Below are 56,214 nucleotides of genomic sequence, written 5' to 3' on the forward strand. Positions count from 1 at the left end.
GAGTGGGGGCGGGGCGCGAGCGAGGGGCCCCGGGGGCGCGTGGCGCCGGCGGCGATGGCACTAACATCGGCCGCTGTTCCCGCTTTCACCGCGACCCCGCCATGTCCGTCACCACCCTCCTGCTGCAACTCGTCGTCATCCTCACCACCGCGCGCCTGTGCGGCTGGGTGCTGCGCCATGTGGGGCAGCCGAGCGTGGTGGGGGAGATGGCGGCGGGCCTGATGCTCGGGCCGGCGGTCATGGGGCTGCTGTTCCCGTCGCTGCATGCGCAGCTGTTCGCCAAGGAGTCGCTGCAGGGGCTGTCGTCGCTGGCGACGGTGGGGCTGGTGCTGTTCATGTTCGTGGTGGGCCTGGAGCTGCGGGCCACGCGCAACATGCGCGCGCAGCTGCAGGCGGCCGGCGCGGTGGGTGTGCTCAGCGTGCTGGTGCCGCTGGTGCTGGGCCTGGCGATCTCGCCGGCGCTGCACCCCACGCTCGCGCCGGCCGGCGTGGGCTTCTGGCCCTTCGCGCTGTTCATGGCGGCGGCGCTGTCGATCACGGCCTTCCCGGTGATGGCGCGCATCCTGAAAGACCGCGGCATGACGCGCACGCCCTTCGGCCAGCTCTCGCTGAGCGCGGCGGCGGTGGTCGACGTGTTCGCGTGGATCCTGCTGGCCTTCGTGGTCGCGCTGGTGGGCACCAGCGACGGCTACGCGGGCCTGATCAAGATCACGGTCGGCGTGGTGGTGATGCTCACGGTGCTGTTCCTCGGGCTGAAGCCGGCCTTTGCGTGGTTGCTGCGCGTGAAGGCGCCCGACGGCGAGCCGTCGACCACGCTGATGGCCGCGCTCATGATCGGCCTGCTGGTCACGGCGCTGCTGACCGAGTGGCTGCACCTGCACGCGGTGTTCGGCGCCTTCCTGTTCGGCGCCTGCCTGCCGCGCGACGACCGCCTGCTGCGCTCGCTGAGCGAGCGCATCGAGCCGATCTCCATCGTGGTGCTGATGCCGCTGTTCTTCGCGCTCGCGGGGCTGGGCACCACGGCCAACGCGTTCTCGGGCGCCAGCCTGGGCGCGATGCTGCTGATCGTGGGCGTGGCCACCGTGGGCAAGATCGCGGGCGGCGCGGCGGGCGCGCGCATCGCCGGCTACAGCTGGCGCGACAGCCTGGCCACCGGCTCGCTCATGAACGCGCGCGGGCTGATGGAGCTCATCGTCATCAAGATCGGACTGGACGTCGGCCTGATCGGCCCCGAGCTCTTCACGATGCTGCTGGTGATGGCGCTGGCCACCACCGCGATGACCGGGCCGCTGATGACGCTGTGCGTCGGCCGCAAGCCGAAGCCCGCCGAGACGGCGGCGCACGCCGAGCCCTGAACCCCTTCAGCCGCCGCGGCGCACGCTGAACCCGATGCGCGTCTGGCCGCCCTGGCTCGACGCGAACACCTGCCCGCCGTGCATGCGCGCGATCGCCTCGACGATCGACAGGCCCAGCCCATGGTGGCGCGTGGAGCCGTCGCGTGCCTGGGCCGCGCGATAGAAGCGCTCGAACAGGCGCGGCAGCGCCTCGGGGTCGATCGGCGCGCCGCGGTTGATCACGGCGATGGTGTCGTGTTCTCCGCCAGGGGCGGCCGCAATTTCGATGCGCAACGTCGAGGCCGGTTCGGCAAAGCGGATCGCATTGCCCAGCAGGTTGAAGAGGGCGCGTCGGATCAACCCCGCGTCCACCTCGGCCACGGCCTCGCCGTGCACTTCGGCGCGCAGACCGGCCTCGTCGAGCATGGCGTCGTAGAAGTCGATCACGTCACGCGCCTGCTCCGCCAGGCTCACCGGGGCCATCGAGCGCGCCGAGGTGCCGCGGTCGGCCTTCGAAAGAAACAGCATGTCGGTCACGATGCCCGACAGCCGCCCCATCTCCTCGAGGTTGGAGGCCAGCACGGCCTGCAGCTCCTCGTTGCTGCGCGGGCGGGTGAGCGCCACCTCGGTGGAGCCGAGCAGGTTGGCCAGCGGCGTGCGCAGCTCGTGCGCCACGTCGGCGTTGAACGACTCCAGTTGCACGTAGGCGCGCTGCACCCGCGCCAGCAGCGCGTTGAACTGCGTGATCCAGGGCCGAAGCTCCTGCGCGAAGGCGCCGGGGTCGATCGACTGGTGGACGTGGTCGGGCGTGATGGCCGCGGTGCGCTCGGCCAGCGCCTTCAGCGGCCGCAGCCCGCGCCGCACCAGCCACATGCCGGTGAGCGACACCAGCGCCGTGCCCAGCACCACCGCGCCCAGCAGCGTCCAGGCCAGGCGTTCGAGCAGCCGGGAGTCCTGCGCGATGTTCACGCCGACCTGCACCGACAGGTCGGTGTGGAAGTCGCCGTTCTGCCAGGGCACGACGATGGCGCGCCGCAGCCAGCGACCCTGCGGCGGCGGCGTGGACTGGAACAGCGGCTTGCCGGCGTTGGCGATCGACAAGGTCACGTCGTCCTGCATCGAGAAGAAGTCGTCGAGCTTGTGGCGCAGAAAGACGAGGTCGCCGCCTTTCTCGGCCTCCTTGAGCAGGTGCTCGACCAGCACCGTCTTCTGGTCGAGCGCGTCGCGCTGCTTGGCGCCGAAGCTCCAGGCGGTCACGAGGTAGATGGCCAGGCAGATGATGCTCAGGCCGGACAGCGTCTGCGCGGCGAACCAGAACGAGAGCCGGCTCTGGATCGAATGCGGCTTCGGGCTCATGCCCAGGAGCGGTCTTCCAGGACGTAGCCCATGCCGCGCACCGTGTGCAGCAGCTTCACGTCGAAGGGGTCGTCGATCTTGCTGCGCAGGCGGCGGATCGCCACCTCGACCACGTTGGTGTCGCTGTCGAAGTTCATGTCCCACACCTGCTCGGCGAGCGTGGAGCGCGACAAAATCTGCCCGCGCCGGCGCAGCAGCACCACCAGCAGCGTGAACTCCTTGGCCGTGAGGTCCAGCCGCGTGCGGTTGCGCATGCACTTGCGGCTCACCAGGTCCAGCTCCAGGTCGGCCAGGCGCAGCACCGTGGGCTCCTGCGTCTTGCCGCGCCGCAGCAGCGCCTGCACGCGCGCCAGCAGCTCCGAGAAGGAGAAGGGCTTCACCAGGTAGTCGTCGGCGCCTTGCTGCAGGCCCTGCACGCGGTCTTCGACCTTGTCGCGCGCGGTGAGCACCAGCACGGGCACGTTCTTCGTGCGGCGAATGGCCTGCAGCACGGCAAAGCCGTCGATGCCCGGCAGCATCACGTCCAGCAGCACGAGCGCGTAGTCGCCCTCGGTGGCGAGGTAGCGGCCTTCGATGCCATCGCGGGCGATGTCGACCACGTAGCCGTTCTCTTCCAGCCCCTTTTTCAGGTAATCGCCCAGTTTGGGTTCGTCTTCGATGACAAGAATTCGCATGGTACGGATCGTACCCAAGGCCTTTCGAGACGCTGGTTACGATTTAGTAATCCTATTGAAGGACAAAGCGCCGACACGCTGTCGTACAGTGGGCCGGGCCCTCGGTTCGCAGGGCTTTTCTTGGTCGGCGCGCCACGCCCCGTCGATATACTTTTGTCAACAATGCGCCGCTGGCTCCTGATTTTCCTGCTGTTTCTCTTGCCTTTCCAGTACAGCTGGGCGGTGTCGGCAGCCTATTGCCTGCACGAAGGCGACAAGGGCAGCGGCCACTGGGGCCACCACGAGGACGAGCCGCGCGGCACCGACCGCACCCACGCGGGTGACGGCGCCAAGAAAGACAGCACCCGCCAGCCCAACGCGGCGGTCGGCCATTGCATCGTTGCCCACTTCGGGCAGGCCCAGCACGCGGACACCGCCGCCGCGCTGCCGGCCCAGGCGCCCGTGGCTTCGCAGCCGCTGCGCGCCGCTTCCACCGAACGCTTCGCCTCGCACATCGCCGAAGTGCCGGTGCGCCCCGACTGGTTGCTCTCCGCCTGATTCGGCGAGAGCACAGCCCCTTTTTCTTTTTCTGATCTCACTCATCAGCTGAGCGCTCCTCGCCGAATTCGTCCGTCCGTTGTTTCGCAACCCAGGAGAATTCGATGCGCACGCTTTTCGTGCCGCTGGCCGTGTTGGCCTTGGCGGTACCCCCGGCCTTTTCACAGCAGACCCCGCAGGCGGCCGGTCCCTCGTCGTCCCTGTCGGCACCCGCCCGCACGCTGGAGCCCGAAGGCCCGCTGACCCTGCGCGCCGCCGTGGCGCTGGCGCTGCAGGCCAACCCGGGCCTGTCGGCCGCGCGCCATGAGCAGGCCGCCGCCGACGGCGCCGTGGTGCAGGCCGGCGCCTGGCCCAACCCCACGCTCGACACGCAGCTGGAAGACCTGCGCCGCAACAACCGCACGACCACGCTGCAGCTGAGCCAGCCCCTGGAGCTGGGCGGCAAGCGCGCCGCGCGCGTCACGGCGGCCGAGCGTGCGCGCGACCAGGCGGTGTCGGCGCTGTCGGCGCGGCGCGCCGAACTGCGCGCCGCGGCTGTCACTGCTTTCTTCGATGTGCTGACCGCGCAGGAGCGCCTGCGGCTCGCGCAAGACTCGGTGGGGCTCGCGCAGATCGCCACCCGCGCCGCGGCCAACCGCGTGGCGGCCGGCAAGGTGTCGCCGCTCGAAGAAACCAAGGCGCGCGTGGCCGAGGCCGGCATCCGCGTCGAACTGCTGCAGGCCGAAGGCACGCTGCGCGCGTCGCGCCAACTGCTGGCCGCGCTGTGGGGCAACCCGTCGCCGCGCTTCACGCAGGTGGACGGCGCGGTCGACCAGCTGCCCGCGCAGGCCGCCGCGCCCGAGGTGGCGCGCCGCCTGCCCGATGCACCCGTGCTGCGGCAGGCCCGGCTCGAGGTCGAGCGCCGCCGCGCGCTCAGCGACCTGGAACAGGCCAAGCGCATTCCCGACGTGACCGTGTCGCTCGGCGTCAAGCGCGTGCCTGCGTCGGAAGGCGAGGGCGGCGAGGCCGTCAGCAGCAGCCGGCGCAACCAGGTGGTGGTGGGCCTGTCGGTGCCGCTGCCGATCTTCGACACCAACCGCGGCAACATCGCCGAGGCACTGAGCCGCGAAGACAAGGCGCGCGACGAGCTCGCCGCCGCCGAGCTGCAACTGGGCGCCGACGTGGCCCAGGCCAGCGAGCGCCTGCGCTCGGCGCGCGCCACCGCCGAGACGCTGCAGCGCGACGCACTGCCTGGCGCCGAGACCGCCTACCGCGCCGCCACCAAGGGCTTCGAGCTGGGCAAGTTCAGCTTTCTCGAGGCGCTCGATGCGCAGCGCACGCTGTTCCAGGTGCGCAACCAGTACCTGGTCGCGCTGGCCGAGGCGCACCGCGCGGCCGGCGAGCTCGACCGCCTGCTGGGCACGGAGGGCGACGACATCGCCTCGAACGCGACACCGAACGTGCGCTGAAGAAGAACACCGAACCGATTCCGACCATGACCACACCACACAACCGCACCACGTCCTCCGGCCGCAAGCAGTGGATCGCCATTGCCGCCGTTTTGCTCGCGGGCCTCGTTGCCGGCGCGCTCATCCTGCGCACCGCGCCGTCCAAGCCCGAGGCGGGCGGGCACTCGGAGTCCGCCGGCCATGCCGACGGCGAGCACCACGAGGAAGACAAGGGCCACGCCAAGGGCAAGGAAGACGACCACGGCCATTCGCATGACGAAGGCCATGGCGACAAGGAACACCACGCGGAAGAAGGCAAGGAAGCCGGCAAGGACGCAGGCAAGGAAACGCCCGCATCGGCAGAGCCGCAGAAGGCCGCCGCCAACGCCCACAAGGAAGACGAAGAAAAGATCCCCTTCACCGACGAGCAGGTCAAGGCCGCCGGCATCGCGATCGACAGCGTCGGCCCGGCGCGCATCAAGACGTCGCTGCAGCTGCCCGGCGAGATCAAGTTCAACGAAGACCGCACGGCCCACGTGGTGCCGCGCGTGGCGGGCGTGGTCGACAGCGTGTCGGCCAACCTGGGCCAGGAAGTCAAGCGCGGCCAGGTGCTGGCCGTGATCTCCAGCCCCGCGCTCTCGGAGCAGCGCAGCGAGCTGCAGACCGCGCAGCGCCGGCTGGCGCTGGCACGCACCACCCACGACCGCGAGAAGAAGCTGTGGGAAGAAAAGATCTCGCCGCAGCAAGACTTCCTGCAGGCCGAGCAGGCCATGCAGGAGGCGCAGATCGCCGTGGCCAACGCCAACCAGAAGCTGCTGGCGCTGGGCGCCACGCCCGGCTCGTCGGCACTGGGCCGCTACGAACTGCGCGCGCCCTTCGACGGCATGGTGGTCGAGAAGCACATCTCGCTGGGCGAATCGGTGGGCGAGGCGGTCAACGTGTTCACCATTTCCGATCTGTCGACCGTGTGGGCCGAGATCAGCGTGCCCGCCAGCAGCCTGAACCTCGTGCGCATCGGCGAGGCCGTGACCATCCGCGCCGGCGCCTTCGACCAGGCCGCGCGCGGCACGGTGTCGTACGTGGGCTCGCTCATCGGCGCGCAGACGCGCACGGCCACCGCGCGTGTCACGCTCACCAACCCGCAGCGCACCTGGCGCCCGGGCCTGTTCGTGAACGTGGAGCTGGTGGCGTCGGAAACCGACGCGCCCGTCACCGTGTCGGCCGAAGCCGTGCAGACGGTGGACGACCAGCCCACCGTGTTCCTGCGCGTGCCCGGCGGCTTTGTGCCGCAGCACGTGAAGACCGGCCGCAGCGACGGCCAGCGCATCGAGATCGTGGGCGGCCTGAAGCCTGGCGCGGCCTATGCGGCCAGCGGCAGCTTCGTCGTGAAGTCGCAGCAGGGCAAGAGCTCGGCCACGCACACCCACTGAGGACGACCGCATGTTCGAACGCATCATCCGCTTCTCCATCGAGCAGCGCTGGCTGATCCTGCTGGCCGTGCTCGGCATGGCGGCGCTCGGCGTCTTCAGCTACCAGAAGCTGCCCATCGACGCCGTGCCCGACATCACCAACGTGCAGGTGCAGATCAACACGTCCGCGCCCGGCTACTCGCCGCTCGAAGCCGAGCAGCGCGTGACCTACCCCATCGAGACCGTCATGGCCGGCCTGCCGGGCCTGCAGCAGACGCGCTCGCTGTCGCGCTACGGCCTGTCGCAGGTCACGGTGATCTTCAAGGACGGCACCGACATCTACTTTGCGCGCCAGCTCGTGAACGAGCGCATCCAGTCGGCGCGCGAGAGCATGCCGCCCGGCGTGTCGCCGGTGATCGGGCCCATCTCGACCGGCCTGGGCGAGATCTACCTGTGGACCGTCGAGACCGAAGAGGGCGCGAAGAAGGCCGACGGCAAGCCCTACACGCCGACCGACCTGCGCGAGATTCAAGACTGGATCATCAAGCCGCAGCTGCGCAACGTACCGGGCGTGACCGAGATCAACTCCATCGGCGGCTACGCCAAGGAGTTCCAGATCGCACCCGACCCCGCCAAGCTCCTGGCGCACGGCCTCACGATGACTGACCTGGTCACCGCGCTGGAGCGCAACAACGCCAACGTGGGCGCGGGCTACATCGAGAAGCGCGGCGAGCAGTACCTCATTCGCGCGCCGGGGCAGGTGAAGTCGGTGGAAGACATCGGCAACGTGATCCTGGGCAACGCCGGCGGCATTCCGCTGCGCGTGTCCGACGTGGCCGAGGTCGGCATCGGCCAGGAGCTGCGCACCGGCGCCGCCACCGACAACGGCCGCGAGGTGGTGCTGGGCACCGTGTTCATGCTCATCGGCGAGAACAGCCGCACCGTCTCGCAGGCGGTCGACAAGAAGATGCAGGAGATCAACCGCACGCTGCCCGCGGGCGTGAAGGCCGTGACGGTGTACGACCGCACGGTGCTGGTCGACAAGGCCATCGCCACCGTGAAGAAGAACCTCTTCGAAGGTGCGGTGCTGGTGGTGGCGATCCTGTTCCTGTTTCTGGGCAACATCCGCGCGGCCATCATCACCGCCACGGTGATCCCGCTGTCGATGCTCTTCACCTTCACCGGCATGGTGAACCAGAAGGTCAGCGCCAACCTCATGAGCCTGGGCGCGCTCGACTTCGGCATCATCATCGACGGCGCGGTGGTGATCGTGGAGAACTGCGTGCGGCGCCTGGCGCATGCGCAGGAGAAACATGGCAGGGCGCTCACGCGCAGCGAGCGTTTCCATGAAGTGTTCGCGGCCTCGCAGGAGGCGCGCCGGCCGCTGCTGTTCGGCCAGCTGATCATCATGATCGTGTACCTGCCGATCTTTGCGCTCACCGGCGTCGAGGGCAAGCTGTTCCACCCGATGGCGTTCACCGTGGTGATCGCGCTGCTGGGCGCAATGATCTTGTCGATCACTTTCATCCCGGCCGCCGTGGCGCTGTTCATCGGCAACAAGGTCGCCGAGAAGGAAAACCGCCTCATGCTGTGGGCCAAGCGCGGCTACGCGCCGCTGCTGTCGCGCGCGATGAACGCCAAGCCGCTGGTCATCACCACGGCCGTGGTGGCGGTGGTGCTGTCGGGCCTGCTGGCCACGCGCCTGGGCACCGAGTTCGTGCCCAGCCTGAGCGAGGGCGACTTCGCCATCCAGGCGCTGCGCATTCCGGGCACCAGCCTCACGCAGTCGGTCGAGATGCAAAAGCAGCTCGAGCGCACGCTGAAAGACAAGTTCCCCGAGATCGAGCGCGTGTTCGCGCGCACCGGCACGGCCGAGATCGCGTCCGACCCGATGCCGCCGAACATCTCCGACGGCTACATCATGCTCAAGCCCGAGAGCGAATGGCCCAAGCCCAGGCGCACGCGGCCCGAGCTGCTGGCCGCCGTGCAGGAGGAGGTCGAGAAGCTGCCGGGCAACAACTACGAGTTCTCGCAGCCGATCCAGCTGCGCTTCAACGAGCTGATCTCGGGCGTGCGCAGCGACGTGGCCGTGAAGATCTTCGGCGACGACATGGACGTGCTCAACCAGACCGCCGCACAGGTGTCGAACGCACTGGGCAAGGTGCCCGGCGCCGCCGAGGTGAAGGTGGAGCAGACCACCGGCCTGCCGATGCTCACCGTGAACATCGACCGCCAGAAGACCGCACGCTACGGCCTGAACGTGGGCGACGTGCAGGACGCCATTTCGACCGCCGTGGGCGGGCGCGAGGCCGGCACGCTGTTCGACGGCGACCGCCGCTTCGACATCCTCGTGCGCCTGCCCGAGACCCTGCGCACCGACCTGGAGGCCATCCGCCGGCTGCCGATCGCGTTGCCCAAGGGCGCGGGCGGCGAAGGCCTGCGCACCAGCTTCATCCCGCTGGGCGAAGTGGCCACGCTCGACCTCGCGCCCGGCCCCAACCAGGTCAGCCGCGAAGACGGCAAGCGCCGCATCGTGGTGAGCGCCAACGTGCGCGGGCGCGACCTCGGCTCCTTCGTGGCCGAGGCCGAAGAGGCCATGCGCGCCGTGCGCATTCCGCCGGGCTACTGGACCGTGTGGGGCGGCCAGTACGAGAACCTGGCCTCGGCCACGCAGCGGCTGCAGGTCGTGGTGCCCGTGTCGCTGCTGCTGGTGTTCACGCTGTTGTTCGCCATGTTCGGCAACCTGAAGGACGGGCTGCTGGTGTTCACCGGCATTCCGTTCGCGCTCACGGGCGGCATCGTCGCGCTGTGGCTGCGCGGCATCCCGCTGTCGATCTCGGCGGCCGTGGGCTTCATTGCGCTGTCGGGCGTGGCCGTGCTCAACGGGCTGGTGATGATCTCGTTCATCCGCAACCTGCGCGAAGGCGGCCTGCCGCTGGACGAAGCCATTCGCGAAGGCGCGCTCACGCGGCTGCGCCCCGTGCTCATGACCGCGCTGGTCGCCTCGCTGGGCTTCGTGCCCATGGCCATCGCGACCGGCACCGGCGCCGAAGTGCAGCGACCGCTGGCCACCGTGGTCATCGGCGGTATCCTGTCGTCGACCGCGCTGACGCTGCTGGTGTTGCCGCTGCTGTACCGCATCGCGCACCGGCGCGATGAAGACGAAGTGCAGGAAGCCAACGCAGAGAAGCAACACGGCGCACCCCTCGATCCCGCACTGCAAGGTTCCCATGGCCCATGAGCATTCACATGCAGTAGGTGGCAATGAAAAGGCGCTGCGCTGGGCGCTGGCGCTGACCTCCACCTACCTCGTCGCCGAGGTGATCGGCGGGCTGGTGTCGGGCAGCCTGGCGCTGCTGTCCGACGCGGCCCACATGGCCACCGACACCGTGGCGCTGGCCATCTCGCTGGCCGCCATCTGGCTGGGCAAGCGGCCGGCGGACAAGCGCCGCACCTTCGGCTACTACCGCTTCGAGATCCTGGCGGCCGTGGTCAACGCGGTGCTGCTGTTCTTCGTGGCGATCTACGTGCTCTACGAGGCGTACCGGCGCATCTCGCAGCCGGCCGAGATCCAGTCGACCATGATGCTGCTCGTGGCCATCGGCGGCCTGGTGGTCAACCTCATCGGCATGCGCCTGCTGGCCAGCGGCAAGGACGAGAGCCTCAACGTGAAGGGCGCCTACCTGGAAGTGTGGGCCGACATGCTGGGCTCCGTCGGCGTGATCGCGGGCGCGCTCGTCATCCGTTTCACCGGCTGGGCCTGGGTCGACTCGGTCATCGCCGTCGCCATCGGCCTGTGGGTGCTGCCGCGCACCTGGCGCCTCCTGCGCGAGAGCCTCAACGTGCTGCTCGAAGGCGTGCCCGACGAGATCGACCTGCCCGAGGTCGAGCGCGCGCTGCAGGCGCAGCCGGGCGTGGCCGGCCTGCACGACCTGCACGTGTGGGCACTGTCCAGCGGCAAGGTGAGCCTGAGCGTGCACGTGGTGTGCACGCCCGACGTGGTCGACCTGGCGCCGCTGATGCTGCAGCTGCGTGCGCTGCTGGCCGAGACGTTCGACATCCACCACTCGACCGTGCAGGTGGAGCGCGTGCCGTGCGAGCAGGCGGGGGAGACCCATGGGTTCGGGCCTGCGGTGACGGCGGGCTGAGGCGAGGGCGGGGCACGACAAAAAACGCGACAGTCGCACGGGGCAACTGTCGCGTCGGGGGCGGCGCCGATGGGGCGCCGCGTGGCCTGTCTGCAGGCTTAGAGGATGGTCACGTGGACCTTGTCTTCGACCAGCAGCTCAGCGGTGCCTGCGAGGTTGGTGTAGACGCTGTAGGTCACGCCGCCGACGGTGGCTGCATTGCCCAGGGTCCAGCCGTCGTCGCCGCCGAGCAGGTTCACATCACCGTTGGCGCCGTTGACCAGCATCTGCACCTTGCCGTCGGCCGTGACCATGTCGCGTGCACCACCGGCCAGCAGGTCTTGCGCGCTCAGCGCCAGCGTGTTGCCGCCCGCACCCAGGTCGAACTTCTCGAAGCCCTGCACCTTCGCGCCGAGGGCCGACAGGTCGATGTGCATGGCGGTGCCGTCCATCACCAGGGTGTCGATGCCAAGACCGCCTTCAACGCGTTCGAAGTCGCCGCTGTTGATGCGGATCGTGTCGTCGCCTGCGCCGCCATGCACCGTGTCGCGGGTACCGACGTTGGTGAAGGTGTCGTTGCCGGCGCCGCCGCTCAGGCGATCGGCGAAACCGAGCTTGGCGATGATCGTGTCGTCGCCTTGGGTGTAGCCCTGGGTCGAGTTGATCAGCACCTCGTCATCGGCAAGCTCGCCTGCCACGGCATCCGACGCCGCCTCGAAAGTAGCAGGCAAGCCGACCAGCTTCGAGTTGGTGACCGTGACGGTCACGCCTTGCTGCACCAGCAGCTCGGCGCCGAGCGACGAGTGCTGGTAGCCGTCGTAAACAATGCCGCCCAGCGTCACGACGCCGACCTTCTTCACCCAGTCGCCCTGGTCGATGCCGCCGGACAGCAGGTCGCTCAGCTTCACGATGTCGTCGGCATCGCCCTTGACCATCATCTGCACTCGGCTCTTGTCGCCCTGGTAGAACAGGTCGAGGCCGCCGTTGTTCAGTACTTCCGACAGTGACAGGGTGAGCGTGTTGTTGCCTGTGCCCGTGAGGTCGACGATTTCCATGGAGCTGAGTTTGCTGCCGGCCTTGGTCAGGTTGAGCACGTGCGCGGCCCCCTCCAGCTTTAGTGTGTCGATCCCGTTGCCGCCATGAACGGCCGCATTGGTCCGATTGAAGTAAGTCCCGGCGCTGATCGACAGCGACACCACGTCATCTTCCGCACTCCCGTAGAAGGTCTCGGGTGCGTAGTCGATCAGGTTCGGGTCGCGTGTTTCCGTCACGTGGTTCACCACGTTCTGGCTGAACGCGTCCAGCGTCACGCTCGTGCTCAGCGAGATGACCTTGAACGAGCCGATGTCCACCAGTTCGGCCGAGGTGTAGGTGAACACCTTGGTGTGGCGCGCGTCGGTGCCGGTGGCGTCTTTCACCATCACGGTGACGGTGTGGCCGGGCGTGCCATTGCTGATGCCGCTGAGCAGCGGGCGCGTTTCATCGGTGGTGCCGCCCGAGATCACGTTGCCGGTGACCCCGCCCACGTTGTCCGTGAAGCCGCTGACGTTCAGCCGGCTGGCGTCGGGCGGGGTGACGTCGATCTCGAAGTTGAAGGCGGGCGAAGGCGTGCCCTCGTTGCCGCTGTCGTCGCGCGTGACGATGGTGATGGCGTGCTGGCCTTCGAGCAGGTCGGTCGAGGGCGTGAAGGTCCAGCTGCCGTTGGCGTCGACCTCGGTGGTGCCGATCTCGGTGTGGTGCGAAGACCTGTGCGCGTGCTGTCTGATCGATGCTCGGGTTGTCGACGAAGACGTTTGCCTTTTTGGATGCCATGCAGTTCCTATGCTCTGAAAAGGGAAAGAAAGATCGGATCGGGCTGCGAATTCACGCTGCTCGATCCGGCGGCCCGGGCGTCAGGAACTCTAGGAAGAACAGGGGAGCGGAACCATCGGACGGGTCCGATAAAAGCCGGGGCGCGCGATGCGGGCGCGAGCGCGCCCCTCGCGCATCGGCGAAGCAAGATGTGTCTTCGGTGGTGAATGCCGCCGCGCGAGAACCGGCGGCAGGCAGGCCCGTGGGGCCTGCGCCTCAGCGTGCGGCGCGAACGGCCGACTTGGGCCGGAAGGCCTTGCAGACCGTGTCGTCGGTCTCGAGGTACGGTCCGCCGATCAGGTCGATGCAGTAGGGCACGGCGGCGAAGATGCCGGGCACGAGCTGTGTGCCGTCGGCGTCCTTCAGCCCTTCGAGCGTCTCGGCGATCGACTTGGGCTGGCCCGGCAGGTTGATGATGAGGCTCTGGTCGCGGATGACGGCCACCTGCCTCGAGAGGATGGCGGTCGGCACGAAGCGCAGGCTGATCTGGCGCATCTGTTCGCCGAAGCCGGGCATTTCCTTGTGGGCCACGGCCAGCGTGGCCTCGGGCGTGACGTCGCGCAGCGCGGGGCCGGTGCCGCCGGTGGTGAGCACGAGCGAGCAGCCGGCATCGACCAGCTCGATGAGCGTGGCGCTGATGCGGTCGGCCTCGTCCGGGATCAGGCGGGCTTCGAACTCGAGGGGGTTCTTCAGCGCGCGGCCCAGCCAGTCCTTGAGCGCGGGCAGGCCCTTGTCTTCGTAGGTGCCGCTGGAGGCGCGGTCGCTGATGGAGACGATGCCGATGCGCACCGAATCGAAGCCTTCGCTCATGCGTCTTCTTCCCGGTCTTGCGCCGCAGCCGCTTCGGCGTGGTCGTCGCCGCCATGCACCGCCAGTTGCGCGCGCACGAGCTGGAAGATCTCGCGGTAGGCCTTGCCCTGGCGCGGTGCTTCGCCGGCGGGGCCGGACTTCAGGTCCTTGCGGGCCTGGCGCACGAGGGCGCGCAGCTGCTGGGAGTCGGTGGCGGGGTGGGTTTCGATCCAGCCGCCGAGGGCGTCGTCGTCGGCGATCAGGCGTTCGCGCCAGCGTTCGGCCTCGTGCAGCGCGGCGGCTTCGGCAGCCGGCACGGTGTTCTGCTCGGTCAGCGCCTGCTTCACGGCCTCGAGCACCTCGGGGTCGAGGGCGCGCATGAGCTTGCCGATGAACTGCATCTGGCGGCGCTTGCCCTCGAAATTGGTGATGCGCTTGGCCTCGGCGATGGCGTCGACCAGTTTCTCGCTCAGCGGGAGGGCGTCGAACAGGCCGGCACGCAGGGTGAGCAACTCTTCGCCCAGTTTCTGCAGTTCGGCGCTCTCGCGCTTGAGTTCGGTGCGACTGGCTTCGTCGGTGCCGCCCTTGAGCTCGCGCTTGAGCTCCAGGTCGAGTTCGCTGCCTTCGGCAACGAAGTGGCCACGGACGAAATAGCCTTTTTTGGGTTTGCGGGACATGGGGTGGATTCTGGGCCGCGCCGTGCGGCGCTGCAACGCGCACAGGGGGCGCGGAAGGGAAAACGTGAAACAGGGGGCGCAAGTATCATAGCCACCACATGACGACATCCTCCTCGCGCGCCGATTCCGGCTTCGCCTACAGCCGCTCCTTCTTCGAAAACCTGGTCGATTCGGCCCTGGCCCACGCCAAAAAGCTTGGGGCCACCGACGCCGGCGCCGAGGCCTCCGAGGGCTGCGGCCTGAGCGTCTCGGTGCGCAAGGGCGAGCTCGAGAACGTCGAGCGCAACCGCGACAAGTCGCTGGGCATCACGGTCTACGTGGGCCACCGCCGCGGCAACGCCAGCACCTCCGACTTTTCCGAGGCGGCCATCGCCCGCACGGTGCAGGCGGCCTACGACATCGCCCGCTTCACGGCGGAAGACCCGGTGAGCGGCCTGCCCGACGAGGAAGACATCGCCAAGGTGCAGCCCGAGCTCGACCTGTTCCACCCCTGGGACGTGACGAGCGAGCAGGCCGCCAAGCTGGCGCTGGAGTGCGAGGCGGCGGCGCTGTCGACCGACAAGCGCATCACGAACAGCGAAGGCGCCGGCGTCTCGGCGCAGCAGAGCCACTTCTTCAGCGCCCACACGCACGGCTTTCGCGGTGGCTACGCCAGCTCGCGGCACTCGATTTCGGTGGCGCCCATCGCCGGCAAGGGCGACGACATGCAGCGCGACGCCTGGTACAGCTCGATGCGCTCGGCCGACGAACTGGCCAGCCCGCAGGCCGTGGGCCGCTACGCCGCCGAGCGTGCGCTCAGCCGTCTGAAGTCGCGCAAGATCAAGACCACCGAATGCCCGGTGCTGTTCGAGTCGCCGCTGGCCGTGGGCCTCTTGGGCGGGCTGGTGCAGGCCGTGAGCGGCGGGGCGCTGTACCGCAAGAGCACCTTCCTGCTCGACTCGCTGGGCAAGCCCGTGCTGCCCAAGCACGTCGACGTGGCCGAAGACCCGCACGTGCTGCGCGGCAAGGGCAGCTCGCCCTTCGACGACGAAGGCGTGATCACCCGCGCCCGCAAGGTGGTCGATGCCGGCCGCCTCGAAGGCTACTTTCTCTCGACCTACTCGGCGCGCAAGCTGGGCATGAAGACCACCGGCAACGCCGGCGGCTCGCACAACCTGACGCTGAGCTCGCGCCTCACGAAGCACGGCGACGACCTCGACGCCATGCTCGCCAAGCTCGGCACCGGCCTGTTCGTGATCGAGCTGATGGGGCAGGGCGTCAACTACGTGACAGGCGACTATTCGCGCGGCGCCAGCGGTTTCTGGGTGGAAAACGGCCGCATCGCCTATCCGGTGCAGGAAATCACGATTGCCGGCAATTTGCGTCAGATGTTGATGGGAATTGAGGCGATTGGCGCAGATGCGTACACTTTCGGCGCAAAAACCACGGGGTCGATCCTGGTCAACCGCATGAAGGTGGCGGGCGCCTGACAGGCCCTGCCGCTCGCAACGGCGCTGGTTCGACGACCCCTCCATTCAAGGACAGGGGGACAGGACATGAGCAAACACAGCGCCGTACGCAAGCCGGCCCTCGAACACGAACTGCTGCGTGACCCGCGCCTGGGCTTCGAGCCGGCGGGTAGCAGTTCGGTGCGCTGCCTGCAGCACGGCGTGCCCTGGCCCTTCGACTGCTGGCACTACCACGACGAGTACGAGCTGCAGTGCATCAACCGCACCAGCGGCGACGCCTTCGTCGGCAACCACATCGGCCGCTTCGAGCCCGGCTATGTCGCCCTGGTGGGCGCGCGGCTGCCCCACACCTGGATCTCGCACGACGTGCCGCCCGAGGGCGTGGCCGACCGCAGCATGGTGATCCATTTCCGCGACGCGCCCCTGCGGCAGGGCGTCGACCTGTTCCCCGAGCTGGAGACGGTGCTGCCGATGCTCGACCGCGCCAAGCTGGGCATCGAGTTCTTCGGCATCGGCGACCTCGTGCGCGAGCGCTTCGGGCGCGTGCAGAAGCAAAAGGGCATGGCCCGGCTGTCGGAGTTCATCGGCCTGCTGCACGAGCTCGCCAGCTGGAGCGACTGGCGCCAGATCTCGAGCAACGCCGACCCGAGCGACGAGGACCCCACGGCCAACACCCGCATGCGCCGCGTGCTCGACTACCTGCACGCGCACCTGGCCGAAGAGCTCTCGCTGCCCACCGTGTGCGGCGTCGCCAACATGGCCGAGAGCAGCTTCTCGCGCTACTTCCACAAGCACATGGGCAGCACCTTCACCGATTTCGTCACGCGGCTGCGCATCACCAAGGCCTGCGAGATGCTGCAGGTGTCCGACCGGCTGGTGAGCGACATCTGCTACGAGGTCGGCTTCTCGAACCTCGCGAACTTCAACCGCCGCTTCCTGCAGCTCAAGGGCATGACGCCCTCGGCCTACCGGCAGCAGGCGCAGGAGCGTTTCGGCCTGCGCAGCGCGCAGCACACGCCACTCGCCGCCTGATGGCCGACTGATACGTACTTGCCTCTTGGGCTAAACCCCGAGACGGCTTGGCAGCAAAGTATCAGGTGCCCGGTGGGCATGTAGGAGGCCCTTCGGATCGGCCGCCTAACCTTTGTTTCGTTGCATTTGCCGGCATTTCGCCGGCAATTTGCACGAACAACGAAGGAGACAAGCATGCCGATTCCGCATTCCCACCGTCTGGCCGGCCTCGCGCTCGCGCTGGCCACGCTGGCGCCCGCCGCACTGGCGCAGGTCTGCAAGGAGGACGTGCGCGTCCTGTCGCAGCCGCGCGAAGGCCTGACGCTGCTCGAAAAATCCAAGGACGAGTTCAAGCGCCTCAGCGGTGCCTCGTTCAGCATCGACAACCTCAACGAGAACGACCGCCGCGCCAAGTCGCGCGCCGATGCCTCCACGGTCGGCAAGTACCACGTGTACTACGTCGACGAGGCCAACGTCGCCCAGTTCGTCCAGTCGAAGTGGATCGTGCCGCTCACGCCGTACTACCCGGCCAGCTACGACTACGCCGACTTCGACGCCGGCCGCCAGAAGGTCGCGACCTTCGCCGGTCAGGCCTGGTTCGCGCCCCTCACCGGCGGCGGCGACCTCATGGTCTACCGCAAGGACCTGCTCGAGAAGGCGGGCATCAAGCCGCCGGCCACGCTCGACGAGTTCGTGGCGGCCGTGAAGAAGCTCAACGACCCGGCCAACGGCGTCTACGGCGTGGCGCTGCGCGGGCAGCGCGGCTCGGGCGCCAACGTGTGGCGCTGGATGCCGTTCTTCCGCGGCTACGGCGGCCAGTGGTTCGACGGCGACAAGCCGGTCTTCAACTCGCCCGCCGCCGTGAAGGCGACCCAGACCTACCTCGATCTCTTCAAGTACTCCGCGCCCGGCACCAAGACGGGCGGATGGGACGAATCCACCGGCGCCTTCCTGGCCGGCAAGGTCGCGATCCTGGTCGAATCGACGCCGCTGGCCGGCAACGCGCTCGACCCGAAGATGTCGACCGTGGTCGGCAAGATCGCCTACGCCGTGCCGCCCACGCCGCTCACCGGTGGCGGCTACGGCCACGGCCTGGCCATCGGCGCGCGCGCCAACAAGACCGAAGAGGCCAAGAAGTGCGCGGGCCTGTTCATCGCCTGGGCCACGTCCAAGGAGAACGAGCAGCGCCGCCTCGCGCAAGGCCAGTTCGGCGAACTCAACCGCACCAGCGTGCTCGGCAGCCCCGAGTTCGCCAAGCGCTACGGCGCCGACCTGGGCAAGGCGCTGGCCGACACCGGCAAGGTCACGGCCGTGAACTTCTGGCAAGACCCGGCCTGGCCCGACCTGGGCGACCGCTGGGGGATCATTCTGGAAGAGCTGATCACCGGCTCGCGCACCGACATCCAGGGCGGGCTCGACGAACTCGACGCCTACGCCAAGCAGCTGATCGCGCGTCGCAAGAAGTGAGCATGCGTTCCCACACCCCACGGCTGCCGGCCGTGTTCATCGGGCCGGGGCTGCTCGTGCTGGCGGTCCTGGCGCTGGTGCCGACGGTGTTCGCCATCGCCATCTCGCTGCAGGACCGCGAGCTGGGCCAGGCCGACACCGGCTGGGTCTGGTTCAGCAACTACGTGCAGCTGTTCTCCGATCGGCGCTTCCTGAACTCGGTGCGCGTGTCGCTGGTGTGGGAGGTGCTGACCGTCAGCGCCACCATGGCCCTGGCCGTGCTCATGGGCACGCTGATGCACCGCTGCGCCACGCCGCGCTGGCGCCAGGTGCTGTCGATGCTGTTCATCGTGCCGGTGCTGCTGCCGCGCGTGTCGGCCGCCTTCGTCTGGAAGTTCGCCTTCCATCCGCTGTTCGGCCTCATCACGTGGCCCTACAAGGCGATCACCGGCGAGCCGCTCGACCTGTTCGCCGACCCGGTGCTGGCGCTGCTCACGGTGGCCTTCGTCGACGTGTGGCAGTGGGGGCTGTTCTTCGGCGTCATCGTGCTGAAGCTGCTCGAAACCCTGCCGCCGCAGCCCTTCGAGGCCGCGCGGCTAGACCACGCGAAGACCTGGGAGGTGTATGCCTACGTGGCGCTGCCGATGCTGAAGGCGCCGCTCATCAGCCTGGCCTTCGTGAAGATGGTGGAGTCGCTGCGCGCCTTCGACCTCATCTACGTGATGACGCGCGGCGGCCCCGGCATCTCGACCGAGACGCTCGACATGTACGCCTTCTCGCAGGGGTTCATCGAGTCGGGCCGCATCTCGTACGCGTCGAGCATGGCGGTGCTGATGATGGTCGCCTCCACGGTCGCATTCACCTACATCTGGAAATGGACCAAACCGTCATGAAGAAGCTTGCCATCGGAACGCTGCTGGCGCGGCTGGCGCTCATCGCGGCCGGGCTCTCGGCCCTCGTGCCCGTGCTGTGGACCTTTCTCAACTCGTTCAAGAACCGGGTCGACATCGTCTCGGCCGTGCCGAAGTTCTTCTTCACGCCCACGCTCGACAACTACCTGTACGTGCTGAACCGCGAGGCCGTGGCCGCGGGGCTGGTCAACTCGATCGTGGTGGCGGGCGCGGCGGTGATCATCGGCGCGGTGCTGGGCCTGCCGGCCGCCTATGCGCTGGCGCGCTACCCGCTGCGCTGGGGCAACGACATCCAGTTCTTCGTGCTGTCGATGCGCTTCCTGCCGCCGGTGGCGGTGGCCATTCCGCTCATGGTGATCTGGCTGCAACTGGAGCTGTACGACTCGCGCATCGCGCTCATCGCCACCTACACGCTGCTCACGCTATCGACCGTGATCTGGCTCGCCATTCCGGCCTTCAAGGCGGTGCCGAAGGAGGTGGAAGAGGCCGGCCGCGTCGACGGCTACGGGCCCTACGCGATCTTCTTTCGCATCGCGCTGCCGATTGCCGCGCGCTCGCTGGTAGGGGCCATCGCCTTCGGCTTTGTGCTGGTGTGGAACGAGTTCCTCATCGCGCTGATGCTCACCACCTCCGAGGCCAAGACGCTGCCCATCGTGGCGTCGGAACTCAGCCAGCTCGGGCGCGATGTGCCGTGGGGCATCTTGAATGCCTCGGTCATCCTGCTGTCGCTGCCGCCGCTGCTCATGGTGGGCGTGCTCAGCGGTTTTCTCAATGCCGCGTTCAAGCGCAAGCGGGAGGCTGAATGAACCCTGTCACTTCCATTTCTCCAGAACAACAAATGTCTGCCATCCACTGTCACCACCTCATCAAGCGCTACGGGGAAACGCAGGTCGTCCACGCCTTCGATCTCGACGTGGCCGACAACGAGTTCGTCGTGTTCCTCGGCCCCTCGGGCTGCGGCAAGTCGACCATCCTGCGCATGCTCGCGGGCCTGGAAGACATCAGCGGGGGCGACCTGCACATCGGCGGCCAGCGCGTGAACGACCTGCCGCCGCAGGAGCGCGGCATCGCGATGGTGTTCCAGAACTACGCGCTGTACCCGCACATGACGGTGCGCGACAACATCGCGTTCGGGCTCAAGCGCCTGAAGGTGCCCAAGGCCGAGATCGACAGCCGCATCAAGGAGGTGTCGGACACGCTGGGCCTGGAGCGCTACCTGCAGCGCAAGCCCACCGAGCTGTCGGGCGGCCAGCAGCAGCGCGTGGCGATTGCGCGCGCCATGATCAAGACGCCGAAGGTGTTCCTGTTCGACGAGCCGCTGTCGAACCTGGACGCCAAGCTGCGCAACCACATGCGCATCGAGATCGCGAAGCTGCACCAGACGTTGAAGACCACCACCGTGTACGTCACGCACGACCAGCACGAGGCCATGACGCTGGCCGACCGCATCGTGCTGCTGCGCGACGGGCGTATCGAGCAGGTCGGCACGCCGCAGGAAATCTTCGAGCGCCCGCGCTCGGCCTTCGTGGCCGGCTTCATCGGCACGCCGCCGATGAACCTGATGGAGATGGCGGTGCACGGCCTGGACAACGGGCAGTGCGAGCTGCGCGGAGGCGGCGGCTCGGTGCGCGTCGATGCGCGCCGCTTCGCGCTCGAAGGCCGCGCGCGCGTGACGCTGGGCGTGCGCCCGGCGCACCTGTACCTCGACACCGCCAAGTCGAACGGCGAAGGCTTTGCCGGCGAGGTCCAGCTCATCGAATACCTCGGCAACGAAGTTCTGGTGAGCGTGGGGCAGGGCGGCGAAGAGATCGCCGTGCTCCTGCCGTCCGCGGCGGGCCCCCGGCTTGGCGAGCCGCTGCGCTTCGTGGCCGATGCGCAGCAGGTGCACCTGTTCGATGTCGCGACGGGCGCTTCGCTGCTGCGTCCGGACGCCGTGCTGCACTGAGTGGCAGCCCTCGTTTCAACCCTCTGAGAAAGATGCAATGAAAGCACTGGTTCTGGAAAAGGCGCACGAGATCACGCTGCGCGATGTCGAGCTGCCGCTGCACGTCGGCCCGCGCGACGTGAAGATCCGCATGCACACCGTGGGCGTGTGCGGCAGCGATGTTCATTACTACCAGCACGGCGGCATCGGCCCCTACGTCGTCGATGCGCCCATGATCCTCGGCCACGAGGCCTCGGGCGTGGTGGCCGAGGTGGGCGCCGAAGTCACTCACCTGAAGCCCGGCGACCGCGTCTGCATGGAGCCCGGCATTCCCGACATGGACTCGCGCGCCGTGCGCGAAGGCTTCTACAACCTCGACCCTGCCGTGCGCTTCTGGGCCACGCCGCCGATCCACGGCTGCCTCACGCCCTACGTGGTGCACCCGGCGGCCTTCACCTTCCGCCTGCCCGACAACGTGAGCTTCGGCGAAGGCGCCATCGTCGAGCCGCTGGCCATCGGCCTGCAGGCCGCGAAGAAGGCGGCGCTGAAGCCGGGCGACGTGGCGGTGGTCATCGGCGCCGGCACCATCGGCGCGATGACGGCGCTGGCCGCGCTCGCGGGCGGCGCGGCGCGCGTGATCCTGGCCGACCTCGTGCCCGAGAAGCTGGCGCTGTTCGCTCACAACCCGGCGGTGACGACGGTCGACGTGCGCAGCACCAGCCTCGCCGACACCGTGCAGGCCCTCACCGACGGCTGGGGCGCGAACGTGGTCTTCGAGGCCAGCGGCAGCACGCGCGCCTTCGACAACGTGTTCGACCTGCTGTGCCCCGGCGGCTGCCTCGTGCTGGTGGGCATACCCGCCGCCAAGGTGGCTTTCGACATCGTCGCGATCCAGGCGAAAGAAGCGCGCATCGAGTCGGTGTTCCGCTACGCCAACATCTTTCCGCGCGCGCTGGCGCTCATCGCGTCGGGGCAGGTCGATGTGAAGCCCTTCATCTCGCGCACCTTCGCATTCGAGGACGGCATCGCCGCGTTCGAGGAGGCCGCGGCCGGGCGCGTCACGGATGTGAAGATCCAGATCGAATTTCCCGCCGCCGAAGCCGCCTGAACGCCCCGCAAGGGCGCGGGACAAGGGGAAACGCTGGGGAGTGCGCTGGCAGGGCGCGGCTACAGTGGCTGCGTTTTGCCACTCGCAGCCTTGCGCGCCTCCCTGCCCATGCTCTTGCCGTTTCGCAATGTCGTTCTCACCGGTGCCTGCGGCGGCCTGGGGCAGGCGCTGGCGCGTGCGCTGATCGACGGCGGCGCGCGCGTGGCGCTGGTGGGACTCGACACCGAACGCCTCGCCGCGCTCGCTGCCCAAGGCGAAGGGCGCTGCAAGGCCTACACGCCCGACGTGTCCGACAGCCCCGCCATGCAGGCGATGGCGGCCGACTGGATGCAGCGCTTCGGCCCGCCCGATCTCGTGATCGCCAACGCGGGCGTGGCCGGTGGCTACGACACCGCCGAGGCCGACGACCTGGCCGTGTTCCGCCGCATGCTCGAGATCAACCTGCTCGGCGCGGCCACCACCTTCCAGCCCTTCGTGCAGCCGATGCGTGCGCAGGGCCACGGCGCGCTCGTGGGCGTGGCCAGCATCGCGGGCTGGCGCGGCATGCCGGGCAACGGTGCCTACTGCGCGAGCAAGGGCGGGCTGATCCGCTATCTCGAAAGCCTGCGCGCCGAGCTGCGTGGCACGGGGCTCACGGTGCACACGGTGAGCCCGGGCTACATCCGCACCGCGCTCACGGCCGGCAACCGCTTCGCGATGCCGGGGCTGCTCGAGGCCGACGCGGCGGCGCGCCAGCTGCTGGCGGGGCTGGCGGCCCGGCGCGAAAAGATCGTGCTGCCGCGGCGCATCGGGTGGCTGTCGAAAGCACTGGGCCTGTTGCCCGCGCCGCTGCACGACCGGCTCCTGCGCGGCCAGCCGCGCAAGCCGCGTGTGGGCGAGGCGGGCGCCACCGCCATTCCCGGCCTGAATTCCCAGAAAGAGAAAGAACCTTCCCGCCGATGACGCCTTCTGCCACCGCCGTTCCGACACACGAACAGATCGCCCTCATCGGCGCCGGGCCCTCGGGCCTGGCGGGCGCGCGCAATCTGCAGAAGCTCGGCGTTCCGTTCCAGGGCTTCGAGGCGCACAGCGACGTGGGCGGCCTCTGGGACATCGACAACCCGCGTTCCACGGTCTACCACTCGGCGCACCTGATCTCGAGCAAGCGCACCACCGAGTTCGCCGAGTTCCCAATGGCCGACACCGTGGCCGACTACCCGAGCCACCGCGAGCTGCGCCGCTACTTCAGCGACTTTGCCGACCGCTTCGGCCTGCGCGCGCACTTCCGCTTCGGCACGCGCGTGCTGCGCGTGGAGCCGGTGAGCGACGCGCCCGACACGCGCTGGCGCGTCAGCGTCGAGGCGCCTGACGGCACCGTGGAGACCGACGAGTACAAGGGCGTGGTGATCGCCAACGGCACGCTGTCGGAGCCCAAGCATCCGCAGTTCGAAGGCCACTTCGACGGCGAGCTGCTGCACACCAGCAGCTACAAGCACCCGGAGCTCTTCAAGGACAAGCGCGTGCTGATCGTCGGCGCCGGCAACTCGGGTTGCGACATCGCGGTCGATGCGGTGCACTACGCGCAGAGCGTGGACATCTCGGTGCGGCGCGGCTACTACTTCGTACCCAAGTACGTGTTCGGCAAGCCGGCCGACACGCTGGGCGGCAAGCGCCCGCTGCCGCCGTGGCTCAAGCAGAAGGTCGACGCCACCGTGCTGCAGTGGTTCACCGGCGACCCGGTGCGCTTCGGCTTCCCCAAGCCCGACTACAAGATGTACGAGTCGCACCCGGTGGTGAACTCGCTGGTGCTGCACCATGTGGGCCATGGCGACATCGGCGTGCGCGCCGACATCGCGCGGCTCGCCGGGCGCACCGTGCATTTCAAGGACGGCAGCGCGCGCGACTACGACCTGATCCTCACGGCCACGGGCTACGCGCTGCACTACCCGTTCATCGACCGCGAGCTGCTCAACTGGCAGGGCATGGCGCCGCGCCTGTACCTGAACATCTTCTCGCCGCGCTTCGAGACGCTGGGCGTGCTCGGCATGATCGAGGCCAGCGGCATCGGCTGGCAGGGGCGCTACGAGCAGGCCGAGCTGCTGGCGCGCTACTTCCGCGCGCAGGCCGCGGGCTCGCCCAAGGCAACGGCGCTGCGCACGGCGGTGCAGGGGCCGCCGCCCGATCTGTCGGGCGGCTTCAAGTACCTGCAGCTGGAGCGCATGGCCTACTACGTGCACAAGGACACCTACCGCGCGGCCGTGCGCCAGGCCGCTGCCGCACTGGCTGACTGATCGTCTTTCTACAAGGGGTTCCGCGCATGCTGCCTGTCGACGAGATCCGCCTGCACTTCAACCCGGCCTCGCTGGTGCTGCTCAACGTGGTGCTGGGCTTCCTGATGTTCGGCATTGCGCTGGACACGCGCATCGACGACTTCAGGCGCGTGGCACGCATGCCCGGCGCGATGGCGGTGGGTATCGGTGCGCAGTTCGTGGTGCTGCCGGCCGTGACCTTCGTGCTCACGCTGATCCTGCAGCCGGGCCCGAGCATCGCGCTGGGCATGATCCTCGTGGCCTGCTGCCCGCCGGGCAACATCTCGCAGATCCTCACGCACCGCGCGGGCGGCAACGTGGCGCTGTCGGTGTCGATGACGGCCATCTCGAATGCGCTCTCCATCGTGGTGATGCCGCTGAACTTCGCGTTCTGGGGCGGCCTGCATCCCACGGCCTCGGTGCTGCTCAAGACCATCGCGCTCGACCCCTTCGACATGCTGGGCCACATCGTGATGATCATCGGCATTCCCTTCGTGCTGGGCGTGGCCTGCGCGCACAAGCTGCCGGGGCTCACGGCGCGCATCAAGAAGCCGGCGCGCATCCTGAGCTTCCTGGCGCTGATCGCCTTCATCGTCGGCGCCATCGCGGGCAACTGGCGCTACTTTCTCGACTACGTGGGACTGGTGCTGATGGCCGTGGTGATCCACGACGCGCTGGCCTTCGGCACCGGCTACCTGTGCGCGCGGCTCTCGGGGCTGGGCGACTACGACCGGCGCGCGGTGGCCATCGAGGTGGGCATCCGCAACGCGGGGCTCGGGCTGGTGCTGATCTTCAGCTTCTTCGGCGGGCTCGGCGGCATGGCCGTGGTGGCCGGCGTGTGGGGCTTCTGGGACATCATCGCGGGCCTCGCGCTGGCGAGCTGGTGGGGGCGCAAGCCTGCGACGCCATGAGCGAGGTCTGGAAGGCGTCCGCGCGGCGCGTGCTGGTGACGGGCGGTGACGGTTTTCTCGGGCGCAGCGTGCTCGCGGCATTGGCCGCGCAAGGCACCTTCGAAACCCTGGTGGCACTCGACGTGCGCGAGGTGCCCACGGAGCGCCGGCTGCCCGGCGTGGCCTACCTGCAGCAGGACGTGCGCGACGACGGCATCGCCGACGTGCTCGCCGAACACGCGATCGACACGGTGGTGCACCTCGCGTCCATCGTCACGCCCGGCAAGGGTTCGAACCGCGCCTTCGAGCATTCGGTCGACGTGGGCGGCACGCGCAACGTGCTCGACGCCTGCGTGGCGCGCGGCGTGGGGCACATCGTGGTGTCGTCCAGTGGTGCGGCCTACGGCTACCACGCGGACAACCCGGCCTGGATCACCGAGTCGCAGCCACTGCGCGGCAACCCGGTGTTCGCCTATGCCGACCACAAGCGACAGGTGGAAGAGATGCTGGCCGACTGCCGCGTGCAGCATCCCGCGCTGGCGCAGACGGTGCTGCGCATCGGCACCATCCTCGGCGAGCGCGTCGACAACCAGATCACGGCGCTGTTCGAGAAGAAGCGGCTGATCGCCATCCGCGGCAGCGACAGCCCCTTCGTGTTCGTGTGGGACGAGGACGTGACCGGCGCCATCGCCCACGCGCTCGGCGGCGCGCCGCCCGGCTGCTACAACCTCGCGGGCGACGGCGCGCTCACGATCCACGAGATCGCCGCGCGGCTCGGCAAGCGCGCCATCGCCTGGCCGGCCGGCGTGCTGCAGGCGGCGCTGGCCGCCGGATCGGCATTGGGCGTGAGCCGCTACGGGCCCGAGCAGCTCGACTTCCTGCGCTACCGGCCGGTGCTGCTGAACACCGCGCTGAAGACCCAGTTCGGCTACGTGCCGCGCAAGACCAGCCGCGAAGCCTTCGAGGCCTTCATTGCGGCGCGTGCGCGGCAGGGGCGGCCGGTCACTTGCGCGTAGCCTCCGCCGGCGGCGGTGGCGCGGTCAGGTAGTCGAGCATGCGCCGCGCATTGAGCGGCAGGTCTTGCGACGAGCGCACGCAGGCCATGAGCGTGCGCTCGGCCCAGGGGTCGGCGAGCGAGGCGCGCGCGATCTTCATCGAGCGGGCGCAGCGCTCGGCCGCGGTCTGCGGCACGATGCCCACGCCGATGCCGTACTCGACCATGCGGCACACGGCCTCGAAGTTGCGCACGCGCACGCGGTAGGCCAGGTGCCTGGCGAGCGCGCGCACGTGCCCGGTGATCAGCTGCTGCAGCGCGCTGTCGGCGGGCAGGCCGACGAACTCGCTGTCGACCACCTCGGCCAGGTGCACGCGGCGCCGGCTGGCCAGCGCGTGGCCGCGCGGCATCACCAGCACGAGGTCGTCGCGGCGGAAGGGGTGGCATTCGAGGCCGTCGCTGTCGATGGCGTCGGAGACGATGCCGATGTCGCACAGGCCGCTGCGCAGGGCCTCCACGGTGTCGGGGCTGGCGCGCTCCTCGAGGTCGACCGAGATGCGCGGATGCTCGGCCAGGAAGCGGCTCAGCACCTCGGGCAGGTGCTCGGTGAGCGCCGAGGTGCCGCACATGAAGCGCACGTGGCCCTTGAGGCCCTGGCCGTACTCGCCGAGCTCGCCGCGCAGCCGCTCCATCTGCTGCAGCACGACGCGCGCATGGTGCAGCAGCGTGCGTCCGGCCTCGGTGGGGCGCACGCCCTGCGCGTGGCGCGTGAGCAGGGGCGTGCCGAGCGCGTCTTCCATGCCGCGCACACGCTGGCTGGCCGAGGCCAGCGTCATGTGCGAGCGGCCAGCGCCGGCCGTGAGGCTGCCGGCTTCGACGACGTGGAGAAAGAGCCGCAGGTCGGTCAGGTCGAATCGCATGATGGGCCGCAAGGTAGCACGCCAGCCTCAGCCTGTGCCTGAGGCTGGCTGCGCGAAAGCCGCATTTCCAGTGAGGGCGCCGGTCGGCAGACTCCGCGGCGATGACGATCTCCAACGAAGCGATGGGCCTGTGGGCGGCGGCCGCCGCGGTCTTCCTGCTGGCCGGCCTGATCAAGGGTGTGATCGGCCTGGGGCTGCCGACCGTGGCGATGGCGCTGCTCGCGCTGTGGATGTCGCCCGCGCAGGCGGCGGCGCTGCTGATCGTGCCGTCGCTGGTCACCAACCTCTGGCAGACCGGGGCGCGCGCGAGCTTCGGCGCCGTGTTCCGCCGCATCGGTCGCATGCAGGCCGGTGTCGTGGTGGGCACGCTCGCCGGGGCGTGGTGGCTGGGCGTACCGGCCGGGGCCTGGGCTTCGCTGGCGCTGGGCGTGGCGCTGGTGATCTATGCGCTGTGGGGGCTGACGGGGCGGCAGCTGCACGTGAGCGACGCACAGGCGCGCTGGCTGGGGCCCGTGGTGGGCGCTGCGACGGGACTGGTGACGTCCGTGACCGGCGTGTTCGCGGTGCCGGCCGTGCCGTACCTGCAGGCGCTGGGTTTCCAGCGCGACGCGTTGATCCAGGCCATGGGCATCTCGTTCACCACGTCGACCGTGGTGCTGGCCCTGGGGCTGGCGGCCAACGGAAGCTACCCGGCGGCGGTGCTGGGCGGGTCGTTGGCGATGCTGGTGCCGGCGGTCGGCGGCATGGTGCTGGGCACCTGGTTGCGGCAGCGGTTGCCGGTGGCCGTGTTCCGGCGCTGCTTCCTGATCGGGCTGGCGCTGCTGGGGGCGTACATGGCGCTGCGCGCCGTCATGTCCGCCTGATCCCGTGACCGGTCAGCTGGCGGCCAGCAGGGCCGCGCGCACGCGCTCGATGGTCTGGCGGTAGGGCAGGGCGAAGTCCTCGATGGGGGCGTCGGCCTCGAGCCAGTAGAACGAGAACACCAGGCCTTCTTCTTCCGGGCTGCCCGTGGCCATGTGCTCGAAGGTCTCGGGCAGGGCGCGGTGGTCGCGCATCAGGAAGATGTGCCAGCGCTGCGGATGGCGGTGCGTGTTGCCTTCGACGCCGGCTTCGCATTCGCGCTCCAGCGTGCCCAGCGATTCGAGCCGGCCGGCGAACACCAGGCCCGACTCTTCGAGCAGCTCGCGCCGCACGGCCGCCTCGGGCGACTCGCCGGGCTCGATGGTGCCCTTGGGCAGCTGCATGTTGCCGTCTTCGGGATGACGGAACACCAGCAGCCGGCCCTGCGCATCGACCAGGCAGGCGCAGGCCTTCGGGATCGTCGCGACGGGGGCGGCGCCGAGCGGGCTGCTGCTGCCGTTCTTCATGGCGGTGGCCGCCTCAGGCGCCCGTGAGGGCGGCCTTGACCGCGGTGCTGACCTGGCCCATGTCGGCCTTGCCGGCCAGGCGCGTCTTGACCACGCCCATCACCTTGCCCATGTCGCCGGGGCCCGAGGCGCCCAGTTCGGCCACGATGGCCTTCACCGCGGCGGCCGTTTCGTCGGCGCTCATGCGCTGGGGCAGGTAGACCTCGAGCACCTTGATCTCGGCGGCTTCCTTGTCGGCCAGGTCGGCGCGCCCACCCGTGGTGAACGCGGCGATCGAGTCCTTGCGCTGCTTGACCATCTTGTCGACGATGGCCACGACCATGGCGTCGTCGAGTTCCACGCGCTCGTCGACTTCCTTCTGCTTCATGGCGGCGAGCAGCAGGCGGATGGTGGCCAGGCGCTCCGAGTCCTTGGCGCGCATCGCCGTCTTCATGTCTTCGGTGATTTGTTCTTTGAGAGTCATTCTTCGCAACCTTTCGGAAAAAACAAAAGCCGCGGCAGGTTTCCCTGGCGCGGCTGGTGCAACGGGGCGCTGGCGGGGACTTTCGTCGGGGCCAGCCACCCTGGGCGTTGCTTAGTACAGCTTCTTGGGGAGCTGCATGCTGCGCACGCGCTTGTAGTGGCGCTTGACCGCAGCTGCCTTCTTGCGCTTGCGCTCAGCCGTCGGCTTCTCGTAGAACTCGCGGGCGCGCAGGTCGGTCAGCAGGCCGAGCTTTTCGATGGTGCGCTTGAAGCGACGCAGGGCGACGTCGAAGGGCTCGTTTTCTTTAACGCGGATGGTGGTCATTGATGAATCGTTGAACTGAAGTTGGCTCGGGGAGATCGAGGCCCAAAGCCGGGGTTCCTCAACTGAAATCTTTGGTGGCCGTTGAGGGAAGGCCGGAAGTTAGCCCGAGATTATAGCGCGGTTGCGCACGCATGGGCACTGGCCCAGGCCCACTGGAAGTTGTATCCGCCCAACCAACCCGTCACGTCGACCACTTCCCCGATGAAATACAGGCCCGGTTGCTTCGATTCCATGGTCTGGGACGACAGATCGCGGGTGTCGACGCCGCCCGCCGTCACTTCGGCCTTCTTGTAGCCCTCGGTGCCGCTGGGGGTGATCTGCCAGCGGGCGATGCGCTCGGACAGCGCCGCCAGCGCCTTGTCGGTGGCTTCGTTGACCGGGCGCTGCAGGGCCGGGTCTTCGCCGACCCAGGCGTCGGCCAGCCGCGAGGGCACCAGCGCGGCCAGCTCGTTGGCGATGCGCTTCTTCGAGCGCCGCTTGGCGTCGGTCAGCGACTCGGCCACGTCCGTGCCGGGCGCAAAGTCCAGCGTCAGCGGGGCGCCGGGCTTCCAGTAGCTCGAAATCTGCAGCACCGCCGGGCCCGACAGGCCGCGGTGGGTGAACAGCAGGTCTTCCAGGAAGGCCATCTTGTCCTTCTTGCCGCCAGTCTCGATGCGCACCGGCAGCGCCAGCCCGGCCAGGCCGGCGTAGGGCGCCCAGGCGTCGCCGCCGAAGGTCAGTGGCACCAGCGCCGGACGCGGCGTGACCAGCCGCAGGCCGAACTGCTCGGCGAGCCGGTAGCCGAAATCGCTGGCACCAATTTGGGGAATCGACAGGCCGCCGGTGGCCACCACGAGCTTGGGCGCGTCGATCGGGCCGCGCGTGCTACTGATTTGGTAGCGCCCGTCGACAAAGGCGATGTCGCCGAGCTTGCACGGCTGCCAGCGTTCGACGTTGCCGGCGGCGCACTCGGCCAGCAGCATGTCGACGATCTGCTGCGAGGAGCCGTCGCAGAACAGCTGGCCCTTGTGCTTCTCGTGGTACGCGATGCCGTGGCGCTGCACCATGTCGATGAACTGCTGCGGCGCGTAGCGCGAGAGCGCCGAGCGGCAGAAATTCGGGTTGTCGCCGACGAAATGGCACTGCGGGGCGCGCACGTCGAGGTCGCGGTTGGTGAAGTTGGCGCGGCCGCCGCCCGAGATGCGGATCTTTTCGCCGACCTTCTCGCTGTGGTCGACCAGCAGCACGCGCAGGCCGCGCTGGCCCGCCAGGGCGGCGCAAAAAAGACCGGCGGCGCCGGCACCGACGACAACGACGTCAAAGGAAGAAGAGGGAGGAGAAGAGCTCAAGCGGGTCCGTCCGCCGCCAGCACCGGCGGCGGGTTGTATTTGAGGTGGCCCACGTAGCGCAGCGGCTGCGTGGCGGCGATCGAGGGCACGTCGCCTTCGCGCATGTGGAGCAGGTCGGCGGGGCTCACCCAGCGCGGGTCGGCGTCGGTGATCGGCACGCCGGCCTGGCGGTAGGCCTCCAGCACGAACTGGGAGCAGAAGAACTGGTCGTTGCGGCTGGCGCCCAGCTGCACCGTGGCCAGGCCGCTGATGCAGTACGCGCTGACGGCCGAGGGAATCAGCGGCAGCTCGCACAGCCGGCGGTTCAGCACGAAGGGCGCGTTCAGCAGCACGCCGGCGGTGTTGTAGCGGGTGCCGACCTGTGAATGCGCCCACTCACGCATCTTCTCGACATCGGCCGTGACGAGGCCCGGCACGCGAAAGGCCACGACCATCTGCTCTTCGTCGACCACCTCGGCCAGCGGTCGCGCGCGCACGCCGGTGCCCACGGCCTCGGCGATCTGGCCGTCGCCCAGGTACAGCACGGCATGGCTCACGGGCGAGAAGGTGCCCAGGCGGATGCCGAACGAGTTCACCGTGGCGATCGAGGTCAGCAGGATGTCGCCGGGCGCCAGCACCTCGGCGCCGATCAGCTCGCCGCCGTTGCCGGGGGCGATCACCGAGCTCTGCACGCGCAGGCGCAGGCCGGAGGTTTCGGAAGGCATCTCGATGCGCGTGGCGCAGGCCGAGAGCAAGAGCGGCAGCGCCGCGGCGAGCGCCACCGCGCGAAGAAGGGAGCCCATGGTCATCCCTTCCAGACGAACGGGAACTTCAGCTGCTTGAAGAAGCCGTTGGGCACGTAGTCGCCCAGCACGCCGTACTTCTCGGGCCAGAGCTTGGTGCTCTTCACGGCGGTGCCGAAGATGTAGTCGAGGAAGGCGTAGTGCGCCGCGTAGTTCTTGTCGAGCGCCTCGATGTCCTGGCTGTGGTGCCAGTGGTGGAAGTTGGGCGTCACGATCAGGTAGCGCAGCGGGCCCAGCCGCACGCTCACGTTGCAGTGGTTGAACACCGCCTGGAAGCCGACCACCACGATGTAGGCGTCGATCACGTCCTTGCTGAAGCCCAGCACGTAGATGGGCGCGAGCACCAGCGTGCGCGTGATCAGCAATTCGAGGATGTGCTGGCGCGAGCCCGCCATCCAGTCCATGCTCTTCACGCTGTGGTGCACGGCGTGCAGGCGCCACAGCACCGGCACCTCGTGGTAGGCGCGGTGCGTCCAGTACTGCACGAGGTCGGCCACGAGAATGATCAGCAGGATGCCGGCCCAGAACGGCAGGTTGCTCACCCAGCCGCGGATGCCGTCGTTGGCGGCCCAGCCGAAGAGCTTGTGCACCATGAGGTTGGTGGCCAGCAGCACGAAGCCCACGATCATGTGGTTCACCACGAAGTGATGAAAGTCGGTCTGCCACTCTTCGCGGAACACCGGCTGGTCCTTGCGCAGCGCAAAGAGCTTCTCGATGAAGATGAAGATCAGCGACGAGCCCAAGAGGTCGAGGATGAACCAATCGAGCCCGATGTACGGCGTGTGGTCCGCGAAGTCGTGCACCGGCACCTTGTGCCCGCCCAGCAGCGCAGACACCACCACCAGCAGGAACGCGGCCGACGAGAGCCAGCGCGAGCGGTTGAAGATGATGTTGACCAGCGAGAGCCCGCCCGCGATGACCAGCGCGGTGAGCAGGATGACGCGCATCACATCGACGTTGTAGCTCTTGCGCAGCTCGGGCGTCGTCAAGTACTGCGGGAAGTGGAAGGCCAGCACGCCCAGGAAGCACAGGGCAGCGAGGCTGAAGGCGATGGTGCCCGTGACCAGCCCGCGCCCGCGGCGCAGCTCGCCGTGGCTTTCGGTGAATTCGTTGAGTTTGTCGAGCATCCCTGCCTCTTCCTTCTTGTTCGTTGGGCCGGGCGGGATTTTAGGCGGCGCCCGGACGGCGGCGCTACACTGCGCCTCCTCATGGCCCGCCGCTCCCTTCGTCGCTGCACGACCGCGATTTTCGTGGTCCTGTCGCTGCTGTTCTCGCAGCTGGCGCTGGCAGGCTATGTCTGCCCCGGCGCGTCGGACAGCCCGGGCTCGATGGCCGACATGATGGCGTCGGGCGAGCCCTGCGAAGGCATGGACATGGCCCAGCCGGTGCTGTGCTTCCAGCACGCCGCCGACCTGTCGCTGTCCTTCGAGCCGGTGAAGCTGACCACGCCTTCGCTGCCGGCCATCGTGCAGCTCGTGGTGATGCCGCTGGTGCTGGTGTCGGAGGGCCATGTCCTTCCGCCGCAGGCCGTGCCGGAGCGGCAGCATCCACCGCCCGATCCCGTTTTTCTCGCCACGCGCCGACTGCGCGTCTGACCTCTCCGTCGACTGACCGGTGCTGGTGCGGCGCGTGCGCCTGCCAGCGAATCGCTCGTTCGTTTGCGGAGTTCTCATGTTCATTTCCTTTTCGCGCGCGGCCGCCTGGGCTGCCGCGCTGCTGCCGTCTCTGGCGACGGCGGCCCCCCTGTCCCTGGAGGACGCGCTTCAGCGGGCGACGCAGCGCTCCGAAACCACCCGCGCCGCCCGTGCCGGTGTCGCCAGCGCCACGGCGGCGGCCTCCGCGGCCCCGCAGCTTCCCGACCCCACGCTGCGCATCGGCGTCGACAACCTGCCCGCGACGGGCGCGGACCGTTTCCACACCACGCGCGACTCGATGACGATGAAGCGCATCGGCCTCAGCCAGGAATGGCTGTCCGCCGACAAGCGCGCCGCGCGGCAGGCCGCCGCCGAGGCGTCGGTCGGCCTGGAGGCGGTGCGGGTGCAGGCCGCCGTAGCCGACACCCGCCGGCAGGCCGCGCTCGCCTACGTGGACGCCTTCTACGCCGGCGAGAGCGTCAAGCTCGCACGGCGCATGGAGCACCATGCGCACGAAGAACTGGAAGCCTCGCGCGCACGCCTGTCGTCGGCCGCGGGGAGCAGCCAGGACGTGCTGGCGCTGGCCGGCGCCAGAGGCATCGCGGAAGACGAGACGGCCGACCTCCTGCAGCAGCAGGAAGCCGCCAGCGTCGCCTTCCAGCGCTGGGTCGGCGTGCCGCCCGACGAACTGCGTTCTCCGGGCGCCATCGCCGTGCCCTCCGAAGCCGCCTATGTGGCCGCGCACCCCACGGTCGCAGCCATGCAGCGCGATGTCGACGTGGCCAGGCAGACGGCGGCCGTCACCGCGTCCAACCGCAAGCCGAACTGGACCTGGGAGCTCGCCTACGGCCAGCGCACCGGCTACGCCGACATGGTGTCGGTGGGTCTGAGCATTCCTCTGCCGATCGCACCCGGCGAGCGGCAGGACCGGGACACCGCCGCCAAGCTGGCCTTGGTCGAGAAAGCCGAGGCCGACCTGGCCGAAGCCACCCGGGCCGCGACCGCCGAGTACCAGGCGCTGCGCAGCGATGCGCAACGCCTGCAGCAACGCATCGACCGCTACCGCTCGGGCGTGGTCGTTCCGGCCGGCCAGAGAACGGCGGCTGCGACTGCGGCCTACCGTTCCAACCAGGGCAGCCTCGTCACGCTGTTCGAGGCGCGGCATGCCGAAGTCGAAGCGCAGCGCAAGCTGCTGACGCTGCAGCGCGATCTGGCCAGAACCCACGTCCAACTGGCCTTCCGGCCGCTCACCACCGAGGGGGCCCCATGAACCGCACACGCACGATCGGCGCAGCGCTGCTGGCCGCCCTGTTGCTCGCAGCAGGCGCCTTCTACCTGGGGCGCACGACCGCCCCCTCCACGGAGGCGCCGGCGACCGCGCCGTCCACCCCGGACGGCCGTAAGGTTCTCTACTGGCACGACCCCATGGTGCCCGGCCCGCGCTTCGACAAGCCCGGCAAGTCGCCCTTCATGGACATGCAGCTGGTGCCCATGTACGCCGACAGCGCCACCGGCACGGGCAACGAAGGCGGCGTGCAGGTGAGCCCCACGGTCCAGCAGAACCTCGGCATCCGGTATGCCGGCGTGCGGCGGGTGGAGACCGCCGCGTCCTTCGATGCGGTCGGTGCCGTGCAGTTCGACGAGCGGCTCAACGTCGTCGTGCAGACGCGCGTGGCGGGCTACGTCGAGCGCCTGTCGGTCCGCGCGCCGATGGAGCGCGTGCGCAAGGGGCAGGCGTTGGCGACGGTCTTCGCGCCTGAATGGCTGGGCCCGCAGAACGAGTGGCTGGCCCTCCAGCGATCGGGTGTTTCCGCCGACCTCGTCGCGGCCGCTCGTGATCGCATGCGGGCGCTGTCCATCCCCGCCGAGCTCATCCGCCGCAGCGAGGAGACCGGCACGGCGCAGGCGCGCTACGTGCTCACTGCGCCGTCCGACGGTGTGGTGGCCGAGCTGGGCGTGCGCGAAGGCGTCGCGGTCACGCCCGGCATGACGCTGTTCCGCATCGCGGGCCTGGAGAAGGTCTGGGCGGTGGCCGAGATTCCGGAAGCGCAGGCCGTGCGGCTCGCGCGCGGCCAGAAGGTCAAGGCGGTCCTCCAGGCCGACGCCGCCCAGTCGTTCGACGGCACGCTCGACGAGATCCTGCCCGAGGTCAGCGCAACCACCCGCACACTGAAAGCCCGCTTCGAAGTCGACAACAAGAACGGGAAGCTCACGCCCGGCATGCTGCTGCGCCTGCAGGTGACGGGGCCCACCAGCACCCGGCTGGTCGTGTCGTCCGAAGCCGTGATCCGCACCGGCAAGCGCGCGGTCGTCATCGTGCGCAAGGCCGACGGCGCGTTCGAGCCGCGCGACGTGTCGACTGGCGCGGACCTGGGTGACGACACCGAAGTCATCTCCGGCCTGAATGAAGGCGAGCAGGTCGTGGCCAGCGGCCAGTTCCTCATCGACTCGGAAGCCCGGCTGCGGTCGGTGCTGGGCAGCATGGCATCGCCTGCGGCCACGGCCGCAGCGCCGGCTGCCGTGCTGCACCAGGCCGAAGGCAAGGTCGAGAGCGTGGCGCCCGACGGCCTCACGATCTCGCACAGCCCCGTCGCCACGCTCAAGTGGCCGCCGATGACGATGGGCTTTGCGAAGGCATCGCCCGACGCGTTCCCGGACATCCAGCCCGGCGACCTGGTCCGCTTCGAGTTCAAGGAAGGCGGCCCCACCGGCTACGAGCTGGTCTCCGTGCAGCGCATGCAAGCGGGCGCCAAGCGATGATCGCCGCCGTCATCCGCTGGTCGATCGGCAACCGCTTCCTGGTGCTGATCTCGACCCTGTTCCTGGTGGCCGCGGGGTGGTGGTCGGTGGTGCGCACGCCGCTCGATGCGCTGCCCGACCTGTCGGACACGCAGGTCATCATCCGCACGCCTTTCCCCGGCAAGGCGCCCCAGGTGGTCGAAGACCTCGTCACCTACCCGCTGACCACCACCATGCTCAGCGTGCCCGGTGCGAAGACGGTGCGTGGCTACTCGTTCTTCGGTGATTCGTTCGTCTACGTGCTGTTCGACGACAAGACCGATCCGTACTGGGCGCGCTCGCGCGTGGTCGAGTACCTCAACCAGGTGCAGAGCAGACTGCCCGCCGGCGCGAACGCCTCGCTGGGCCCCGACGCCACGGGCGTGGGTTGGGTCTACGAGTACGCACTGGTCGACCGCACGGGCACGCGCGACATCGGGCAGCTGCGCGCGCTGAACGACTGGTTCCTCAAGTTCGAACTCAAGACCGTGCCCGACGTGGCCGAGGTCGCCAGCATCGGCGGCATGGTGCGCCAGTACCAGGTGGTGCTCGACCCCGACCGCATGCGCGCGCTGGGCATCACGCAGCAGGCGGTCGTGGCGGCGCTGCAGAAGGCCAACCAGGCCTCGGGCGGCTCGGTCGTCGAGCTCGCGGAGGCCGAGTACATGGTGCGTTCGCGCGGCTACCTGCGTTCGCTGGACGACTTCCGCACCATCCCGCTGGCCGTGACGGGCGCCACGCCGGTGCTGCTGCGCGACGTGGCCACCGTCCAGATCGGCCCCGAGATGCGCCGCGGCATCGCCGAACTCGACGGCGAAGGCGAAGTGGCCGGCGGCGTGATCGTCATGCGCTCGGGCAAGAACGCGCGCTCCACCATCGAGGCCGTCAAGACGAAGCTCGATGCGCTCAAGCCCGGCCTCCCGCCGGGCGTCGAGATCGTGCCGACCTACGACCGCTCGTTGCTCATCGACCGCGCTGTCGACAACCTGCGCGGCAAGCTGATCGAAGAGTTCATCGTGGTGGCGCTGGTCTGCGCGGTCTTCCTGTTCCACCTGCGCTCGGCGTTGGTGGCGGTGGTGGCCTTGCCGATCGGCGTGCTCGCGGCCTTCATCGTGATGCACTGGCAGGGCGTCAACGCCAACATCATGTCGCTGGGCGGCATCGCGATCGCGATCGGGGCGATGGTGGACGGCGCCATCGTGATGGTCGAGAACGTGCACAAGCACATCGAGGCCTTCGAGACGGCGCAGGGCCGGCAGCCGACGGTGGGAGAGCGATGGCGGCTGGTGGCCGACGCGTCGGTGGAGGTCGGGCCGGCGTTGTTCTTCTCGCTGCTGGTGATCACGCTGTCCTTCGTGCCCGTGTTCTCGCTCGAGGCGCAGGAGGGGCGGCTGTTCTCGCCGCTGGCCTTCACCAAGACCTATGCGATGGCGGCAGCGGCGGGCCTGTCGGTCACGCTGATCCCGGTGCTCATGGGCTACCTGGTGCGCGGGCGCATTCCGCACGAAGGCGCCAATCCGGTGAACCGCTTCCTGATGGCCGTGTACCGGCCCGCACTGGAGCTGGTGCTGCGCTTTCCCAAGGGAACGCTCGCCGTCGCCGCGGTGCTGCTGGCGCTGACCGTGGTGCCGCTGATGCGCCTGGGCGGCGAGTTCATGCCGCCGCTGGACGAAGGCGATCTGCTCTACATGCCGTCGGCGCTGCCGGGGCTGTCGGTGTCGAAGGCCGCCGAGCTGCTGCAGCAGACCGACCGCCTCATCAAGACCGTGCCCGAGGTTGCGCGCGTGTTCGGCAAGGCCGGCCGCGCGGACACCGCGACCGACCCCGCGCCGCTCGAGATGTTCGAGACCACCATTCAGTTCAAGCCGAAGGATCAATGGCGCGTCGGCATGACACCCGACAGGCTGGTCGAGGAGCTGGACCGCGCCGTCAAGGTGCCGGGCCTGACCAACGTGTGGGTGCCGCCCATCCGCAACCGCATCGACATGCTGGCCACGGGCATCAAGAGCCCGGTCGGCATCAAGGTGGCGGGGGCGGACCTGGCCACCATCGACACGCTCACCACGCAGATCGAGGCGGCGGTGAAGGGCGTGCCCGGTGTGTCCTCGGCGCTGGCGGAGCGGCTCACCGGCGGGCGCTACATCGACGTCGATGTCGACCGGCTGGCGGCCGCGCGCTACGGCCTCTCGGTGGCCGATGTGCAGGCCGTGGTGTCCACGGCCATCGGCGGCGAGAACGTGGGCGAAGTGATCCAGGGCCGCGAGCGCTACCCCATCAACGTGCGTTATCCGCGCGAGATCCGCGATTCGCTGGAACGGCTGCGGCAGCTGCCCTTCGTGACGGAGAAGGGCGCACAGCTGCTGCTCGGCGACGTCGCGCGTATCACCATCGAGGACGGCCCGCCGATGCTGCGCAGCGAGAACGCGCGGCTGTCGGGCTGGGTCTACGTCGACGTGCGCGGGCGCGACCTGCGCTCCGCCGTCCACGACATGCAGGCGGCCGTCGACCAGGCCGTGAAGATGCCCGCGGGCTATGCGGTGTCATGGTCCGGCCAGTTCGAGTACCTGGCGCGCGCGACCGAGCGGCTGAAGCTGGTCGTTCCGGCCACGCTGGCGGTGATCTTCGTGCTGCTGTACCTGCTGTTCCGCTCGTTCGCCGATGCGGCCCTCGTGATGGCGGCCGTGCCGTTCTCGCTCGTCGGCGGCTTCTGGCTCATCTGGGCGCTGGGCCATTCGATCTCGGTGGCCACGGCGGTCGGCTTCATCGCGCTGGCCGGCGTGGCGGCCGAGTTCGGCGTGGTGATGCTGGTCTATCTGAAGAACGCGCTGGCGCGGCGCCTCGATGCCGGCGAGCCGATGAACGACGAGACGCTCCTGGCCGCGATCCGCGAAGGCGCCGTGCTGCGCGTGCGGCCCAAGGCGATGACCGTGGCGGTCGTGATGGCCGGCCTGCTGCCCATCCTGTGGGGCAGCGGCACTGGCTCGGAGGTCATGACCCGCATTGCCGCGCCGATGGTGGGCGGCATGGTCACTGCACCGCTGCTGAGCATGCTGGTCGTGCCCGCGGCCTGGTATCTGCTGCGCCGCCGCGCCCCTTTGTCGCCTGCTGTTTCCAACCCCTCATCTCATCAAGGAGCCACTTCATGAACTTTCTCCATCCCCTTGCCTTCGCGCTGCTCGCCGGCCTGGCTGGTGTCGCCCAGGCCCAGGCGCCGAAGAGCGAGCTGCCGCCCGCGAAGGCGTCCGCGCCGGGCATGCTGACCGATGCCGTCGTCCAGAAGATCGACCCGGCCCGCGGCCTGATCGTGTTGAAGCACGGCGACATCCCCAATCTGGCGATGCCGCCGATGACGATGGGTTTCGATGTGGCCGAGAAGCAGATGCTCGAACAGGTCAAGCCCGGCGACAAGGTCCGGTTTCATGTCGAGGTGGTGAAGGGCAAGCCGACCGTCACGCACCTCGAGGCTGCGCGCTAGGTCCCGAACCGGCCGGCGTCGCCCGGCTGCAGCGCCGCCGCGGCCAGCCCCTGCAGCACGTCGCCCACCACGATCACCGCCGGGCTGGCCAGCCCGGCCTCGGCGATGCGGGCTTGCAGGCCCTGCAGCGTGGTCACGAGGTGGCGCTGGTGCGGCAGGCTCGCGTGCTGCACCACGGCCACGGGCGTGTCGCCCGGCAGGCCGTGCAGCAGTTCGCGCTCGATGTGGCCGGCGCCCGAGACGCCCATGTAGATCACGAGCGTGAGGCGGGCGTTGTGCGCCGTGGCGGCCAGCGCGCGCCAGTCGGTCGGGTCTTCGGCCGCGCCCGCGCCGGTCTTGGCGTGGCCGGTGACGAAGACCACGCCCTGCGCGTGATCGCGGTGGGTGAGCGGCACGCCCAGCGAGGTCACGGCGGCCAGGCCGGCGGTGATGCCGTTGACCACCGTGCATTCGATGCCGGCGTCGCGCAGGTGTTCCACCTCTTCGCCGCCGCGCCCGAAGATGAACGGGTCGCCGCCCTTCAGGCGCACCACCGTCTCGCCTTCGCGCACGGCCGTGATCATGAGCCGCTCGATGAAGGCCTGCGGCGTGCTCTTGCAGCCGCCGCGCTTGCCCACGTGCACGATGCGCGCGCCGGGCCGGGCATAGGCCTGGAGCACGGCGTCGTTCACGAGGTCGTCGACCAGCAGCACCGTGGCGGCCTGGATCGCCTTGACGGCCTTGACGGTCAGCAGCTCGGGGTCGCCGGGGCCGGCGCCCACCAGCGTGCAGCGGCCGGTGATGAGGGGGGAGGGGGTGTTCATGCGTGGGAGGCCAGTTCGGTGATGTGCCTGACTTGCGTCGCGATGGCTTCGGGCACGGGAAGCTCGCCGGCCAGCACGCGCCGCGTGTAGGCGGCCGTGGTGGCGACGTCGATTTCTTTCGGCAACCCAGGCACGTCGGCGGCGGTGCCGGCGGCCTGGGCCTGGAGTTCGCTGCGCACGCCGCGCACGAAGCCGTCGATCTGCGCGGTGCGGCGCGGGTCGGAGACGACCTCGCCTTCGAGGCCGCGCGAGAGCAGGGCGGTCATGCCCGTGAGCTCGAAGGTCTCGCCCATCGTGCGGGCGTATTCGGGGTGCGTGTAGCTGGCCACCACCACGCAGGGGCCGGTGGTCGGGCGCATGAGCTTGACCACGCTGTGGCCGGGGTTGCGCAGGCCGACCACGCGGCGCACGTCGAGCAGCCGCTTGAGCGCGGGGTTCAGCAACTCGGTCGGGGCAAAGCCCACCTGGCCGGCGGCGATCGGGGTGAGCGTGGTCATCGGGGGCATGTCCAGGGCTGAAAGCACGTTCGATGCCAGTACGCGCGAGGTTTCGCTCGCGCTGCCGTGCACCAGCACCGACAGGCCTTCGCGGGCCAGCAGCAGCGCCAGGAGCGGCGTGAGCACCGGCAGCTTGCGCGCGCCGTTGTAGCTGGGCAGCACGATCAGCGGGCCGCCGCGGGTCGTCACGGGGTTCAGGCGCGCGTGCGTGGCGTCGAGAAAGCCGGCCATCTCCTCGGGCGTTTCGCCCTTGATGCGCATCGCGAGGCAGAAGCCGCCGATTTCCAGGTCGGTGACCGTGCCGTCCAGCACCTGGCCGAACAGGTCGCAGGCCTGCTCGCGCGTGAGCGGACGGGCGCCCCGCGCGCCGCGGCCGATTTCCTTGATGTAGTGGCTGATTCCCATGGGTAGGCGGATTGTCCCGCAACGCTTATGCCGGAATGTGAGTCGGCTTATGCCCCCACGGCCAGTGCTTCGGCCGGGGTGGCCCGCACCATGCGCTTGAGCTCCGGCACGCACGACCCGCAGTTGGTGCCGCACTTCAGCGCCCCCTGCAGCGCCGCCAGCCGCTCGTCGGCGCTGCCGGTGCAGCGCACCAGCTCGGCCTCGATGGCGCGATCGGTCACGTTGAAGCAGGCGCACACCGGCTTGCCGCGCGACTGCACGGCCACCGGCGCGCGGGCGCCCGGCGACAGCAGCAGGCGGCCGTAGCTCTGGGCCGGCAGTTCCTCGCGCAGCAGGGTGGCGATCCAGGCTTCGGCGCTGGTGTCGCCGCCCAGCAAAAAGGCCTCGAGCCCGGCGCTGCCGTCGGCGCGGCGCACCAGCCGCGCGGCGCGGCGCTGGCCGCGGCGGTGGTCGGCGTAGCGCAGGGTGTCGGCGGTCTGCAGGCCCAGCAGGGCTTCGATTTTTTCGACCAGCGCGGCGTCGGGCGCGTCGTGCGCGGCGGCGCGGAACAGCACGCCGCTGCGTTCTTCTTCGCCGGGCGCGTTGCCCGCGAACGGCACGCAGGTGGCGAAGGGGAACAGCGCCATCAGCGGCTGCAGTGCGCGCTGCGCCGTGAGCGCGTCGCCGGCGGGCAGCCAGGCCATGGCCAGCAGCGACCACGGCAGCTCGGCCTTGAGGATCTTCACGGGCGTGTGCTTGAGCTCGGGCTGCTTCGAGGTCGGGCAGAAGGCCGGCGTGGTGAGCGCGTTGATGCCCGCGAGCCGCACGCCGGTCGACGAGCAGCCGCTCAGGTACTCCTCGCCCCAGTGCATCGCGACGAAGGCCTGGCTCAGGCCGATCTCGGCGCTGGCGCGCGCCGGCAGCAGGATCGAGCCGCGCTTCGATGTGAGGTGCACCAGGTCGCCCTCGGCGATCTGGCGGCGCGCCATGTCCTGCGCGTTCATCTGCACCATGGGCTCGGCCACGTGGCCGAACAGCTTGCCGACCGTGCCGGTGCGGCTCATGCCGTGCCACTGGTCGCGCAGCCGGCCGGTGTTGAGCGAGAAGGGAAAGCGCGCCTCGCGCGCTTCGGCCACGGGCTTGTAGGGCGTGTCGACAAAGCGCGCGCGGCCGTCGGGCGTGGGGAACACGCCGTCTTCGTACAGGCGCACGCGACCGGCGCGCTCGCCTTCTTTCAGCGGCCATTGCTGCGGGCCGGCGTTCTCGAGCATCGCGTAGCTCAGGCCGGTGATGTCGAGGTCGCGCCCGCGCGTGGATTCGCGGTGCTCGTTCCAGACCGATTCGGCGCTCTCGTACGGGAACAGCGTGAAGGTGCGGCCCAGCTGCTGTTCGAGCCGGCGCGCGAAGGCCACGCCGATCGACCAGTCGTTGCGCGCCTGGCCCGGTGCGGGCACGGCCGGGCGCACGCGCGAGATGCGGCGCTCGCTGTTGGTCACGGTGCCTTCCTTCTCGCCCCAGGTGGTGGCGGGCAGCAGCAGGTCGGCGAAGGCGCAGGTGGCGGTGGTGGCGAAGGCTTCCTGCACCACGACGAACTCGGCGCGTTCGAGCGCGCGGCGCACCGTGGCCTGGTCGGGCATCGATTGCGCGGGGTTGGTGCAGGCGATCCACAGCGCGCGAATCTCGCCGTCGGCCGCGGCCTGGAACATCTCCACGGCCGTCTTGCCGGGCTTCTCGGGCACCGAGGGCACGCCCCACAGCGCGGCCACTTCGGCGCGGTGCTCGGGGTTGGCCAGGTCGCGGTGTGCGCTCAGCAGGTTGGCCAGGCCGCCCACCTCGCGCCCGCCCATCGCATTGGGCTGGCCCGTGAGCGAGAACGGGCCCGCGCCGGGCTTGCCGATCTGGCCCGTGGCCAGGTGCAGGTTGATGAGCGCGGCGTTCTTCGCCGTGCCGCTGGACGACTGGTTGAGGCCCTGGCAATACAGGCTCAGCGTGGCGGGCGAGGTGGCGAACAGCCGCGCCGCCGCGAGCAGGTCGTCTTTCGGAATGCCGCACACCTGCGCCACGGTGTCGGGCGTGCAGTCGCGCACCGTGGCCTTGAGCGCGTCGAAACCGTTCGTGCGGGCCGCGATGTAGGCGGTGTCGGTCCAGCCCTCCCACAGCATCAGGTGCAGCATGCCGTGGAACAGCATGACGTCGGTGCCGGGCTGGATCGGCAGGAACAGGTCGGCGATCTCGACCGTGTCGGTGCGGCGCGGGTCGGCCACGACGATCTTCAGCGCCGGGTTCGCGGCCTTCGCGTCCTCGATGCGGCGAAAAAGAATGGGGTGCGCCCACGCCGTGTTGCTGCCCACGATGAACAGGCACTCGGCGTGCTTCAGGTCGTCGTAGCAGGCCGGCGGCGCGTCGGCGCCCAGCGTCTGCTTGTAGCCGGCCACGGCGCTGCTCATGCACAGGCGCGAGTTGGTGTCGATGTTGTTGGTGCCGACCAGGCCCTTGGCGAGCTTGTTGAAGACGTAGTAGTCCTCGGTGAGCAGCTGGCCCGACACGTAGAAGCCGACCGCGTCGGGGCCGTGGTCGCGCACCACCTGCGCGAACTTGCCGGCGGCGAGGTCGAGCGCGTGGTCCCACGTCACGGGCGCGGGCGCCTCCTTGCGCGCGAGGCGCTGCAGGGGCTGCAACAGCCGCGTCTGGCGCGTGACGGTCGCGCTGGCCGTGAGGTGCAAGGTCGAGCCCTTGGTGCACAGGCGCCCGAAGTTCGCCGGGTGCTCGGGGTCGCCGCGCACGCCGGTGATCTGGTCGCCCTGCGATTCGATGATCACGCCGCAGCCGACGCCGCAGTAAGGGCAGGTGGAGCGCGTCTCCTGGGTCATGCGGGCCTCAACCTTCTTCCGGGGACAGGACCGTCACGGCGGCCAGGCGCTGCGGTCCGGCGACCGGGCGCTCCAGGTCGAGCGCGTGCGTGGCCAGTTCGCCGGCGTCCAAGTGCACCACGCCGTCTTCCAGCTTCACCGCGAATTTCGGCGTGCAGCCTTCGTCGGGCGAGCGGGCGCAGCCGTCGTCCAGGCCGATGGCCCAGTTGTGCAGCGGGCAGGCCACGCTGGTGCCGAACACGATGCCCTGGCTCAGCGGGCCGCCCTTGTGCGGGCAGCGGTCGAGCAGCGCGAAGACCTGGTCCTCGGCATTGCGGAACACGGCCACGTCCAGGCCGGCGGGTCGCATCACGCGGCGGGCGCCGAGCACGGGGATGTCGTCGAGGCGGCAGATGGCTTTCCAATCGCTCATGGTGGGGCTCTCTTGTCTTTGGGGTCGGGCGCGGATCAGGTCTTGATCTCGGCGTACAGGCCGGTCACGCGGTCCATGATCGCGAGCAGGTTCTCGCTGCTCACGAACACGTCGGACATCAGCGCGGGCGAGGCGCCCGCACCGTCCAGGCGCTGCAGGCCGCGGTTGAAGAACATCCATTGCGCATCGGCCAGCACCAACTCCTGGCGGATCTGTGCGGTGGCCTCGGGCGCGTTGCGCAACAGCTCGAGCGCGGCCAGGAATTCGGTGCGCGCCTTGGCGATCTCTGCGGTGCTGCCGGCCGGGTCGATCTGCATCGCCGCGGCCAGGTAGCACTTGGCCATGCGCTGCGACAGCATGCGCTGGCGCCCCGCGATGTTGACCAGCCGCCCGACCGGCTTGCCCGAGGCGGCCTCGTACTGCGCCGTGCCCTGGTGGGCCAGCGCGAGCACGGCGGCGTCGAGCGCCACCACCCGCGCGGCGGCTTCACGGCCGGGCGCCGCGTCGGCCAGTTCGGTGCGGAACGCGCGCCAGGCGCCGTCCAGCCCGTCGTAGGTGGCGCGCAGCGTCGGCGTCGGTGCAAAGGCCTTGAGCTCGCCGAGCTGGCGCTCGAACAGCGCCACGGAACGGTCAAGCACCTGCTGCGCGCTGCGCGGCTCCACCTTCTGCACCAGCGCCAGGTAGGCCTTGCTCGCGCGCTGCGACAGCATGCGCTGGCGGCCGGCCTTGTTGATGGCGTCGTTGAGGTCGGCCACCTGCGCACGCGCGCCCACCGGGGCGAGTGCGGCGAGGGCGGAAGAAGCAATGAAGAGTCGTCGTTTCAAGCGGTCGCTCCGATCACACGCTCAGCGGCGCAAACTGCCGCACGTCCACCGAGGCCTGCGCCGACTCGAACCACGGGTCGGGCTCGCCGTCGAGCGCGAACTGCAGCCGCTCCCACAGCGCCCGGCGGCCTTCGGCGTCTTCGAGGACCTTCTTCTTCACGTAGTCCAGCCCGACGCGGCCGATGTAGTGCACGGTGCGCTCCAGGTACCAGCCTTCCTCGCGGTACAGCTGCAGGAAGGCGCCGGCATGTTCCATCACTTCCTCGGCGGTCTTCACCTTCACGAGGAACTGCGCCACCTCGGTCTTGATGCCGCCGTTGCCGCCCACGTACAGCTCCCAGCCCGAGTCGACGCCGATCACGCCCACGTCCTTGATGCCGGCCTCCGCGCAGTTGCGCGGGCAGCCCGACACGGCCAGCTTGACCTTGTGCGGCGAGTACATGGCCCACAGCGCGCGCTCCAGGTCCTTGCCCATCTGGGTGGAGTCCTGCGTGCCGAAGCGGCACCACTCGCTGCCCACGCAGGTCTTCACCGTGCGCAGCGACTTGGCGTAGGCAAAGCCGCTGGGCATGCCGATGTCCTTCCACACGCCTTCCAGGTCTTCCTTCTTCACGCCCAGCAGGTCGATGCGCTGGCCGCCCGTGACCTTGACGGTCGGGATCTTGTACTTGTCGGCCGCATCGGCAATGCGCCGCAGCTCGTCGGGCGTGGTGTGGCCGCCCCACATGCGCGGAATGACGGAGTAGGTGCCGTCCTTCTGGATGTTGGCGTGGCTGCGCTCGTTGATGAAGCGGCTCTGCGGATCGTCCTTGGCCTCTTTGGGCCAGGTGCTGATGAGGTAGTAGTTGACGGCTGGGCGGCAGGTGGCGCAGCCATTGGGCGTGCGCCAGCCCATGCCGCGGTAGACCGCGTCGTGCGTGAGCCAGTGCTCCTTGCGGATCGCGTCGCGCACGTCCTGGTGGCTCATGTCGGTGCAGCCGCAGATCGCCTTCTTCTTCGGCGTGGCCGAGTAGTCGCCGCCGGCCGTGAACATCAAAATCTGCTCGACCAGCCCGGTGCACGAGCCGCAGCTGGCGCTGGCCTTGGTGTGCTTCTTCACCTCGTCGAGCGTGAACAGGCCCTTCTCCTTGATGGCCTTGCAGATGGTGCCCTTGTTCACGCCGTTGCAGCCGCACACCTCGGCATCGTCGGGCATGCTCGCGGCCTTGCTGTGGCCCTCGTGGCCGGTGTCGCCGATGTTCGATTCGCCGAACATCAGCTTGTCGCGGATGTCGTGCACGCTGCGCCCGTCGCGCAGCAGCTTGAAGTACCAGCTGCCGTCCACCGTGTCGCCGTACAGGCAGGCGCCGATCAGTTTGTCGTCCTTGAGCACCAGCTTCTTGTAGACGCCGCCGAAGGGGTCGCTCATCACGATCTCTTCGGTGCCTTCGCCGCCCATGAACTCGCCGGCGCTGAACAGGTCGATGCCCGTCACCTTGAGCTTGGTGGACGTGAGCGAGCCGAGGTAGCGGCCGATGCCGAACAGCGCCAGGTGGTTGGCCGCGACCTTGGCCTGCTCGAACAGCGGCGCCACCAGGCCGTAGGCGATGCCGCGATGCGCCGCGCATTCGCCCACCGAGTAGATGCGCGCATCGGTCACGGTCTGCATGGTGTCGGTCACGACGATGCCGCGGTTGCAGTGCAGGCGCATCTTCTCGGCGAGTTCGACGTTGGGGCGGATGCCCACGGCCATCACCACGAGGTCGGCCGCGACCTCGGTGCCGTCCTTGAAGCGGATCGCCTTCACGCGGCCGTCGTCGCCACCGACCAGGTCCTGCGTCTGCGCGCCCATCAGGAACTTCAGGCCCCGGTCTTCGAGCGACTTCTGCAGCAGCTTGCCCGCCACGTCGTCGAGCTGGCGCTCCATGAGCCAGGGCATCACGTGCACCACCGTCACGGTCATGCCGCGCAGCATCAGGCCGTTGGCGGCTTCGAGCCCGAGCAGGCCGCCGCCGATGACCACCGCGTTCTTGTGCGTGCGCGCGGTCTCGATCATGTAGTCGGTGTCGGCGATGTCGCGGTAGGCGATTACGCCCTTCAGGTCCTTGCCCGGCACGGGCAGCATGAAGGGGTTGGAGCCGGTGCACATCAGCAGGCGGTCGTAGGGCGCTTCGGTGCCGTCCTCCGCACGCACGATGCGGTTCACGCGGTCGACCTCGACCACCTTCTTGCCGGCATGCAGCGTGATGTGGTTGTCCGAGTACCACTCCCAGCTGTTGAGCACGATCTCGTCCACCGTCTGCTCGCCCGCGAGCACGGGCGACAGCAGGATGCGGTTGTAGTTCGGGTGCGGCTCGGCGCCGAAGACGGTGATGTCGTACAGGTCGGGTGCGATCTTCAGCAGCTCTTCGAGCGTGCGCACGCCGGCCATGCCGTTGCCGACCATCACGAGTTTCATTTTCTTCATGGGGCGGGACCTTTCAGGGAAATCAACCGAACGACGGCCCGCGGCGCGCGGTCAGAATCGCGCCATGAGCTTTGAAGTGGACATCGGCTACAGCAGCCAGCGCGGGCCGCGCGACGCGAACGAGGACTTCGCCGGCACGGTGCATGCGCCGGCCGGCGACGAGGCACGCGGGCTCATCGCGGCGATTGCCGATGGGGTCTCGAGCGGCGGACGCGGCCGCGAAGCGGCGCAGACCACGGTGATGGGCCTGCTGGCCGACTACTTCGCCACGCCCGCGACCTGGGAGCCGACCGCCGCGCTCGACCGCCTGATCGGCGCGCAGAACGGCTGGCTGGCCGACCACAACCGCCGGCGCCAGGGAAAACAGGAGGGCGCCGGCACGGCGCTCACCACGCTCACCGCGCTGGTGCTGCACGGCCAGAGCTACACGCTGGCCCACGTGGGCGACACGCGCGCCTGGCGCGTGCGCGCCGACGGCGAGCCTGCGCAGCTGCTCACGCAGGACCACGCCTTCGACCACCCCGACATGCGCAGCCGGCTCACGCGCGCCATCGGCCTGGACGACCAGGTGCGCGTCGACTACCTGCAGGGCGACGTGCGCGTGGGCGACTGCTTCGTGCTCAGCACCGACGGCGTGCACGGCGTGCTCAAGCCGCAGCAGGTGGCCGCGCTCGCGCTGCAGGGCGATGCCGAGGCCGCGAGCGAGGCGCTGGTGCAGGCCGCGCTGGACGCCGGCACGCGCGACAACGCGACCGCGCTGGTGATCCGCGTGGTGGGGCTCGATGCGCGCCAGCTCGACGACGAACTCGGTGACGGCCGCCGCCTGGCGCCGCCGCCGTGGCTCAAGGTGGGCGACGTGCTCGACGGCTACGTCGTCACCGGCCTGGTGGCCGACACCGGCGTGCACCTGCTCTACCAGGCGCGCCATCCGGTCACGCGCGAACTCGTTGCGCTCAAGACCCTGCACCCGTCGCGCGCCGGCGACCCGCAGGAGCGCGCGATGCTGGCGCACGAGGCCTGGCTGGGGCAGCGCGTGGGGCAGGGCGGCGGCTTCGTGCGCGTGCACGAGCGTGCGCCCGACGCCAGTGCGCTGTACATCGTGTTCGACTGGCACGGCGGGCGCACGCTCGAGCAGATGCGCAAGGACGGCACGCGCGGCACTGTGGCCGAGGTGGTCGCCGCGGCCATCGAGGTGAGCCGCGCGCTCGGCCGGCTGCACCGCCACGGCGTGGTCCACCGCGACATCAAGCCCGGCAACCTGCACCGGGGCGACGACGGGCGCTGGCGCATCCTCGACCTGGGCGTGGCGATCTCGGGCCGCGAGGGCGCGGCGCAGCGCGAGCTGCATGCGGGCACGCCGAGCTACATCAATCCCGAGCAATGGGAAGAAGGCGGCGTGGCCGACGCGGGCAGCGACCTGTTCGCGCTCGGTGCCACGCTCTACCAATGGCTGGGCGGGCACCTGCCCTACGGCGAGATCGAGCCCTACCAGGTGGCGCGCTACCGGCGCGACCCGGTCGCGCTCTCGCGCCTGCGGCCCGACGTGCCCGTGTGGCTCGACCACCTCGTGCGCAAGGCCGTGGCCCGCGATCCGCGCGAACGCTTCGAGACCGCCGAGGAGATGCTGCTCGCGTTGGAGCGCGGCGCCTCGCGCCCCGTGAACGCGCCCGCCGCCACGCCGCTGATCCGCCGCGACCCGCTCGCGCTGTACCAGCTCGCGCTCGGCGTGTCGGTGCTGTTCAACGTGCTGCTCATCGTGTGGCTTCTCTTCCTGCCACGTTGAGCGGGGGCGGGCGGGCTGGGTCATGAACGGGCGGCCTTGCGAACGGGCGAGGGCTTGGCTGCAGCAGGGGCCGGCGTGACACGCGCGCGCCCGCCTTTTTCGGCCCAGGTGCGCGTCCAGCGGATCTGCATCACGCGCATCACGCCCAGCATCGCCAGCGAGAGCGCACCGAAGAACACGAAGCCCCAGGCGTAGCTGCCCAGGTACTGCTTCGACAGGCCCATGGCGTTGGGCACCAGGCCGCCGCCGAGGGCGCCGATCTCGCCGATCATCGAGCCGGCCACCGCCGTGCTCGTGGGCCAGCGCAGCGGCACCAGCTGGAACAGTGCGCCGTTGCCCGCGCCCAGTGCGGCGAAGCACACGATCAGCAGCAGCGTGGTGAGCGCCAGCGAGCCCGACGAGAAGCCCACCAGCACGAGGCCCACGGCCACCACCAGCAGCACCACCGTGAGCGTGTTCACGCCGCCCCAGCGGTCGGACAGCCAGCCGCCCACGATGCGCACCGCCGCGCCCATGAAGGCCGCGAGCATCGTCAGCTGGCCGGCCTGCACCTTGCTCACGCCGAACTGGTCGTAGTAGTACGAGGGCAGGAAGGTCGTGAGGCCGATGAAGCCGCCGAAGGTCACGCCGTAGATCAGGCTGAAGACCCAGCCGTCTTTCTCGAACAGGCAGGCGATGTGGGCGCGGAAGCTGCCGTGCGGGTCCACGTCCGGCGGCTCCTTGGCGAAGAACACCATCACGACCATCGGGATGAGGATCGCGACGGCGGCCACGCCGTACACCGCCTGCCAGCCCAGCCAGTTGGCCAGCGGCGGCGCCACCAGCACCGACACGGCCGTGCCCACGTTGCCCGCGCCCACCAGGCCCATGGCCAGGCCCTTGTGCTGCGGCGGGAACCAGCCCGAGCCCAGCGACAGCGCCACGCCGAAGCTCGCGCCGGCGATGCCCAGCAGCACGCCCATGGCGAGCAGGTCGTTGAAGCTCTTCACGAAGAAGAAGCCGAACAGCATCGCCACGGCGATGAGGCCCATCTCGACCAGCGTGGCCTTCTTGCGGCCGATGTATTGCGACAGCAGGCCCAGCGGGAAGCGCATGAGCGCGCCCGCGATGATCGGCACCGACAGCATCAGGCCCTTCTGCGCGGGCGAGAGGTTGAAGGTCTCGCCGATGAAGGGCGCCATGGCGCCGTTGAGCACCCAGATGCAGCAGGAGAACGAGAAGTACAGGAAGGCCGCGAACAGGGTCGGACTGTGGCCTGACTGCAAGAAATTCCTGAAACCGGACATGGTGTTCAAAGGTGCAAAAAGCCGCGGCGCGACCGGGGAGCGGCCGTGTCGACGGACAGGGGTGGAGTCGGGAGGCCGGCGGCGAACGCCGTCGGCATGGGGGTGAGCCCGGCCTGAGGATGGCCGGGTTGGATGCAGGAGCCTGCAGCCTCACCAAAGCGGTGCTTCGTTACACCGTGCCCCCTTCGATGCAAGAGGCGTGCCTGCGGATGCAGGCTGGCGTGGCCTATGCTTCCCGGGCCTTGCCACACCTTGCCGCCATGTCTCTTCTCGTCGTCCTTTCCCCTGAACCCGCTGAAGGCGAGCCCTTGCCGGCGTCGCTGCAGCAGTCGATCGATGCCGCGGGCGTCGCGGTGCTCGGGCGCGCGGGCTGCCACACGCTGGTGCAGCGCACGCAGGCGCTTGCACCGTCGATGGTCCTGGTGCATCTGGATGAAACAGAGCCGCAGCTCGACGCGTTGCTCGAAGCGCTGGCCCCCTGGGGCGGCGCACCGCCGTGCGCACTGGGCGTGATGAGCGCGCCGCTGGACGGCGCGCAGCACGCAGCGCTCGTGGCCGCGGGCGTGCATGGGTGGGTACCCATCGAGGGCGCCGATGCGCTCGCGGCACTGATCGCGCAGGCGCAGGCCCGCTGGACCCGCGAGGCCGCGCTGCGCACCGAACTCGATGCCCTGCGCACCCGCATGGACGAGCGCAAGTGGGTCGATCGCGCCAAGGGCCTGCTGATGTCCGCGCGCGGCATTGGCGAAGACGAGGCCTTCGGCCTGCTGCGCGGCGCCGCGATGCACGCCAACCTGCGGCTGGGCGAGGTGTCGCGCTCGGTCATCGAGGCCGCGCAATGGGCCGAGGCGATCAACCGTGCGGGCCAGCTGCGCATGCTCTCGCAGCGGCTGGTGCGCGTGGCGGCGCAGCTCGCGGCCGGCATCGACGCGCAGCGCGCGCGCGTGCTGCGCACGCAGTCGACCGAGCGGGTGCAGCAGACGCTGGATCATCTGACGGCCCTCGAGCTGGGGCCGGCGGGCGTGCAGGCGCTCGGCGAGGTGCAGGCGGCGTGGCTCGCGCTGGCCGCGCTGCTGGTTGCCAAGCCTGCGTCGCAGGGGCTGGCTGCGATCGATGCGCGCGGCGAGGCTTTGCTGTCGGCGGCCGAGTCGCTGACGGACGCGCTGGAGGCGTCCGGTGCGCGGCGCGCGCTGCGCATCGTCAACATCTGCGGACGGCAGCGCATGCGCGCGCAGCGCCTCGCCAAGGACGCATTGCTGGCCTCGACGCTCGCGGCCGGCGCCTCGCGCGAGCGGCTGCTGCCGACCATGAACGAATTCGAAGCCGCGCTGCTGGAGCTGGAGCGCGCGCCGCTCAGCTCGCCCGAGATCCGCGCCGGGCTGGCGAGCGCGCGCGACGAGTGGCTGCGCCTCGTCGGCGGCGTGCAGGCGCTCGACAGCCCCGAGGGGCGCGCCACGCTGGTGCGTTCCAGCGAAGCGCTGGTCGACACCTTCGAGCGCCTGACCGGGTGGTACGAGCACAGCCTGCAGGTCATCATGTCTTGATGCCCGTCGTGCCGCGCCTGCCGGGTCAGGCCGCGGCCTTCTCCACATGCGCCTGGCGCGTGTAGAGAAAATCGATCACCGCCTTGCGCGCATGCACATAGGCCGGGTCTTCGGCCAGCGCCACGCGGTTGCGCGGGCGCGCGATGTCCACCGCCAGCACGTCGCCGATGGTGGCGGCCGGGCCGTTGGTGAGCATCACGATGCGGTCGCTCAGCAGCACGGCTTCGTCGACGTCGTGCGTGACCATGACGACCGTGCTGCGCGTCTTCTGCACGATGGCGAGCAGCTCGTCCTGCAGCTTGGCGCGGGTGAGGGCGTCGAGTGCGCCGAAGGGCTCGTCCATCAGCAGCACCTTGGGCTCCATCGACAGCGCCCGCGCGATGCCCACGCGCTGCTTCATGCCGCCCGAGATTTCGCCGGGGCGCTTCTGCGCGGCGGGCGTGAGGCCCACCAGCGCGAGCGCCGCGTCGGTGCGCTCGCGCAGCTGCGCCTTGTTCTCGGTGGCCGCGAACACGCGCTCGACCGCGAGGTACACGTTCTCGAAGCAGGTGAGCCAGGGCAGCAGCGAGTGGTTCTGGAACACCACGGCGCGCTCGGGGCCCGGGCCCTTGATCTCCTTGTTGGCGCACAGCAGCACGCCCTGCGTGGGCGTGGTCAGTCCGGCGATGAGGTTCAGCAGCGTCGACTTGCCGCAGCCCGAGTGGCCGATGAGCGTGACGAACTCGCCCTTGGCCACGTTCAGGTTCACGTCGCGCAGCGCGACGAAGCGGCCCTTGGGGGTCTTGAACGCCTGCTCGACGCCATGGATCTCGATGTACTTGCTGTCGTCGTTCATGACTTCACCTCTTCGAACGTGAATGCGGTGGCGAGCTTGATGAGCGCGAACTCCAGCACCAGGCCGACGATGCCGATCACGAAGATCGCGATGATGATGTTGGCGACGTTGAGGTTGTTCCACTCGTCCCACACCCAGAAGCCGATGCCCACGCCGCCCGTGAGCATCTCGGCCGCGACGATCACCAGCCACGCGGTGCCCACGGCCAGGCGCACGCCCGTGAGCATGTAGGGCAGCACGGCCGGAAAGAGGATCTTGGTGAGGATCTTCCATTCGCTGAGGTTGAGCACCTTGGCCACGTTCATGTAGTCGCTGGGCACGCGCTGCACGCCCACGGCGGTGTTGATGACCATCGGCCAGATCGAGCAGATGAAGATGGTCCAGATCGCGGCCGGGTTGGCGCCCTTGAACACCAGCAGGCCGATGGGCAGCCACGCCAGCGGCGACACCGGGCGCAGCAGGCTGATCAGCGGGTTGAACATGCGCGAGAGGAACTCGAAGCGCCCGATGGCGAAGCCGGCCGGAATGCCGACCGCTGCGGCGAGGCCGAAGCCCAGCGCCACGCGCTGCAGCGACGACAGCACGTTCCAGCCCACGCCCTGGTCGTTCGGCCCCTTGCTGTAGAACGGATCGCTGAACACCGTGAGCGCCTGCTGCCAGGTGGCCAGCGGCGAGGGAAAGCCGGTGGTGCTCTTCATGGCCACGATCTCCCACACGAGCACCAGCAGGCCGAAGCCCAGGAACGGCGGGAGCACGCGCATCCAGAAGGCGCGCAGGTCCAGGGGCGTGCGGGTGCGGGGCGCAGGCGCTGCCGGAGCAACGGCCGCAGCGGGGGCGGGTGCCAGGGGCCTGGACACCACGGGCGCGGTGACCTGCGAGGCCACGGCGTCGAGCGGGGAATGGAAGACAGCGCTGACCATGGTGCGTTTCTCCTCAGACATGGAGCTTGAAAGACTCGGCGTACTTCTTCGGGTCCTTGCCGTCCCAGACGGTGCCGTCGAAGAGCTTGCTGGTGCGCAGCACGTCCTTGGGCACGGGCGTCTGCGTGGCGGCGGCGGCCTGCTTGTAGATGTCGATGCGGTTGATCTCGGTGGCCACCTTCAGGTAGTCGGGGTGCTCCTTCAAGAGCCCCCAGCGCTTGTGCTGCGTGAGGAACCACATGCCGTCCGACAGGTACGGGAAGTTCACGGCGCCGCCGTTGTAGAACTTCATGTGGTTGGGGTCGTCCCAGCTCTTGCCCAGGCCGTTGGTGTAGCGGCCCAGGATGCGCTGGTTGATGGCGTCCACGCTGGTGTTGACGTAGCTCTTGTCAGCAATGGTTTCGGCCATCTTGTTCTTGTTCTGCAGGCCGGTGTCGATCCACTTGCCGGCCTCGAGGATCGCGGCCGTGACGGCGCGCGCGGTGTTCGGGTACTTCTTCGTGAACTCCGCGGTGCAGCCCAGCACCTTCTCGGGGTGGTCCTTCCAGATGTCCTGGGTGGTGATGCCGGTGAAGCCGATGCCGTCCATGATCGCGCGCTGGCCCCAGGGCTCGCCCACGCAGTAGCCGTCCATGTTGCCCACGCGCATGTTGGCCACCATCTGCGGAGGCGGCACGGTGATGTTCTTCACGTCCTTGAACGGATCGATGCCGGCCGAGGCGAGCCAGTAGTAGAGCCACATGGCGTGCGTGCCGGTGGGGAAGGTGTGGGCGAAGGTGTATTCGCCCTTTTCCTTGGCGATGAGCTTGGCGAGCGAGGCCGCATCGACCGCGCCCTTGTCGGCCAGTTTCTTCGACAGCGTGATGGCCTGGCCGTTGTTGTTCAGGGTCATGAGCACGGCCATGTCCTTCTTCGGGCCGCTCACGCCCAGGTGCATGCCGTACACGAGGCCGTAGAGCACGTGCGCCATGTCGAGGTCGCCGTTCACGAGCTTGTCGCGCACGCCGGCCCAGCTGGCTTCCTTGCTCGGCACGATCTTCACGCCGTACTTCTTGTCGATGCCCAGCACCGAAGCCATCACCACGCTGGCGCAATCGGTCAGCGGGATGAAGCCGATCTTCACTTCTTCCTTCTCGGGCTTGTCCGAGCCCTGGGCCCAGACGGCGGCGCGCAGCGCGGGGTCGATGCCCACGGCGCCGAGGGCGGCGGCCTGCAGCACGCGGCGCCGGCTCAGTTTGGTTTTCAGCAGCAGATCGGACATGGGCGGGGCTCCAGAAGTGAAAGACAAAAACGAAAAGGCGTCCGCACCGCGCAGGGGCTGCTCGTGAACGAGCCCTTGCGGGATGGGGACGCCTTTGTCCGGTTCGGTGGGCCGCACCCGCCGTTGGGTGCAACCTGCCTTTGAGACCTTGCGGTCCCGTGCCAAGGACTACGCAAGCGACGTGCCAGCTCGAACCCGCCGTTGGGAGCTATGGAAAAGATAGCTGGCAGGGCGCGCCGGTGCAGGGGAAAGTTCCTGCTGGCTTGCTAACCCGGGCGACGCACAACTGTTGTGCGCTGCACCAATCCAAGCGCCCGGGTCAGCGTCGCGGTGCAGGCTCGAGCGGCAGGTAGTCGGCCATGGCCAGCATCGACTCGGCCACGTCGACGAGGCGGCGCTTCTGGTTCATGGCGGTCTGGCGCAGCATCTTGTGCGCCTCGGCCTCGCTCAGGCGGCGGTGCGCCATCAGCAGGCCCTTGGCGCGCTCGACGATCTTGCGTTCGTTGAGCGAGGCGCGCACGGTGTCGAGCTCGTCGCTCATGGCCTGCAGGCGCTGCGACTGTTCCTGGACCATGTCGAGCACCGAGCGTTCGAGGTGGCGCCCGAGCTGCGCGGGCGTGGCGTCCTGTGCCTGCTGGGCATCGTCGAAGAACAGCGCGCCGCCGGCCTGCGGGGCCAGCGTGCCGAGCAGCTGCCGGTAGGCCGCCAGCTCGCTGCGCGCCTGGGCGGTCTTGTGGTCGCACAGCGCGCGCAGGTCGGCCGAGAGGCGGTTCTCGACCGTCTGCATGGCGTCGATGCGCCGCGTGCAGCAGTCGAACCAGGCCTGGCTCAGCAGCGCGTCGGCCGGCACCGAGGTGGCGCCCTTGCGGCGCAGGCGCTCGAGTTCGGCGAGCACGGCGTCCGACTGGCTGTCGTGCCACAGCGTGCGCACCGCGTCGCCCGAGAAATCGATGAACACCTGGAAGCAGCGCTCCTGCGACTCGATGAGGTGGCGCCACTGCTGGCGCTGCGCGTCGTCGCCCCGGCCCAGCGCGAGCGCGGCGGCGCCGAAGGCCCGCTCCTGGCCGGCGAACTCCT

At 69.3% G+C, this 56,214-nt stretch carries 48 protein-coding genes and 1 pseudogene (1 of these 49 only partly in view); 25 read left to right on the plus strand and 24 right to left on the minus strand.

Annotated features, from left to right (window positions below; genetic code table 11):
- Positions 1–101: 101 nt before the first annotated feature.
- A complete protein-coding gene (locus tag AC07Y4_RS18720; protein ID WP_070063158.1) occupies positions 102–1,355 on the plus strand; it encodes a cation:proton antiporter in 1,254 nt (417 codons plus the stop codon).
- A 6-nt stretch (positions 1,356–1,361) separates the two neighbouring features.
- Here the strand turns inward: AC07Y4_RS18720 and AC07Y4_RS18725 are convergent, their stop codons facing one another.
- On the minus strand, positions 1,362–2,690 hold the full coding sequence (locus AC07Y4_RS18725; RefSeq protein ID WP_495274887.1) for a heavy metal sensor histidine kinase: 1,329 nt from the start codon (positions 2,688–2,690) through the stop codon (positions 1,362–1,364).
- Positions 2,687–3,364: a heavy metal response regulator transcription factor gene (locus tag AC07Y4_RS18730; RefSeq protein WP_062481258.1), complete on the minus strand. Its 678-nt coding sequence runs from the start codon at positions 3,362–3,364 to the stop codon at positions 2,687–2,689. The genes AC07Y4_RS18725 and AC07Y4_RS18730 overlap by 4 nt, the downstream gene beginning before the upstream one ends.
- 162 nt (positions 3,365–3,526) lie before the next feature.
- Here AC07Y4_RS18730 and AC07Y4_RS18735 point away from each other — a divergent pair, with 162 nt between their 5' ends.
- From AC07Y4_RS18735 to AC07Y4_RS18755, 5 genes are all read left to right on the plus strand, one after another.
- Positions 3,527–3,901 carry a hypothetical protein gene (locus AC07Y4_RS18735; RefSeq protein WP_062481260.1) on the plus strand — a complete coding sequence of 125 codons (375 nt, stop codon included), beginning with the start codon at positions 3,527–3,529 and terminating at the stop codon, positions 3,899–3,901.
- Positions 3,902–4,005: 104 nt separating this feature from the next.
- Positions 4,006–5,349, plus strand: a complete 1,344-nt coding sequence (locus AC07Y4_RS18740; RefSeq protein WP_495274888.1) for a TolC family protein — start codon at positions 4,006–4,008, stop codon at positions 5,347–5,349.
- Between the two features lie 26 nt (positions 5,350–5,375).
- Positions 5,376–6,758, plus strand: coding sequence for an efflux RND transporter periplasmic adaptor subunit (locus AC07Y4_RS18745; RefSeq protein ID WP_495274889.1), 1,383 nt, complete (start codon positions 5,376–5,378; stop codon positions 6,756–6,758).
- 10 nt (positions 6,759–6,768) lie between these two features.
- Complete coding sequence (locus tag AC07Y4_RS18750) at positions 6,769–9,978, plus strand: CusA/CzcA family heavy metal efflux RND transporter (protein ID WP_495274890.1); 3,210 nt, start codon at positions 6,769–6,771, stop codon at positions 9,976–9,978.
- A complete protein-coding gene (locus tag AC07Y4_RS18755; RefSeq protein ID WP_495274891.1) occupies positions 9,968–10,885 on the plus strand; it encodes a cation diffusion facilitator family transporter in 918 nt (305 codons plus the stop codon). The genes AC07Y4_RS18750 and AC07Y4_RS18755 overlap by 11 nt, the downstream gene beginning before the upstream one ends.
- A 98-nt stretch (positions 10,886–10,983) precedes the next feature.
- Here AC07Y4_RS18755 and AC07Y4_RS18760 read toward each other — a convergent pair whose 3' ends face one another.
- From AC07Y4_RS18760 to yjgA, 4 genes and pseudogenes are all read right to left on the minus strand, one after another.
- Complete coding sequence (locus AC07Y4_RS18760; protein ID WP_495274892.1) at positions 10,984–12,390, minus strand: hypothetical protein; 1,407 nt, start codon at positions 12,388–12,390, stop codon at positions 10,984–10,986.
- Between the two features lie 111 nt (positions 12,391–12,501).
- A pseudogene (locus AC07Y4_RS18765) lies at positions 12,502–12,741 on the minus strand (hypothetical protein); the annotation flags it as partial.
- Between the two features lie 190 nt (positions 12,742–12,931).
- On the minus strand, positions 12,932–13,525 hold the full coding sequence (gene mog, locus AC07Y4_RS18770; RefSeq protein ID WP_159276060.1) for a molybdopterin adenylyltransferase: 594 nt from the start codon (positions 13,523–13,525) through the stop codon (positions 12,932–12,934).
- Complete coding sequence (yjgA, locus tag AC07Y4_RS18775; RefSeq protein ID WP_062476481.1) at positions 13,522–14,181, minus strand: ribosome biogenesis factor YjgA; 660 nt, start codon at positions 14,179–14,181, stop codon at positions 13,522–13,524. The genes mog and yjgA overlap by 4 nt, the downstream gene beginning before the upstream one ends.
- A gap of 98 nt (positions 14,182–14,279) precedes the next feature.
- Here yjgA and pmbA point away from each other — a divergent pair, with 98 nt between their 5' ends.
- The 11 genes from pmbA (at position 14,280) to AC07Y4_RS18830 (ending at position 26,223) form a co-directional block, all read left to right on the plus strand.
- Positions 14,280–15,650 (plus strand): metalloprotease PmbA, encoded by a 1,371-nt coding sequence (gene pmbA, locus AC07Y4_RS18780; RefSeq protein WP_062476484.1) that lies wholly within the window; start codon positions 14,280–14,282, stop codon positions 15,648–15,650.
- Positions 15,651–15,716: 66 nt separating this feature from the next.
- Positions 15,717–16,661 (plus strand): helix-turn-helix domain-containing protein, encoded by a 945-nt coding sequence (locus AC07Y4_RS18785; RefSeq protein ID WP_070063149.1) that lies wholly within the window; start codon positions 15,717–15,719, stop codon positions 16,659–16,661.
- A 174-nt stretch (positions 16,662–16,835) separates the two neighbouring features.
- Complete coding sequence (locus AC07Y4_RS18790) at positions 16,836–18,107, plus strand: ABC transporter substrate-binding protein (RefSeq protein WP_307693458.1); 1,272 nt, start codon at positions 16,836–16,838, stop codon at positions 18,105–18,107.
- 2 nt (positions 18,108–18,109) lie between these two features.
- Positions 18,110–18,979 carry a carbohydrate ABC transporter permease gene (locus AC07Y4_RS18795; protein ID WP_095949108.1) on the plus strand — a complete coding sequence of 290 codons (870 nt, stop codon included), beginning with the start codon at positions 18,110–18,112 and terminating at the stop codon, positions 18,977–18,979.
- Positions 18,980–18,990: 11 nt separating this feature from the next.
- Positions 18,991–19,803, plus strand: coding sequence for a carbohydrate ABC transporter permease (locus AC07Y4_RS18800; protein WP_216850729.1), 813 nt, complete (start codon positions 18,991–18,993; stop codon positions 19,801–19,803).
- Positions 19,804–19,835: 32 nt separating this feature from the next.
- On the plus strand, positions 19,836–20,942 hold the full coding sequence (locus AC07Y4_RS18805; RefSeq protein ID WP_495274893.1) for an ABC transporter ATP-binding protein: 1,107 nt from the start codon (positions 19,836–19,838) through the stop codon (positions 20,940–20,942).
- 37 nt (positions 20,943–20,979) lie between these two features.
- Positions 20,980–22,029, plus strand: coding sequence for an NAD(P)-dependent alcohol dehydrogenase (locus AC07Y4_RS18810; protein ID WP_495274894.1), 1,050 nt, complete (start codon positions 20,980–20,982; stop codon positions 22,027–22,029).
- A 108-nt stretch (positions 22,030–22,137) separates the two neighbouring features.
- Positions 22,138–22,971, plus strand: coding sequence for an SDR family oxidoreductase (locus tag AC07Y4_RS18815; RefSeq protein WP_495274895.1), 834 nt, complete (start codon positions 22,138–22,140; stop codon positions 22,969–22,971).
- Positions 22,968–24,299, plus strand: a complete 1,332-nt coding sequence (locus AC07Y4_RS18820; protein WP_495274896.1) for a flavin-containing monooxygenase — start codon at positions 22,968–22,970, stop codon at positions 24,297–24,299. The genes AC07Y4_RS18815 and AC07Y4_RS18820 overlap by 4 nt, the downstream gene beginning before the upstream one ends.
- Before the next feature lie 26 nt (positions 24,300–24,325).
- Positions 24,326–25,228 (plus strand): bile acid:sodium symporter family protein, encoded by a 903-nt coding sequence (locus AC07Y4_RS18825; protein WP_095949103.1) that lies wholly within the window; start codon positions 24,326–24,328, stop codon positions 25,226–25,228.
- The gene (locus tag AC07Y4_RS18830) at positions 25,225–26,223 is read left to right on the plus strand and encodes an SDR family oxidoreductase (protein WP_495274897.1); all 999 of its coding nucleotides are present in this window, start codon (positions 25,225–25,227) and stop codon (positions 26,221–26,223) included. The genes AC07Y4_RS18825 and AC07Y4_RS18830 overlap by 4 nt, the downstream gene beginning before the upstream one ends.
- On the opposite strand, the gene AC07Y4_RS18835 is transcribed toward AC07Y4_RS18830, so the two are convergent.
- On the minus strand, positions 26,210–27,121 hold the full coding sequence (locus AC07Y4_RS18835) for a LysR family transcriptional regulator (protein WP_495274898.1): 912 nt from the start codon (positions 27,119–27,121) through the stop codon (positions 26,210–26,212). The genes AC07Y4_RS18830 and AC07Y4_RS18835 overlap by 14 nt on opposite strands.
- A gap of 101 nt (positions 27,122–27,222) precedes the next feature.
- On the opposite strand from AC07Y4_RS18835, the gene AC07Y4_RS18840 reads away from it, so the two are divergent.
- On the plus strand, positions 27,223–27,984 hold the full coding sequence (locus AC07Y4_RS18840; RefSeq protein WP_495274899.1) for a sulfite exporter TauE/SafE family protein: 762 nt from the start codon (positions 27,223–27,225) through the stop codon (positions 27,982–27,984).
- Between the two features lie 12 nt (positions 27,985–27,996).
- Here AC07Y4_RS18840 and AC07Y4_RS18845 read toward each other — a convergent pair whose 3' ends face one another.
- The 6 genes from AC07Y4_RS18845 to AC07Y4_RS18870 form a co-directional block, all read right to left on the minus strand.
- A complete protein-coding gene (locus tag AC07Y4_RS18845) occupies positions 27,997–28,488 on the minus strand; it encodes an NUDIX domain-containing protein (protein ID WP_095949101.1) in 492 nt (163 codons plus the stop codon).
- 13 nt (positions 28,489–28,501) lie between these two features.
- A complete protein-coding gene (locus tag AC07Y4_RS18850; RefSeq protein ID WP_495274900.1) occupies positions 28,502–28,951 on the minus strand; it encodes a GatB/YqeY domain-containing protein in 450 nt (149 codons plus the stop codon).
- 111 nt (positions 28,952–29,062) lie between these two features.
- The gene (gene rpsU / locus AC07Y4_RS18855; RefSeq protein ID WP_007833691.1) at positions 29,063–29,275 is read right to left on the minus strand and encodes a 30S ribosomal protein S21; all 213 of its coding nucleotides are present in this window, start codon (positions 29,273–29,275) and stop codon (positions 29,063–29,065) included.
- A 110-nt stretch (positions 29,276–29,385) separates the two neighbouring features.
- Positions 29,386–30,603, minus strand: a complete 1,218-nt coding sequence (locus AC07Y4_RS18860; protein WP_495274901.1) for a BaiN/RdsA family NAD(P)/FAD-dependent oxidoreductase — start codon at positions 30,601–30,603, stop codon at positions 29,386–29,388.
- Entirely contained in the window at positions 30,600–31,385 is a 786-nt protein-coding gene (locus AC07Y4_RS18865; protein WP_495274902.1) for a YaeF family permuted papain-like enzyme, read from the minus strand. The genes AC07Y4_RS18860 and AC07Y4_RS18865 overlap by 4 nt, the downstream gene beginning before the upstream one ends.
- A 2-nt stretch (positions 31,386–31,387) precedes the next feature.
- The gene (locus AC07Y4_RS18870; protein WP_495274903.1) at positions 31,388–32,512 is read right to left on the minus strand and encodes a sterol desaturase family protein; all 1,125 of its coding nucleotides are present in this window, start codon (positions 32,510–32,512) and stop codon (positions 31,388–31,390) included.
- 81 nt (positions 32,513–32,593) lie between these two features.
- Here AC07Y4_RS18870 and AC07Y4_RS18875 point away from each other — a divergent pair, with 81 nt between their 5' ends.
- From AC07Y4_RS18875 to AC07Y4_RS18895, 5 genes are all read left to right on the plus strand, one after another.
- Positions 32,594–32,980 (plus strand): hypothetical protein, encoded by a 387-nt coding sequence (locus AC07Y4_RS18875; RefSeq protein ID WP_369646411.1) that lies wholly within the window; start codon positions 32,594–32,596, stop codon positions 32,978–32,980.
- 76 nt (positions 32,981–33,056) lie between these two features.
- Entirely contained in the window at positions 33,057–34,289 is a 1,233-nt protein-coding gene (locus tag AC07Y4_RS18880; RefSeq protein ID WP_495274904.1) for a TolC family protein, read from the plus strand.
- Positions 34,286–35,779: an efflux RND transporter periplasmic adaptor subunit gene (locus tag AC07Y4_RS18885; RefSeq protein ID WP_495274905.1), complete on the plus strand. Its 1,494-nt coding sequence runs from the start codon at positions 34,286–34,288 to the stop codon at positions 35,777–35,779. The genes AC07Y4_RS18880 and AC07Y4_RS18885 overlap by 4 nt, the downstream gene beginning before the upstream one ends.
- Complete coding sequence (locus tag AC07Y4_RS18890; RefSeq protein ID WP_495274906.1) at positions 35,776–38,943, plus strand: efflux RND transporter permease subunit; 3,168 nt, start codon at positions 35,776–35,778, stop codon at positions 38,941–38,943. The genes AC07Y4_RS18885 and AC07Y4_RS18890 overlap by 4 nt, the downstream gene beginning before the upstream one ends.
- Positions 38,940–39,272, plus strand: a complete 333-nt coding sequence (locus AC07Y4_RS18895) for a copper-binding protein (protein ID WP_495274907.1) — start codon at positions 38,940–38,942, stop codon at positions 39,270–39,272. Before AC07Y4_RS18890 ends, AC07Y4_RS18895 begins: the two co-directional genes overlap by 4 nt.
- Here AC07Y4_RS18895 and cobA read toward each other — a convergent pair.
- From cobA to nirB, 6 genes are read right to left on the minus strand one after another with little or no spacing between them, the layout of a single operon-like run.
- Positions 39,269–40,075: a uroporphyrinogen-III C-methyltransferase gene (gene cobA, locus AC07Y4_RS18900; RefSeq protein ID WP_495274908.1), complete on the minus strand. Its 807-nt coding sequence runs from the start codon at positions 40,073–40,075 to the stop codon at positions 39,269–39,271. The genes AC07Y4_RS18895 and cobA overlap by 4 nt on opposite strands.
- Positions 40,072–40,977 (minus strand): DNA-binding protein YbiB, encoded by a 906-nt coding sequence (gene ybiB, locus AC07Y4_RS18905; protein WP_495274909.1) that lies wholly within the window; start codon positions 40,975–40,977, stop codon positions 40,072–40,074. Before ybiB ends, cobA begins: the two co-directional genes overlap by 4 nt.
- Before the next feature lie 47 nt (positions 40,978–41,024).
- Positions 41,025–43,826: a nitrate reductase gene (locus AC07Y4_RS18910; RefSeq protein ID WP_495274910.1), complete on the minus strand. Its 2,802-nt coding sequence runs from the start codon at positions 43,824–43,826 to the stop codon at positions 41,025–41,027.
- Positions 43,827–43,833: 7 nt separating this feature from the next.
- Positions 43,834–44,238 (minus strand): nitrite reductase small subunit NirD, encoded by a 405-nt coding sequence (gene nirD / locus AC07Y4_RS18915; protein ID WP_062475470.1) that lies wholly within the window; start codon positions 44,236–44,238, stop codon positions 43,834–43,836.
- A 35-nt stretch (positions 44,239–44,273) separates the two neighbouring features.
- Positions 44,274–45,062 (minus strand): type IV pili methyl-accepting chemotaxis transducer N-terminal domain-containing protein, encoded by a 789-nt coding sequence (locus AC07Y4_RS18920; RefSeq protein ID WP_070063129.1) that lies wholly within the window; start codon positions 45,060–45,062, stop codon positions 44,274–44,276.
- A gap of 13 nt (positions 45,063–45,075) precedes the next feature.
- Entirely contained in the window at positions 45,076–47,508 is a 2,433-nt protein-coding gene (nirB, locus tag AC07Y4_RS18925; RefSeq protein ID WP_495274911.1) for a nitrite reductase large subunit NirB, read from the minus strand.
- Positions 47,509–47,572: 64 nt separating this feature from the next.
- On the opposite strand from nirB, the gene AC07Y4_RS18930 reads away from it, so the two are divergent.
- A complete protein-coding gene (locus AC07Y4_RS18930; protein ID WP_159271050.1) occupies positions 47,573–49,291 on the plus strand; it encodes a bifunctional protein-serine/threonine kinase/phosphatase in 1,719 nt (572 codons plus the stop codon).
- A 20-nt stretch (positions 49,292–49,311) separates the two neighbouring features.
- Here the strand turns inward: AC07Y4_RS18930 and AC07Y4_RS18935 are convergent, their stop codons facing one another.
- Positions 49,312–50,577: an MFS transporter gene (locus AC07Y4_RS18935; RefSeq protein WP_369629492.1), complete on the minus strand. Its 1,266-nt coding sequence runs from the start codon at positions 50,575–50,577 to the stop codon at positions 49,312–49,314.
- Positions 50,578–50,837: 260 nt separating this feature from the next.
- Here AC07Y4_RS18935 and AC07Y4_RS18940 point away from each other — a divergent pair, with 260 nt between their 5' ends.
- Positions 50,838–52,121: an ANTAR domain-containing protein gene (locus AC07Y4_RS18940; protein ID WP_495274912.1), complete on the plus strand. Its 1,284-nt coding sequence runs from the start codon at positions 50,838–50,840 to the stop codon at positions 52,119–52,121.
- Positions 52,122–52,146: 25 nt separating this feature from the next.
- Here AC07Y4_RS18940 and AC07Y4_RS18945 read toward each other — a convergent pair whose 3' ends face one another.
- From AC07Y4_RS18945 to AC07Y4_RS18960, 4 genes are all read right to left on the minus strand, one after another.
- Positions 52,147–52,956, minus strand: coding sequence for an ABC transporter ATP-binding protein (locus AC07Y4_RS18945; protein ID WP_492684304.1), 810 nt, complete (start codon positions 52,954–52,956; stop codon positions 52,147–52,149).
- On the minus strand, positions 52,953–53,876 hold the full coding sequence (gene ntrB / locus AC07Y4_RS18950; protein WP_495274913.1) for a nitrate ABC transporter permease: 924 nt from the start codon (positions 53,874–53,876) through the stop codon (positions 52,953–52,955). The genes AC07Y4_RS18945 and ntrB overlap by 4 nt, the downstream gene beginning before the upstream one ends.
- Before the next feature lie 13 nt (positions 53,877–53,889).
- Positions 53,890–55,137, minus strand: coding sequence for a CmpA/NrtA family ABC transporter substrate-binding protein (locus tag AC07Y4_RS18955; RefSeq protein ID WP_062475451.1), 1,248 nt, complete (start codon positions 55,135–55,137; stop codon positions 53,890–53,892).
- A gap of 319 nt (positions 55,138–55,456) precedes the next feature.
- On the minus strand, positions 55,457–56,214 hold the 3' portion of the coding sequence (locus tag AC07Y4_RS18960; RefSeq protein ID WP_062475447.1) for a nitrate regulatory protein. 508 nt of this gene lie beyond the right edge of the window; only the last 758 of its 1,266 coding nucleotides appear in the window; its start codon lies off the right edge, out of view; its stop codon occupies positions 55,457–55,459.

Source organism: Variovorax sp. GW460-12-1-14-LB1, from assembly GCF_059423605.1.

What these genes read in the sequence shown, in the direction of transcription:
- ntrB (WP_495274913.1), bottom strand. Translation starts at nt 53,876, where the DNA reads ATGGTCAGCGCTGTCTTCCATTCCCCGCTCGACGCCGTGGCCTCGCAG.
- AC07Y4_RS18735 (WP_062481260.1), top strand. Translation starts at nt 3,527, where the DNA reads ATGCGCCGCTGGCTCCTGATTTTCCTGCTGTTTCTCTTGCCTTTCCAG.
- AC07Y4_RS18890 (WP_495274906.1), top strand. Translation starts at nt 35,776, where the DNA reads ATGATCGCCGCCGTCATCCGCTGGTCGATCGGCAACCGCTTCCTGGTG.
- nirD (WP_062475470.1), bottom strand. Translation starts at nt 44,238, where the DNA reads ATGAGCGATTGGAAAGCCATCTGCCGCCTCGACGACATCCCCGTGCTC.
- cobA (WP_495274908.1), bottom strand. Translation starts at nt 40,075, where the DNA reads ATGAACACCCCCTCCCCCCTCATCACCGGCCGCTGCACGCTGGTGGGC.
- AC07Y4_RS18720 (WP_070063158.1), top strand. Translation starts at nt 102, where the DNA reads ATGTCCGTCACCACCCTCCTGCTGCAACTCGTCGTCATCCTCACCACC.
- AC07Y4_RS18795 (WP_095949108.1), top strand. Translation starts at nt 18,110, where the DNA reads ATGCGTTCCCACACCCCACGGCTGCCGGCCGTGTTCATCGGGCCGGGG.
- AC07Y4_RS18940 (WP_495274912.1), top strand. Translation starts at nt 50,838, where the DNA reads ATGTCTCTTCTCGTCGTCCTTTCCCCTGAACCCGCTGAAGGCGAGCCC.
- AC07Y4_RS18910 (WP_495274910.1), bottom strand. Translation starts at nt 43,826, where the DNA reads ATGACCCAGGAGACGCGCTCCACCTGCCCTTACTGCGGCGTCGGCTGC.
- AC07Y4_RS18880 (WP_495274904.1), top strand. Translation starts at nt 33,057, where the DNA reads ATGTTCATTTCCTTTTCGCGCGCGGCCGCCTGGGCTGCCGCGCTGCTG.
- AC07Y4_RS18790 (WP_307693458.1), top strand. Translation starts at nt 16,836, where the DNA reads ATGCCGATTCCGCATTCCCACCGTCTGGCCGGCCTCGCGCTCGCGCTG.
- AC07Y4_RS18820 (WP_495274896.1), top strand. Translation starts at nt 22,968, where the DNA reads ATGACGCCTTCTGCCACCGCCGTTCCGACACACGAACAGATCGCCCTC.
- mog (WP_159276060.1), bottom strand. Translation starts at nt 13,525, where the DNA reads ATGAGCGAAGGCTTCGATTCGGTGCGCATCGGCATCGTCTCCATCAGC.
- AC07Y4_RS18935 (WP_369629492.1), bottom strand. Translation starts at nt 50,577, where the DNA reads ATGTCCGGTTTCAGGAATTTCTTGCAGTCAGGCCACAGTCCGACCCTG.
- rpsU (WP_007833691.1), bottom strand. Translation starts at nt 29,275, where the DNA reads ATGACCACCATCCGCGTTAAAGAAAACGAGCCCTTCGACGTCGCCCTG.
- AC07Y4_RS18870 (WP_495274903.1), bottom strand. Translation starts at nt 32,512, where the DNA reads ATGCTCGACAAACTCAACGAATTCACCGAAAGCCACGGCGAGCTGCGC.
- AC07Y4_RS18845 (WP_095949101.1), bottom strand. Translation starts at nt 28,488, where the DNA reads ATGAAGAACGGCAGCAGCAGCCCGCTCGGCGCCGCCCCCGTCGCGACG.
- AC07Y4_RS18725 (WP_495274887.1), bottom strand. Translation starts at nt 2,690, where the DNA reads ATGAGCCCGAAGCCGCATTCGATCCAGAGCCGGCTCTCGTTCTGGTTC.
- yjgA (WP_062476481.1), bottom strand. Translation starts at nt 14,181, where the DNA reads ATGTCCCGCAAACCCAAAAAAGGCTATTTCGTCCGTGGCCACTTCGTT.
- AC07Y4_RS18785 (WP_070063149.1), top strand. Translation starts at nt 15,717, where the DNA reads ATGAGCAAACACAGCGCCGTACGCAAGCCGGCCCTCGAACACGAACTG.
- AC07Y4_RS18840 (WP_495274899.1), top strand. Translation starts at nt 27,223, where the DNA reads ATGACGATCTCCAACGAAGCGATGGGCCTGTGGGCGGCGGCCGCCGCG.
- AC07Y4_RS18825 (WP_095949103.1), top strand. Translation starts at nt 24,326, where the DNA reads ATGCTGCCTGTCGACGAGATCCGCCTGCACTTCAACCCGGCCTCGCTG.
- AC07Y4_RS18730 (WP_062481258.1), bottom strand. Translation starts at nt 3,364, where the DNA reads ATGCGAATTCTTGTCATCGAAGACGAACCCAAACTGGGCGATTACCTG.
- AC07Y4_RS18815 (WP_495274895.1), top strand. Translation starts at nt 22,138, where the DNA reads ATGCTCTTGCCGTTTCGCAATGTCGTTCTCACCGGTGCCTGCGGCGGC.
- ybiB (WP_495274909.1), bottom strand. Translation starts at nt 40,977, where the DNA reads ATGGGAATCAGCCACTACATCAAGGAAATCGGCCGCGGCGCGCGGGGC.
- AC07Y4_RS18830 (WP_495274897.1), top strand. Translation starts at nt 25,225, where the DNA reads ATGAGCGAGGTCTGGAAGGCGTCCGCGCGGCGCGTGCTGGTGACGGGC.
- AC07Y4_RS18865 (WP_495274902.1), bottom strand. Translation starts at nt 31,385, where the DNA reads ATGGGCTCCCTTCTTCGCGCGGTGGCGCTCGCCGCGGCGCTGCCGCTC.
- AC07Y4_RS18755 (WP_495274891.1), top strand. Translation starts at nt 9,968, where the DNA reads ATGGCCCATGAGCATTCACATGCAGTAGGTGGCAATGAAAAGGCGCTG.
- AC07Y4_RS18745 (WP_495274889.1), top strand. Translation starts at nt 5,376, where the DNA reads ATGACCACACCACACAACCGCACCACGTCCTCCGGCCGCAAGCAGTGG.
- AC07Y4_RS18930 (WP_159271050.1), top strand. Translation starts at nt 47,573, where the DNA reads ATGAGCTTTGAAGTGGACATCGGCTACAGCAGCCAGCGCGGGCCGCGC.
- AC07Y4_RS18850 (WP_495274900.1), bottom strand. Translation starts at nt 28,951, where the DNA reads ATGACTCTCAAAGAACAAATCACCGAAGACATGAAGACGGCGATGCGC.
- AC07Y4_RS18945 (WP_492684304.1), bottom strand. Translation starts at nt 52,956, where the DNA reads ATGAACGACGACAGCAAGTACATCGAGATCCATGGCGTCGAGCAGGCG.
- AC07Y4_RS18810 (WP_495274894.1), top strand. Translation starts at nt 20,980, where the DNA reads ATGAAAGCACTGGTTCTGGAAAAGGCGCACGAGATCACGCTGCGCGAT.
- AC07Y4_RS18955 (WP_062475451.1), bottom strand. Translation starts at nt 55,137, where the DNA reads ATGTCCGATCTGCTGCTGAAAACCAAACTGAGCCGGCGCCGCGTGCTG.
- nirB (WP_495274911.1), bottom strand. Translation starts at nt 47,508, where the DNA reads ATGAAGAAAATGAAACTCGTGATGGTCGGCAACGGCATGGCCGGCGTG.
- AC07Y4_RS18895 (WP_495274907.1), top strand. Translation starts at nt 38,940, where the DNA reads ATGAACTTTCTCCATCCCCTTGCCTTCGCGCTGCTCGCCGGCCTGGCT.
- AC07Y4_RS18805 (WP_495274893.1), top strand. Translation starts at nt 19,836, where the DNA reads ATGTCTGCCATCCACTGTCACCACCTCATCAAGCGCTACGGGGAAACG.
- AC07Y4_RS18835 (WP_495274898.1), bottom strand. Translation starts at nt 27,121, where the DNA reads ATGCGATTCGACCTGACCGACCTGCGGCTCTTTCTCCACGTCGTCGAA.
- AC07Y4_RS18875 (WP_369646411.1), top strand. Translation starts at nt 32,594, where the DNA reads ATGGCCCGCCGCTCCCTTCGTCGCTGCACGACCGCGATTTTCGTGGTC.
- AC07Y4_RS18740 (WP_495274888.1), top strand. Translation starts at nt 4,006, where the DNA reads ATGCGCACGCTTTTCGTGCCGCTGGCCGTGTTGGCCTTGGCGGTACCC.
- pmbA (WP_062476484.1), top strand. Translation starts at nt 14,280, where the DNA reads ATGACGACATCCTCCTCGCGCGCCGATTCCGGCTTCGCCTACAGCCGC.
- AC07Y4_RS18885 (WP_495274905.1), top strand. Translation starts at nt 34,286, where the DNA reads ATGAACCGCACACGCACGATCGGCGCAGCGCTGCTGGCCGCCCTGTTG.
- AC07Y4_RS18750 (WP_495274890.1), top strand. Translation starts at nt 6,769, where the DNA reads ATGTTCGAACGCATCATCCGCTTCTCCATCGAGCAGCGCTGGCTGATC.